Origin of the sequence: Mesorhizobium sp. M0145 (assembly GCF_040322355.1) — a bacterium.
Taxonomy (GTDB): domain Bacteria; phylum Pseudomonadota; class Alphaproteobacteria; order Rhizobiales; family Rhizobiaceae; genus Mesorhizobium.
This window is the reverse complement of sequence record NZ_JAMYTK010000001.1, coordinates 654820-710075: the sequence shown is the minus strand read 5'-3', so window position 1 is coordinate 710075 and position 55256 is coordinate 654820. Positions and strand designations below refer to the sequence as shown.

General features: G+C 61.3%; 56 protein-coding genes, 1 tRNA gene and 1 riboswitch (2 of these 58 only partly in view). Of the genes, 32 read left to right on the top strand and 25 right to left on the bottom strand.

From position 1 onward, the window contains the following. Window positions 1–267, bottom strand: the start of a protein-coding gene (gene dctP / locus NKJ28_RS03550; RefSeq protein ID WP_352634080.1) for a TRAP transporter substrate-binding protein DctP. The gene continues 1020 nt to the left of window position 1, outside the view; 267 of the gene's 1287 nt are visible here — the first part of the coding sequence; its start codon is at window positions 265–267; the stop codon falls past the left edge of the window. Between the two features lie 196 nt (window positions 268–463). Here dctP and NKJ28_RS03545 point away from each other — a divergent pair, with 196 nt between their 5' ends. Beyond that, window positions 464–838, top strand: coding sequence for a site-specific integrase (locus NKJ28_RS03545; protein WP_352589771.1), 375 nt, complete (start codon window positions 464–466; stop codon window positions 836–838). Window positions 839–1216: 378 nt separating this feature from the next. Here the strand turns inward: NKJ28_RS03545 and NKJ28_RS32975 are convergent, their stop codons facing one another. Together NKJ28_RS32975 and NKJ28_RS03540 are read right to left on the bottom strand one after the other, a co-directional pair. Beyond that, the gene (locus tag NKJ28_RS32975; protein WP_502898218.1) at window positions 1217–1489 is read right to left on the bottom strand and encodes a beta-barrel domain-containing protein; all 273 of its coding nucleotides are present in this window, start codon (window positions 1487–1489) and stop codon (window positions 1217–1219) included. A 116-nt stretch (window positions 1490–1605) separates the two neighbouring features. Beyond that, on the bottom strand, window positions 1606–2703 hold the full coding sequence (locus NKJ28_RS03540) for a cupin-like domain-containing protein (RefSeq protein WP_352570606.1): 1098 nt from the start codon (window positions 2701–2703) through the stop codon (window positions 1606–1608). Between the two features lie 183 nt (window positions 2704–2886). On the opposite strand from NKJ28_RS03540, the gene NKJ28_RS03535 reads away from it, so the two are divergent. After that, window positions 2887–3027, top strand: a complete 141-nt coding sequence (locus NKJ28_RS03535; RefSeq protein ID WP_352589768.1) for a hypothetical protein — start codon at window positions 2887–2889, stop codon at window positions 3025–3027. 67 nt (window positions 3028–3094) lie between these two features. Here the strand turns inward: NKJ28_RS03535 and NKJ28_RS03530 are convergent, their stop codons facing one another. The 3 genes from NKJ28_RS03530 to NKJ28_RS03520 are packed head-to-tail and all read right to left on the bottom strand — an operon-like array spanning window position 3095 to window position 7764. Next, on the bottom strand, window positions 3095–4420 hold the full coding sequence (locus NKJ28_RS03530) for an HlyD family type I secretion periplasmic adaptor subunit (protein WP_352618839.1): 1326 nt from the start codon (window positions 4418–4420) through the stop codon (window positions 3095–3097). After that, window positions 4417–6060, bottom strand: a complete 1644-nt coding sequence (locus NKJ28_RS03525; protein WP_352634326.1) for an ATP-binding cassette domain-containing protein — start codon at window positions 6058–6060, stop codon at window positions 4417–4419. Before NKJ28_RS03525 ends, NKJ28_RS03530 begins: the two co-directional genes overlap by 4 nt. Before the next feature lie 60 nt (window positions 6061–6120). After that, on the bottom strand, window positions 6121–7764 hold the full coding sequence (locus NKJ28_RS03520) for a hypothetical protein (protein ID WP_352634077.1): 1644 nt from the start codon (window positions 7762–7764) through the stop codon (window positions 6121–6123). A gap of 585 nt (window positions 7765–8349) precedes the next feature. Between NKJ28_RS03520 and NKJ28_RS03515 the strand changes: the two genes are divergently transcribed. The 5 genes from NKJ28_RS03515 (at window position 8350) to NKJ28_RS03495 (ending at window position 16156) form a co-directional block, all read left to right on the top strand. Then, window positions 8350–10500 carry an ATP-grasp domain-containing protein gene (locus NKJ28_RS03515; RefSeq protein ID WP_352574890.1) on the top strand — a complete coding sequence of 717 codons (2151 nt, stop codon included), beginning with the start codon at window positions 8350–8352 and terminating at the stop codon, window positions 10498–10500. A 46-nt stretch (window positions 10501–10546) separates the two neighbouring features. Further along, window positions 10547–11011: a hypothetical protein gene (locus tag NKJ28_RS03510; protein WP_352457629.1), complete on the top strand. Its 465-nt coding sequence runs from the start codon at window positions 10547–10549 to the stop codon at window positions 11009–11011. 311 nt (window positions 11012–11322) lie between these two features. Beyond that, complete coding sequence (locus NKJ28_RS03505) at window positions 11323–13629, top strand: CapA family protein (RefSeq protein ID WP_352634075.1); 2307 nt, start codon at window positions 11323–11325, stop codon at window positions 13627–13629. 720 nt (window positions 13630–14349) lie between these two features. Then, a complete protein-coding gene (locus NKJ28_RS03500) occupies window positions 14350–14775 on the top strand; it encodes a hypothetical protein (protein ID WP_352451186.1) in 426 nt (141 codons plus the stop codon). 175 nt (window positions 14776–14950) lie between these two features. Further along, entirely contained in the window at window positions 14951–16156 is a 1206-nt protein-coding gene (locus NKJ28_RS03495; RefSeq protein ID WP_352574895.1) for a TadE/TadG family type IV pilus assembly protein, read from the top strand. 373 nt (window positions 16157–16529) lie between these two features. Here NKJ28_RS03495 and NKJ28_RS03490 read toward each other — a convergent pair whose 3' ends face one another. The 3 genes from NKJ28_RS03490 to NKJ28_RS03480 all read right to left on the bottom strand — a co-directional run bounded on the left by NKJ28_RS03490 (window position 16530) and on the right by NKJ28_RS03480 (window position 19821). After that, the gene (locus NKJ28_RS03490; RefSeq protein ID WP_352570596.1) at window positions 16530–17921 is read right to left on the bottom strand and encodes a UDP-N-acetylmuramoyl-tripeptide--D-alanyl-D-alanine ligase; all 1392 of its coding nucleotides are present in this window, start codon (window positions 17919–17921) and stop codon (window positions 16530–16532) included. Between the two features lie 1083 nt (window positions 17922–19004). After that, a tRNA-Arg gene (locus NKJ28_RS03485) sits at window positions 19005–19081 on the bottom strand. A gap of 47 nt (window positions 19082–19128) precedes the next feature. After that, a complete protein-coding gene (locus tag NKJ28_RS03480; protein WP_023677872.1) occupies window positions 19129–19821 on the bottom strand; it encodes a winged helix-turn-helix transcriptional regulator in 693 nt (230 codons plus the stop codon). A 339-nt stretch (window positions 19822–20160) separates the two neighbouring features. On the opposite strand from NKJ28_RS03480, the gene NKJ28_RS03475 reads away from it, so the two are divergent. The 4 genes from NKJ28_RS03475 to NKJ28_RS03460 all read left to right on the top strand — a co-directional run bounded on the left by NKJ28_RS03475 (window position 20161) and on the right by NKJ28_RS03460 (window position 21750). After that, window positions 20161–20487, top strand: a complete 327-nt coding sequence (locus NKJ28_RS03475; protein WP_023677873.1) for a DUF1330 domain-containing protein — start codon at window positions 20161–20163, stop codon at window positions 20485–20487. A gap of 121 nt (window positions 20488–20608) precedes the next feature. Beyond that, entirely contained in the window at window positions 20609–21139 is a 531-nt protein-coding gene (locus NKJ28_RS03470) for a hypothetical protein (RefSeq protein ID WP_352570595.1), read from the top strand. A gap of 135 nt (window positions 21140–21274) precedes the next feature. Next, on the top strand, window positions 21275–21565 hold the full coding sequence (locus NKJ28_RS03465) for a hypothetical protein (protein ID WP_352451191.1): 291 nt from the start codon (window positions 21275–21277) through the stop codon (window positions 21563–21565). A gap of 41 nt (window positions 21566–21606) precedes the next feature. Next, entirely contained in the window at window positions 21607–21750 is a 144-nt protein-coding gene (locus NKJ28_RS03460; RefSeq protein ID WP_198023575.1) for a glycine zipper domain-containing protein, read from the top strand. A gap of 72 nt (window positions 21751–21822) precedes the next feature. Here the strand turns inward: NKJ28_RS03460 and NKJ28_RS03455 are convergent, their stop codons facing one another. Continuing rightward, window positions 21823–22986 (bottom strand): M20 aminoacylase family protein, encoded by a 1164-nt coding sequence (locus tag NKJ28_RS03455; protein ID WP_352451192.1) that lies wholly within the window; start codon window positions 22984–22986, stop codon window positions 21823–21825. A 270-nt stretch (window positions 22987–23256) separates the two neighbouring features. Between NKJ28_RS03455 and NKJ28_RS03450 the strand changes: the two genes are divergently transcribed. Next, on the top strand, window positions 23257–24435 hold the full coding sequence (locus NKJ28_RS03450) for a D-alanyl-D-alanine carboxypeptidase family protein (RefSeq protein WP_352634324.1): 1179 nt from the start codon (window positions 23257–23259) through the stop codon (window positions 24433–24435). A 4-nt stretch (window positions 24436–24439) separates the two neighbouring features. After that, window positions 24440–25567: a CobW family GTP-binding protein gene (locus NKJ28_RS03445; RefSeq protein ID WP_352634071.1), complete on the top strand. Its 1128-nt coding sequence runs from the start codon at window positions 24440–24442 to the stop codon at window positions 25565–25567. 182 nt (window positions 25568–25749) lie between these two features. Here the strand turns inward: NKJ28_RS03445 and NKJ28_RS03440 are convergent, their stop codons facing one another. The 5 genes from NKJ28_RS03440 to NKJ28_RS03420 all read right to left on the bottom strand — a co-directional run bounded on the left by NKJ28_RS03440 (window position 25750) and on the right by NKJ28_RS03420 (window position 29694). After that, on the bottom strand, window positions 25750–26037 hold the full coding sequence (locus tag NKJ28_RS03440) for a sulfurtransferase TusA family protein (RefSeq protein WP_352574904.1): 288 nt from the start codon (window positions 26035–26037) through the stop codon (window positions 25750–25752). Between the two features lie 5 nt (window positions 26038–26042). After that, window positions 26043–27368, bottom strand: coding sequence for a L,D-transpeptidase family protein (locus tag NKJ28_RS03435; protein WP_352593937.1), 1326 nt, complete (start codon window positions 27366–27368; stop codon window positions 26043–26045). A gap of 212 nt (window positions 27369–27580) precedes the next feature. Beyond that, window positions 27581–28531 carry an acetyl-CoA carboxylase carboxyltransferase subunit alpha gene (locus tag NKJ28_RS03430; protein WP_023677882.1) on the bottom strand — a complete coding sequence of 317 codons (951 nt, stop codon included), beginning with the start codon at window positions 28529–28531 and terminating at the stop codon, window positions 27581–27583. Window positions 28532–28630: 99 nt separating this feature from the next. Then, window positions 28631–29548 (bottom strand): site-specific tyrosine recombinase XerD, encoded by a 918-nt coding sequence (locus tag NKJ28_RS03425; protein WP_352634069.1) that lies wholly within the window; start codon window positions 29546–29548, stop codon window positions 28631–28633. Then, window positions 29545–29694 carry a hypothetical protein gene (locus NKJ28_RS03420; RefSeq protein ID WP_023677884.1) on the bottom strand — a complete coding sequence of 50 codons (150 nt, stop codon included), beginning with the start codon at window positions 29692–29694 and terminating at the stop codon, window positions 29545–29547. Before NKJ28_RS03420 ends, NKJ28_RS03425 begins: the two co-directional genes overlap by 4 nt. Before the next feature lie 157 nt (window positions 29695–29851). Between NKJ28_RS03420 and NKJ28_RS03415 the strand changes: the two genes are divergently transcribed. Genes NKJ28_RS03415 through NKJ28_RS03400 form a run of 4 tightly spaced genes read left to right on the top strand, consistent with a single transcriptional unit; the run spans window position 29852 to window position 33333 of the window. Continuing rightward, on the top strand, window positions 29852–30454 hold the full coding sequence (locus NKJ28_RS03415; protein WP_352634067.1) for a shikimate kinase: 603 nt from the start codon (window positions 29852–29854) through the stop codon (window positions 30452–30454). After that, window positions 30451–31593: a 3-dehydroquinate synthase gene (gene aroB / locus NKJ28_RS03410; protein WP_352570590.1), complete on the top strand. Its 1143-nt coding sequence runs from the start codon at window positions 30451–30453 to the stop codon at window positions 31591–31593. Before NKJ28_RS03415 ends, aroB begins: the two co-directional genes overlap by 4 nt. Further along, window positions 31590–32486: an HlyC/CorC family transporter gene (locus tag NKJ28_RS03405; protein ID WP_023677887.1), complete on the top strand. Its 897-nt coding sequence runs from the start codon at window positions 31590–31592 to the stop codon at window positions 32484–32486. Before aroB ends, NKJ28_RS03405 begins: the two co-directional genes overlap by 4 nt. A gap of 40 nt (window positions 32487–32526) precedes the next feature. Then, the gene (locus NKJ28_RS03400) at window positions 32527–33333 is read left to right on the top strand and encodes an alpha/beta hydrolase (protein ID WP_352634064.1); all 807 of its coding nucleotides are present in this window, start codon (window positions 32527–32529) and stop codon (window positions 33331–33333) included. A gap of 3 nt (window positions 33334–33336) precedes the next feature. Here NKJ28_RS03400 and NKJ28_RS03395 read toward each other — a convergent pair whose 3' ends face one another. Next, complete coding sequence (locus tag NKJ28_RS03395; protein ID WP_023677889.1) at window positions 33337–33639, bottom strand: BolA family protein; 303 nt, start codon at window positions 33637–33639, stop codon at window positions 33337–33339. 133 nt (window positions 33640–33772) lie between these two features. On the opposite strand from NKJ28_RS03395, the gene NKJ28_RS03390 reads away from it, so the two are divergent. From NKJ28_RS03390 to NKJ28_RS03365, 6 genes are all read left to right on the top strand, one after another. Further along, entirely contained in the window at window positions 33773–34402 is a 630-nt protein-coding gene (locus NKJ28_RS03390; RefSeq protein ID WP_036238769.1) for a J domain-containing protein, read from the top strand. Window positions 34403–34525: 123 nt separating this feature from the next. Beyond that, complete coding sequence (gene cobS / locus NKJ28_RS03385; protein ID WP_352451201.1) at window positions 34526–35512, top strand: cobaltochelatase subunit CobS; 987 nt, start codon at window positions 34526–34528, stop codon at window positions 35510–35512. An 11-nt stretch (window positions 35513–35523) separates the two neighbouring features. Further along, the gene (cobT, locus tag NKJ28_RS03380; protein ID WP_352634061.1) at window positions 35524–37422 is read left to right on the top strand and encodes a cobaltochelatase subunit CobT; all 1899 of its coding nucleotides are present in this window, start codon (window positions 35524–35526) and stop codon (window positions 37420–37422) included. After that, on the top strand, window positions 37419–38444 hold the full coding sequence (locus NKJ28_RS03375; RefSeq protein ID WP_352634059.1) for an esterase-like activity of phytase family protein: 1026 nt from the start codon (window positions 37419–37421) through the stop codon (window positions 38442–38444). Before cobT ends, NKJ28_RS03375 begins: the two co-directional genes overlap by 4 nt. Before the next feature lie 201 nt (window positions 38445–38645). Beyond that, window positions 38646–39014 (top strand): ArsR/SmtB family transcription factor, encoded by a 369-nt coding sequence (locus tag NKJ28_RS03370; protein ID WP_352621707.1) that lies wholly within the window; start codon window positions 38646–38648, stop codon window positions 39012–39014. Further along, window positions 39011–39496, top strand: coding sequence for an SRPBCC family protein (locus NKJ28_RS03365; protein WP_352621603.1), 486 nt, complete (start codon window positions 39011–39013; stop codon window positions 39494–39496). Before NKJ28_RS03370 ends, NKJ28_RS03365 begins: the two co-directional genes overlap by 4 nt. 57 nt (window positions 39497–39553) lie before the next feature. Here NKJ28_RS03365 and NKJ28_RS03360 read toward each other — a convergent pair whose 3' ends face one another. The 3 genes from NKJ28_RS03360 to rpmB form a co-directional block, all read right to left on the bottom strand. Further along, window positions 39554–40228, bottom strand: coding sequence for a spermidine synthase family protein (locus NKJ28_RS03360; protein ID WP_352634057.1), 675 nt, complete (start codon window positions 40226–40228; stop codon window positions 39554–39556). A 2-nt stretch (window positions 40229–40230) separates the two neighbouring features. Further along, window positions 40231–40911, bottom strand: a complete 681-nt coding sequence (locus NKJ28_RS03355) for a queuosine precursor transporter (RefSeq protein WP_023677896.1) — start codon at window positions 40909–40911, stop codon at window positions 40231–40233. A gap of 81 nt (window positions 40912–40992) precedes the next feature. Continuing rightward, window positions 40993–41289 carry a 50S ribosomal protein L28 gene (gene rpmB / locus NKJ28_RS03350; RefSeq protein ID WP_006328411.1) on the bottom strand — a complete coding sequence of 99 codons (297 nt, stop codon included), beginning with the start codon at window positions 41287–41289 and terminating at the stop codon, window positions 40993–40995. Between the two features lie 695 nt (window positions 41290–41984). Here rpmB and NKJ28_RS03345 point away from each other — a divergent pair. From NKJ28_RS03345 to NKJ28_RS03335, 3 genes are read left to right on the top strand one after another with little or no spacing between them, the layout of a single operon-like run. Beyond that, entirely contained in the window at window positions 41985–42776 is a 792-nt protein-coding gene (locus tag NKJ28_RS03345; RefSeq protein ID WP_352457610.1) for a DUF3108 domain-containing protein, read from the top strand. Window positions 42777–42818: 42 nt separating this feature from the next. Continuing rightward, on the top strand, window positions 42819–43706 hold the full coding sequence (gene yddG, locus NKJ28_RS03340; RefSeq protein ID WP_352634054.1) for an aromatic amino acid exporter YddG: 888 nt from the start codon (window positions 42819–42821) through the stop codon (window positions 43704–43706). Then, on the top strand, window positions 43703–44374 hold the full coding sequence (locus NKJ28_RS03335; RefSeq protein ID WP_352634052.1) for a lysoplasmalogenase family protein: 672 nt from the start codon (window positions 43703–43705) through the stop codon (window positions 44372–44374). The genes yddG and NKJ28_RS03335 overlap by 4 nt, the downstream gene beginning before the upstream one ends. A 4-nt stretch (window positions 44375–44378) precedes the next feature. Here NKJ28_RS03335 and NKJ28_RS03330 read toward each other — a convergent pair whose 3' ends face one another. Continuing rightward, entirely contained in the window at window positions 44379–44807 is a 429-nt protein-coding gene (locus NKJ28_RS03330; protein WP_352570580.1) for a cupin domain-containing protein, read from the bottom strand. Window positions 44808–44818: 11 nt separating this feature from the next. Continuing rightward, the gene (gene gloB / locus NKJ28_RS03325; protein WP_352570579.1) at window positions 44819–45586 is read right to left on the bottom strand and encodes a hydroxyacylglutathione hydrolase; all 768 of its coding nucleotides are present in this window, start codon (window positions 45584–45586) and stop codon (window positions 44819–44821) included. Window positions 45587–45684: 98 nt separating this feature from the next. On the opposite strand from gloB, the gene NKJ28_RS03320 reads away from it, so the two are divergent. The 3 genes from NKJ28_RS03320 to NKJ28_RS03310 all read left to right on the top strand — a co-directional run bounded on the left by NKJ28_RS03320 (window position 45685) and on the right by NKJ28_RS03310 (window position 49299). Beyond that, window positions 45685–46455: a class I SAM-dependent methyltransferase gene (locus tag NKJ28_RS03320; RefSeq protein WP_352570578.1), complete on the top strand. Its 771-nt coding sequence runs from the start codon at window positions 45685–45687 to the stop codon at window positions 46453–46455. 128 nt (window positions 46456–46583) lie between these two features. Further along, entirely contained in the window at window positions 46584–48416 is a 1833-nt protein-coding gene (locus NKJ28_RS03315) for an ABC transporter ATP-binding protein/permease (RefSeq protein ID WP_352634049.1), read from the top strand. Between the two features lie 76 nt (window positions 48417–48492). Continuing rightward, entirely contained in the window at window positions 48493–49299 is an 807-nt protein-coding gene (locus NKJ28_RS03310; RefSeq protein ID WP_352634047.1) for a DUF1194 domain-containing protein, read from the top strand. A gap of 18 nt (window positions 49300–49317) precedes the next feature. Here NKJ28_RS03310 and NKJ28_RS03305 read toward each other — a convergent pair whose 3' ends face one another. Next, on the bottom strand, window positions 49318–50343 hold the full coding sequence (locus tag NKJ28_RS03305; RefSeq protein ID WP_352634045.1) for an RNA polymerase subunit sigma-70: 1026 nt from the start codon (window positions 50341–50343) through the stop codon (window positions 49318–49320). A 42-nt stretch (window positions 50344–50385) separates the two neighbouring features. Beyond that, on the bottom strand, window positions 50386–51132 hold the full coding sequence (locus NKJ28_RS03300) for an SDR family NAD(P)-dependent oxidoreductase (RefSeq protein ID WP_023677907.1): 747 nt from the start codon (window positions 51130–51132) through the stop codon (window positions 50386–50388). Window positions 51133–51366: 234 nt separating this feature from the next. Here NKJ28_RS03300 and NKJ28_RS03295 point away from each other — a divergent pair, with 234 nt between their 5' ends. Then, window positions 51367–51687 carry a DUF1330 domain-containing protein gene (locus tag NKJ28_RS03295; RefSeq protein ID WP_023677908.1) on the top strand — a complete coding sequence of 107 codons (321 nt, stop codon included), beginning with the start codon at window positions 51367–51369 and terminating at the stop codon, window positions 51685–51687. Window positions 51688–51712: 25 nt separating this feature from the next. Here the strand turns inward: NKJ28_RS03295 and metW are convergent, their stop codons facing one another. Together metW and metX are read right to left on the bottom strand one after the other, a co-directional pair. Beyond that, the gene (gene metW, locus NKJ28_RS03290) at window positions 51713–52327 is read right to left on the bottom strand and encodes a methionine biosynthesis protein MetW (protein WP_023677909.1); all 615 of its coding nucleotides are present in this window, start codon (window positions 52325–52327) and stop codon (window positions 51713–51715) included. Between the two features lie 115 nt (window positions 52328–52442). Beyond that, on the bottom strand, window positions 52443–53612 hold the full coding sequence (gene metX / locus NKJ28_RS03285; RefSeq protein WP_023677910.1) for a homoserine O-acetyltransferase MetX: 1170 nt from the start codon (window positions 53610–53612) through the stop codon (window positions 52443–52445). Window positions 53613–53704: 92 nt separating this feature from the next. Then, a riboswitch (SAM riboswitch) is annotated at window positions 53705–53782 on the bottom strand. A gap of 138 nt (window positions 53783–53920) precedes the next feature. Between metX and hisC the strand changes: the two genes are divergently transcribed. Continuing rightward, entirely contained in the window at window positions 53921–55030 is a 1110-nt protein-coding gene (gene hisC / locus NKJ28_RS03280) for a histidinol-phosphate transaminase (protein ID WP_023677911.1), read from the top strand. A gap of 6 nt (window positions 55031–55036) precedes the next feature. After that, window positions 55037–55256, top strand: partial view of a prephenate/arogenate dehydrogenase family protein gene (locus NKJ28_RS03275; RefSeq protein ID WP_352457603.1) — the 5' portion only. The gene runs 716 nt beyond the window's last position; the window shows 220 of its 936 coding nt (coding positions 1–220); the start codon lies at window positions 55037–55039; its stop codon lies beyond the right edge, outside the window.

Here is a 55256-nt window from a genome sequence, read left to right as displayed (position 1 = left end):
AACCCAGGGAGCGGTAACCGCCGTCGCCGTCAGCCCGGCGACAAGTCCGCTCGACTTCAGAAAGCTTCGCCTTGATTTGGAATGCGATTCTCCGTCCATTGTCTTCCTCCCTGTTCGGCAAACGATAGGCCCACCGCCGGTCTCAAAAACTGAAAACCAATGACACATCCTTTTTGAGGGATCAGAGCATGCCAGCGCCACGAACGACAGAGAAAGAAACGGCGCAGCATGCAAATAACATAGCGCGACGCAAGCATTTTCAACCACTGCGCGCCCGACCCGTAATATGCTCGTGCGGTTTCAATAAATCCACGGTTTTAGTGGGTTATCGGCTAGTCAACGCGGCGTTCCTTCGGCTTATACGAAGCTCGGTGCGGCTTCCGTCCCTGCTTCTCAAGCCGAAACATTGGCCGGGTGACTGCACTCCATGGTCCTGGTCTGCGTCCGCTGCCTGGTTCGAGTGATGCGCATCGGTAGGGCTCTCTACCCCGAGCAATCGCGTGACTGGCTATTCCCAGCAGAGAGCGAACGCGGTCACGTCATCGAGCACAAGGAGAAACGCAGCGATCTGTCGAAATGGGGGAATGACCTGCGGCAGACTTTCCGGACAATCGCCCAGGCTGCAGGCGTTGCGGAGTTGGACGTCCATCTTCTGATGAACCACTCGATCCCGGGGGTTAACGCAGGCTACATCACGCGCAACAAGCTGCTGAAGCGATCACCTGCGACAGCAACAGGAAGCAATCTCACGTTGGATGCTCGAAGCTGGGCGGTCGCGAGGGAATCAAACGAGGCTTCGCGCCTGGCCCGTCCTTCCCAGCAGGCGCCTACTTTCTGAGCTGATGAGCGGCAAGGATTAGCGGCATCAAACGTGTTCGGGGGGTCGAGTCGGTAGAGCGCTACCGCCTTTCCCCACACTCGTCGAGCTGCCAATTCAAGCTGCGTTGCTGCCGGTGAGCAGAGTCCGCTTGCCGGCGCGCCATATGAAGCACTATAGCAAGGAAAATCGTAAGCGGTGTTTCCGCGCGCCAAAACAAGATCGCCAGAAACGGGCTGTATGGGTCCGGTGACAAGTGTGCGCATGTGAAATGCCGCGACCCGGCGGGTAGAGAATTCACGTTTAGCTCTCTTCTAGTCCCGCGAATTCTGGAATAAGACATTATATTCGCCCAAATTATACTTTAACTTGAGCTCCAAATTCTTTTTGCCCGTCCCTTTATCCACGAAGGGCGCGACCCATAGCGGCGTAGACAGGAGCGCTGAGATACTCCCATGCTGACCTCGCTCCAGTTTCGATCATGACTTGCGTGCCCATCCCAGCTTGCAATGCTACAGGCGCTGCTTTCAAAGACTCCGGTCTCGGAACAATTCGAACTGAATAGAAAGTTTGACCGGTCCGAGGATCAATCAGTTGGTCAGCTGAAAGAGTGCGAATGTCGCCGCTCATCGCTTGCTGGTAACGTCTGCTCACAGCGCTCAGCCAAACCATCGCGTAACCGCCGTCCCCTCCTCAGCTTGTCGCAGGATGAAGGCGATCTGCACCTCCGAAAACTTCAACTCAGTGGAAAATTCCAGCTCAGAATGGTCAGAAATCCGGGATGCAGGTCACTGCCGAACAGGTAGTCCAACCGCGGGATGCGAGAGCGCTTCAAACTCTGCCTTCGTTAGGTCTTGCTCGGTCTGAAACCACCGCGCCATGAGGACTCCGAGATCTTCGGGGATCCGCAACGCCTTTGCTTGGTCCCGCCCCAACTGCGCCAGGAATGCGCACCATTGATCGTATTCGGTTTTGCCGGTGTCGCTCTTCCACTCAACATAGGCATGCTGGGCCAGAGTCTTAATTTCGTCGGTGGGGATCGGTTCGATGCCGTAACGGTATGCGCCTTGCAGGACCTGGTAGCCGAATACAAGCAGAGCGCCGGCCCAGTCCAGCGCACTCCGTCTCAAACGCCGGTTGATGCTGACAGAGAATCCCTCGGTTTCAACCTCATGCCACCAATCGACCGGCATATACAAAACGTCACCTGCATTCAGTACGGCAATCTCTCCATGCAGTTGATTCAACAACGGGAACTGGTCAAAATCGGGATTATTCAAATCCACAAGCGCCCGCCTGGGCTTGTCGGCCGTCTTTTCATGCTGCGGATAGATGAAACTATAATCCCAAGGGGGGAACATTTTTACGGCTTTTGTCCCGTGTAGCTGCACCAGGAATGCGTACCAATGATCATAATGCGCCTTGGCGGTAACCCCTTCGGAAGCAACATAGGGAGACGAGCCAACGAACTCCAGGTCGCTTGGCCAAGGCAATGCCTCCAGAAGACTGCTCGGGACTTTCCCACCAAACATGTAGTAGCGCTCGTTTGCATCGATCAGTGGTTGCCATTCCCCCTGGCCTAGGATCCGCTCGAACAACTCACGGAAGGTCATTTCGTGTGTCATCCCGCTCTTGCGTAAGACATAGGATGCAGTGGAAACCGTGGTCTCGTCCCCTGGAACCACCGTAACCTGCCCGGTATGCCGCGCCCATTTGGGGTCATCCAATCCCCAACCGTCGGAGGCTGCAACCCAGCCTCGAACAACAAACGGCCGATTTTGTCGGATTGCCGTGGAGATTTGCTTGCTGTCAATCTCCTCGATCGGTTTCATGTTAAGCTTTGGCGTTTCGCGAGCTGATTCAGCGAGTTTGGCGTTGCTGGCCATGGTTTCCACCCTTATTGAGATGACCTTAATCAAAGAAATGAAATACAAATTGCGTTTCAGTTGGATGATATGTGGCTGTCGGGAGCAATGTCGTCGTGCATTCGAATGGCAGCGATCCAGACACTTGGTGTTCAATGGCCGTGCTGATCGACGAAAGCCGTCAACTGGCAGCGGGATACGCCGATGGCCTGGCAGAGCTTGGCGCTGTTTCCATTCCTCACCGTGCGCGAGAATGTCGAGTTCGGCCTGCGCATGCGCGGCGTCGACAGGGCCGAGCGGCGGCGACGCGTCGACTGGTGGCCGCGAATCTGGGAGAAGACATAATACTCGATACTCGCCCCAATTATACTTGAACGGGAGCGTAAAAGTCTTTGTCTATTGCTCGTTCTCTTTATTCACGAAGAGCACGTCCCATAGCGGCATAGACCGGCGCGCTGAGATACTCCCATGCTGACCTCGCTCCAGTTTCGATCATGACCTGTGTGCCCATTCCAGCTTGCAATGCTCCAGGCTTCAAAGACTCCGGCCTCAGAACAATTCGGACTGAATAAAAAGCCTGACCGGTCCGAGGGTCAATTAGCCGGTCAGCTGAAAGAGTGCGAACGTCACCGCTCATCGGTTGCTGGTAACGTCTGTTCACAGCGCTAAGCCACACCGTCGCGTGCAGCCCCACTTTCACCTGATCGACGTCGAGGGGGTCAACGTTTGCCACAACAACGAAGCTATCCTCCTGAGGGACGATGTCCATCAGCGGCTCTCCCGCCGTTACGACCCCTCCGTTCGTGTGGACCTTAAGTCCCACTATGGTGCCTCCGATAGGAGCACGTATCTCGGTACGCGTCGCCACGTCATCAGCAGCGGCCATTCGCTGCTCGTATTCGTATATTTTGGCGCGGGTTTCTCCTAGTGTCTCGACGATATCGGCCGTCGTCGAGGCGCTAAGTTCGGCAATCTTGAATTTCGTCTCCTCCATCTTTTGCTGGGTCGCGCCGATCGACGCTACATACCCGCTTAGGGCACCTCCCACGTCCGCCTTTTCTCTTTCCAAATCTACAAGGCGCGTCCTGACTACCAACTTCCTTTCGTACAGGCTGCGCACATCACCTAATTGCTCCTCGATCAGCTCGAGCTTCCGGGTAGCCGCTACCACTTGCCCTTCAAAACCCTCTATCTCCTTCGCCATGCTTCCGGTTGCTTGCTGCAGCAGGGAGAGCTGCTCTCTGAAGAGGTTTTGACGTGTCCGAAAGACACTCTCCTGCCCGGAAACAGCATCCGCTGCCAATTTGCCGGACGCTTTCAATTCAGGCGGAATTTCGATCGAGTCCTTTCCATCTCTTTCCGCGACCAAGCGCGCTTCCGTAGCCTTCGCCTCGTACCACTGCGCCTTGATTTCATTTGCAGCAGCCGCCGAAGCGGTGTTTTGCAATCGTATCAACACCTGGCCTGGCGACACGCGATCTCCTTCTTGAGCCAATATCTCTGATATGATGCCGCCTTCGAGGTGCTGAACTGTCTTTACGTTTGACGCGACATTCACCACCCCGGTGGCCAAGACCGCACCCTGGATAGGTGCCGCGACAAGCCACATGCCGGTCAGGGTCGAGAAGGCAGCGACAATCGCGAAACCAGAGATCACTAAACGCCTACCAAACGGCGGCGGATCTTCGGCTCGCTGGGTACCGGGGTGTTTGGTGCCAAGGGCGAGCGAAGCTATCACTTAACGCTCCGCAATTCAGTTTTCCCGAAAGCAACGGGACGAACGGAACCTCCGGTGAGCTCGGGCGATCGACTTCCTAGGATCAGCGACCTATCAACTAATCCGGCAAGACGGTTGGTCTGTCCGGATATGGTGACAATTACCGAGCTTCCCGCATCCTTCATAAGCCTAACCGCCGACTCGAGGGTCTTCTTCGAGGCAGCGTCCAAATTGGCGAATGGCTCGTCCAAGACAATAAGTCTCGGCGCGCGAAAGAGCGCGCGGGCAAGGGCTACTCGCTTCCGTTCACTCCCGGACAGGCCGACCGAGTCGTTAAGCAAAGTGTCATAACCCTGGCCCAGACGAATGATAACTTCGTGTATTCCGGCTATTTTTGCTGCGGAAACCACGTCATCGATAGAACTTTGTTGAAAACGTGCAATATTTTCCGCGACGGTTCCCTCAAAAAGTTCAACATGCTGAGGTAAATAGCCGATGCCTCCAACTCTAACATTATCCGGAAGCCTGGTTATGTCCATGTCTCCCAAGCGGATCTGACCGGTGCGGGGCTTGAGCAAACCAATGAGAAGACGAGAAAGCGTCGTCTTGCCGGTGGCTGCACGTCCTATGACCAGCAGCAATTCCCCAGGAGCCAGAGAAAGCGACAGTTTCCTAAATACGTCTGCTCGCGATCCAGCATGCCTGAATGTAACTTGATCGAGAACTAACGAGCCTTGCGGCGTTCCAGGAAGCAGAGACGGCTCTACGTCCAACGGTTTGGCAAGCTCCGCCTTGATCTGAGAGTATCCCTCCCGCGCTTCCCTGAGGCTTCTGAGCTCCCGAACTGCCTTTTCCACCATTCTGTAAGCAAATCTGGCAATGAGCCGGGCTGCAAATACGCCTCCGAGGGACGCCGAATCGTTCAGGAACAGCCAGATGCCCGATGCCAATAGAACTATGTAAACGCAACGGTTCAGCGCCCGGATCGCTGCATCAAGGCTCGATCCTCTGGCATTAAGCCGCTCCCGCTGCAAAAAGCCATCTACTCTGTTCCTACCCCAGCGACCGGCGATCGCGTCGGCCATTGCGAAGGCGCCGACTACGTCTTTGTGCCTTTCCGCTGAAATCAATATCTCTTTCGCCTGCTTGGCAGCTTCACGTTCAGCTTGGCGGGGCTCTTGTGTGATCTTTTCTTTGAGCAGGCTCATACCTGTCAGCAAAGCCATGCCTGCCAACGCGATCAGGCCGAGAACAGGATGGATCAAGTATACACATAACAGGAAAACGGGAGCCCAGACCACGTCCAGCCAAGCAGCTAGCCCTCGCTCAACAAAGCTGGAGACTTTCTCGATGCTGGTCAGAAGCGGCGGATTGGGGACGCCTGCCGTCAATCCGGCTTTCACGGACTGGCTGGTCAAGTGGTGCTCGATCCAAACGCTCCAGCGGGAAAGCATACGACGACGAATGGCTTCCAGCACGACGCCGGTTACCAGAGCGAGCAAGGCGGCCAAGGTCAGAATAACGAGGGTTTCCACGCTGCGGCTGGAAATGACCCGGTCGAATATTTGTATAAAATAAAGCGGCCCAGCAAATCGGAGCGCATTGATACAGACACCAAAACCCACAACCGCAGCAAGGCCAGGTATCGACCTTCGCCACATTTCGCTGAGGGGGGCGCTGTACCGCCGCCTACCTCGTGTTCTCAGCAAGGACACCGTCTTTCACGCCCGTCCAAGCGGGGCATGCTGGTCGGGGTCCTCGTTGAAAATTCCCGAGAAATTCATGATCATCCCATCCAAATCGTCATGAGGGCTCAAAGCAGGTCCCGCAAGAACATTTGGCTGAAGCCGATTTGCTGCCCAAAGGCGTTCATCGTGATCAACTGCCTCGAACATCGACCAAGCTCCGCTCACGAGGTTGTACATTTGGGTGGCGGACAGGGGAGGGCACCCGAGGGCTTGGACCAGGCTGCCCAGAGATGACTTGAGGGCTCCACGGGTTTTTGCCAGCACTGCCGCTTCTATCAACTCAGCGGGCGCCTGGATCGACATAAACGCGGGGTTCGAGCTTTGCGACAGCAACTCGGGTAAGGTGACCGAGACGCTCCCAAAGGGACTGGGCCATGTCGCCCTGCTGTCACTGGCAGGCCTTCCCGGACCAGGTGTTTCTCCCAACTCTGCCTGAATCAGTTCGTGCGCAAGCTTCCCCAAAAAATCAATTCGCAGCTGGGAAGAGTAGGCTCGACCTTGGTCGAGTGCCGTCATTGGATTTGGGGAATCAGCAATACGCCGTAGATATGGATTATTGCCCTGTCCGTTAGCCAGTTTTTCAGAAGCGCGAGCCTTTAGAACGGGGCTGAGTGCCCCATCCTGGAGCTCCCATGGGGAATAGACATGCAGGCCAGTGGCTTCTTCAGCCTCCCTCACACCGAGCGGCGATCGGCCGATCCTGCCACTAATTGCAAGTACCTTGTGGCCAGCAGCGCGGAGGGTATCAACTCCATACTTTGCTCCCATCGCGTCATAGGAAGCGAAAATCGCGCCAAGAGCCATGCTCCGAAAAGATTCAGCCAGAATTAGCTCGGAAGTTTCCTTCTGCTGCAGCCCATCGGCAATCTCAATAACAGCGACGTCACATCCATTTTCAGCGGCATGGTTCAGTAGGCGGAAAGCACCCTTCTCAATCAACTCTACCGGGGCTAAATACGTCGTTGCAAATCCGGCATCTGTGAAATCAAGAACGATGTCGGCTCCGGCATCCCGCACAATCCAGGTGTCGCCACCCGAGCCAGTTCCTGTAATTTTCAGTGCCGCGACCTTCAGTCCCGCCTTTTTGAACCCTCGGACCAATGACGTTGCCGTCAATGTCTTGCCGGCGTTCATTGACGTCCCAAGCGACAGAACAATCGGCAGAGAAGGGGGTAAATCGTCTGAGCTGACCTTGTAATCCCACACGTTTAGCCGGCGGCCGAACTTGTCGCCAATCAGGCCGAGCGGGGTGATCTTGGTTGGCGCCAGCATGCGAGCATGCCTGGAAAGCTCACATGCCGCGATGCCGCCCCCCGCTACCAAGTCGCACGGCCCCAGATCGGGGCCTATTACCGCCTCGAACTGGTCAGGAGCGTACCTGTTTCCATAACAGAGGATTATCTCATCTCCGCGAAACATGATCGCCTTTCGCCCGCAGATGAGCTCCAGTCTGCTGTGATTGCCGAGTTCATCAACGCGCGCCAAAACAAGATCGCCAGCGACGGGCTGTATAGGTCCGGTAACGAGTGTGCGCATGTGAGATGCGGCGACCCGGCGGGTGGCGAATGCTCGTTTAGCTCTCTTCAGGCGCCCGCGCTTAATTCTTGAAACGGACATGAACCCCCCAACTTACATTTGGATGGCATTTAGAAGTCTTTTCTGTTCTATGTATAAGATTAAGCCCTTTTCTATACTCCTCTCCGTTTGCAATCGATTATCCAATAACCAATATGATTGGATAAATATGATTAGATAAATAGCATTAGATGCCCAAAATACATACCCAAGCTGACGACTTTTAACGGCTATTAACACTATAATGTCTGGATCTCTGCCATTCGAATGCATGACGACATCTCCCCGCGAGGCCACATACCATCCAGCTGCATTGTCCGGATCAGGCCGGCGGGAAATCCACTGGTCTTTCAAGAGAATAAGAACGCGACTTCCGGATGCTGCGGCCGTAGCGTTTAGGCTGAACGCGGGGGATCAGAGATAAAGCGTGCTTAAATGTGGTGGAATGCGCCACATCTTCGCCCCTTCACATCGGGTCTTGCCGAAGCCGCTCATGCCCATCGATGCGATGCCCGTTTCGAGATGCATTTGAAGTGGCTGCAGCGGAAGCGTGGTCAGGAAGTCTGTATTGTGGGAGACGGTCGAAAAGCAGGCGGAGCGTGAACATCCGGGGTCAAAAGTGGGGTTATGGTCAGCCTATCTGAAGAGTTTGGACAAATTGAGATTGTCAGTTTTAAGGTGCTATCGGGACTTAACGTGCATAGCACGAACACGGTGGTCAAATTAACCCTGAATATCGGGCGGCTAGCGGTTTCTTGCATCTCCGATTTTACTGCGCTGGCTCGCTCAGCGCTGTCCGAAATGTTTCCCGGTTGTGCACAAAACGCTTTGGTCCCTCGCTACATTGCCGACGCAATCCTGTCCGCTGATCTTGAGCTTCGCCGCGCGATGAATTTCTATTCGTTTTCGCCGACGGCGTCGCTAATAGGCGATCCGTCCGAAAGCCATCTTGCAATCGTTTGGGAGTCGGATGACCCGCAGATGTCGCGCGCGGCTGCTTCGGCTGTCGTTGACGCGATTGGTGAGGCGGCGCGAGGCGAGGACGGGGCAGCGAAATACGCTCAGACTCGGGAGCTAAACCTGGAAAGGGCGAAGAGACGACGTCTTTCAAATTCGACCGCTGTGCTTGTAGCTGCAGCTAAGAGAAATCACATCCCGTTCGAATTCATTGCCCGTAACCACCTTCGCCTTGGCCAAGGCAAGCACCAGAAGCAGCTGTTCTCGACGATATCGGGTTCTACATCGTTTGCGTCGGCGAAGGTGGCCTTGGACAAAAGGCTGGGCAACAGACTTTTGGCGCAAGCGGGGATCCCAGTACCCCGTCAGATTACCGTTCGCACCAAACCTGAGGCCGTCGCTGCCGCCAAACAGCTGGGTAAGACCGTCGTGGTCAAACCGGTTCAGGGAAATCAGGGGCGGGGAGTCTCGGTTAAACTGCGGGGACGCCGTGCAGTTGAGGCTGCATTCGATATAGCGCACGACGTCACTCAGTCAGAGCGGTTTGGCGTCTTGGTTGAGCAGTTCATCGCCGGCCCGGAATTTCGAGCGACAGTCGTTGACTATCATCTCGTGGCGGCGGTCATGTGTTGCCCGCCCCAAGTCGTTGGCGACGGTGAAAAAACGATAGTTGACCTGATTCATGATTTGAACCGAGAACCCGACAGAGACGGGAGACGTCTTTCTCCTGTAGAGATTGACGATGAGCTGCTACGGCACCTAGCCTTGCGTCGTCTTACGCTGGAGTCCGTCCCAATTTCCGGGCAGCCTTTGGTTCTCCGGCCTACCGGCCACCTCGCCCGTGGAGGCGTCCCGGTCGATGTTACAAACTCCGTTCATCCAGATAACAGGCAACTGTGCGAGCGCATCGTGAGAGTCATCGGCCTTAACATTGCCGGGATAGATCTCATCATGCCCGATATTGCAAGATCATACAAAGAGGTCGGGTGTACTGTCATCGAGGTAAATGCACGGCCGGGGATCGAGTTTCATCTTTGGCCGCGAGCGGGGACCTCGAGAGATGTGAGTGAGATAATCCTGGCCAATATGTACAGTGAGCCCGGCTCTTCGGAAATTGCCACCGTACTCGTCATCGGCGATCGACACACTGGTGCGGTGGCGACAGCAATCGATCATCGGTTCCAGGCGGAAGGGCGAAGAGTTGGTCTCTTGTCGAAAAGAGGCGCTTACATCAACACTGTACCCCAGGAATTTGGGCGGCGGACAACCCCGCAAATGCTGGCCAGAGACCCGTTCCTGGAAGCCCTGGTTTATGCAGCCTCTCCGGACAGACTTTGGGCGAGCGGTCTTTGTCTGGGTGCTTGCCGTGCGGTCTCGATGACTCGAACGGATGCAGACAATGGTACAGTTCTCGAAGATCTCGCTCAGCGAGTGTTGCAGTGCGGAAACCAGGGCTATTTCATTGTCAACAGCGAAGATGAATGGCCCCGCCGTGCGCTGTCGACCTTGCCGACCACACGACTAATATTGGTCAGTTCCGAGCCTGATACTGATACCGACCTACGTCGGCACCTACAGAGTGGTGGTTTGGTTCTAACTTTGAGATGGAGCACTGACGGATCGGGTGCCAAAATGGCGCTTTTGTCGAGATCTGGTGAGCTAGCCGCGGAACCCCTCGCATCTATGTCTCAGTCGCGGCCACAGCAAATAAGGTCTGCCATGCACGCAATGGCAATGTCGTATTTGGCAAAAAAGGATGGCTGGTTCGATGAAGTGGCCCCGTTTCCTTCAGTTCGGCCCGAGACGAACGACGTTCGATAGCAGTGATGAGTTTATCGATTCTGCTCAAGCTAAGGAGAGTAAGGTTATGAACACTGTTTCGCCGATTGCAACACCGAGTGTTTCGCTAAGTGATGCGGCGACACTCGTTGCTTTGACTTTGAAACGCACCACAAACAAAGCGGGACAGCCGCGAACCCGTGCAAGAATGTCGTACAAGACATTCAGGCGCCTGACTGGACGGCGTGTCGGCGGGGCGGCGTTCGTGAGAGGCTTCACGGAGGAATTGTTGAAGCTAGGCTGGCTGATGGTCCGTATGCCATCGGCTTACGGCTTCGTGCGCGCCGCCTCCCTCGACAAGTGGCGTCTCATAAAATCAAATATGGTCGCGGAAGAACTTAAGGTGATTAAGGAGGGATCTGCGGCGAAGGCATTGGAGAGCGCTCGGCAAGAGCTCGCTGGATCGGGTGAGAATAACGGTTCAGCAGGCGGCCTCAGTAAGGCAGTTCGAATAAGCGGAGAGAAGAAAAAGCCGGTCGCAAGCATCGGATAGATGTGCCTCGTCAGGAGATTGATTTGTGTAGCCCCCATCAGGGGCAGGCGAATTGAGGCCAAAACGCTGCCGGAAGCTGGGCTGCAGACTCGGATCCAGCTTCCCACCATGGAGCGAAAATGCGGCCTCAGAGCATGTTGAAGGACAATCTCCACGCCCTGTAGAGAGTTGGCCTCAGGGCAACCGACGGCATGTCCTTTCGATCAATTTCAGCACCCGTCGGCGAAAGGTTCGCAGGATTGCGGAGCGCAAGACTTGTGAATTCTTGCGTCTCAGCGTTCGCAGAAGAAGCAGTAGCTTTGGGGAAAAAGATGGCGACTGGATCTGTTTACGTCTGGGAGCGTTGCGATTCAGATTTTACTGGCGGCCGGGTGCATTCAACCGAGGTCGAACTGCCTTATCTTTGCCAAAACACGGGGAGGCAAGGGCTGCGTGGGCGGTACGTGGACGTAATCGGTCATCCAGCCACGGATGTTCACTGGCCCACGGGTGAGATGGGCGAAGCACTGCCCGACAAGCAAGGTAACTATGTTTTCAAGCCTTTCGGCGGCGGAATTCTTGGTGAACAGGAAGGTTGTGAGGCCGCGGCACGCTTCGGCCAGGTCAACGTCTACTACCACGTCTCCTTGATAGCTCATCGAGTGAACGAAGTGCTGCGTTCACTCGGCGAGGGCCCGTTGCCGAAGGTCAGAGCGATCGTTAATGCGCACCAGCCGAAACAAGGGGGAGTTAACGGGGATCTGCTTAGGTTGGTGCCGGTCAAAGGGACCAAATACCGATATCCAGCAAGAATCGAAAATCTCGATGATTTTTCGATCCCCCTCTGTGGGGAATTGCTGTTCGGCCCGGGGCGTGCAGTCACAGCGGAAGGGTGGCTTCCACGAATTTCAGGCGGTGCTTATCTGTGCGACCCCTCGCACAATGCCAGTTTCATATATCAGGCATTCGGGTTTCACGTTGTGCGCCATACCGCTGACATCCAAGCTGACAGGCTGCATGCACCGCGCGCCAGTTTCAGTAGGCCTGGTCCCCTTGAGTACGCCTTGAGCGCATACTTTGCGGCCGCGATGCTGTCGACTCCCTACGTATGGTGTTGGCACCTCCGTCATGATGCCGAGTTCGTACCATCGGATACTCTTGCCAATGATTCGCGTATGGACGACGCCGAGTTGCCACAGCCGGAGGCGCTGGTCGCGCAAGTCATAGCGGCGACAATGTGGGACCTACACAAGGCTTTTCCGGGAGACGAACTTACTTGTATTTCGTTAGTTGTAGCTGCCCTTTTGGCGCTGGGACGACTTTCTGATAGCCCGTATGCTCCTTCCGGAATTCGAACGCGTGCCCTCAGGTCACTTCCGGAGAACTTTGCCTCGTGTTTGCTTCATGCAGACCGAATGAGATTCAGCAGCCGTTACGAAACACTGATCCGAAGCGTTTTTGAGAAACGTGGGATCGGCTTTAGTTCTTCAGCGGTTGAGACATTGTTGGCACCCTCCGTTCAGCCACCCCTCTACCGCCTCAGTGAATCGGAAGAAGTCCGGCGCCATGTTGTAAAAATTCGCGAGAAGTTTTCAGAGGTCATAATTCCGGATGACATCGATCTCATCGACCCGGACCAACTTGAACAGTTCCTCTCTTCGTCCGCCAGCGCTCCGTACCATTTGGCGGCGGTCGGAGATGTGATGACCGGGATGCGGATGCGTCATCGTATCCGCAGGTTTGGCCCAGACTATGCCTTCGCCTGGGTCAGGCCGATCTTTAGACGCTGCGCTTTGATAACGGGAAACCTTGAGGGGCCGTTCTCCACCATCTCTGAGAAAGCAGGTACCACTCGGAACTACTCATACAAAGTGGACCCCAAGTCAGCCTCTGTCTTACGTCGTGCAGGCTTCGCTGCCATGACTGTCGCGAATAACCACATTCAAGACTGCGGTCGGGGTGGCGTGGTTGAGACGCTAGCCACGTTAGAGCGACAGTATATCCAACCGTACGGTGGTGGTAGGAACCAGAGCTCTGCTTACCACCCGGCGATTTTTGATGGCGCAGATATCCGCATCGGACTTCTCGGATATTACTGGAACCGTCGAACAGCGGCTCGTGGCGAACTTCCAGGCTCCGCACAAGATGTGCCCGAATTCGTCGAGCGTGATCTGGCCCAACTTCGTCCACTGGTCGATCGGATCGCCGTGATGGTACATTGGGGTTTGCCATACCAGCGCCAACCTACCGAGCAAGACCGCATGAAAGCACGGCTATTTATCGACCTGGGTGCGGACGCAGTCATCGGCCATCATCCCCACATCCTTCAGCCGATCGAGATTTATAATGGTCGGCCGATATTATACAGTGTCGGCAATTTTGCATTTGGGTCCGGAAACAGCAAAGGGGAGTCCATTCTGCCTTGCTTCCACTTTGGTGCGAAGCAGATCCGTTTAGATATTTATCCAGTTTACGCTCAAAACAGAGATCCGCGCCTCGACTACCAACCAAAGATAATGGGAGGAGCAGCCGGTCGCGCGACAATCGATCGGTTGCTGGCGTTGTCGCCTGGACTCGCCGATGTTGTCGTAGCCGTTCAAGACAGATGCCTTAGATTGGCCATCCCTGCACTGGCGTGAGGCTCCGAAGCTCATGCGTATGCCGTACGCGGATTTGCACTGGGTTCCTCGATCGCAATGGCGGCGCGAGCGATACGTGCCGACAAAACAAGGAGCCGATACCCTGTCACGCAGGACGCTGAGGTGCCGCGGAGGCGTCGCTTGCGAACATTGCGAGGACCAGACGTGGAGGAACGGACTCTTTACTGCTCAGCCGGTTTTGATTTGTTTAGCTGCCGCTAATGGGATATGTCATCCCTGCGGGATCGTCCATGGGAGCGACAGGTGCGATTTCTAATCCGTCTGTTAGGGGCAGTCGTCTTAGGCTGTAGTCTGACGTATTCAGGCCAAGTACTTGCCTGGAAGGTCGGCAAAGGTACGACCTCAGCAACTATTAACGGCATAAAGTTGACGGTATACACCTATCATCCGAAGAACTGTGCCAATCCATCGATCCTGTTCGTGTTCCATGGACTAAGCCGAACCGCCGAATCCTACCGAGACTACGCGCAGCCTCTTGCGGATCGAAATTGCCTGATAGTTATGGCGCCGCTTTTCGACCTGGAAAGGTTCCCAGGCTGGAGCTATCAGCGGGGAGGCATTGTCAACTCGGGCACAATTCAACCTCGGGACAGGTGGACTGTCTGGTACGTGAAGGGCTTGGTAAACTGGGCGAGGGCCCGAGAGGGGCTGCCGACTGCGCAGTATTACCTTTTTGGGCACTCGGCGGGAGGTCAATTCATGTCGCGTGTTGCAGCATTTGCCTTGTCGGATGCCAAGAGAGTGGTCGTAGCCAATCCGTCGACCTACGTATTGCCCTCGCTAGCAGAGGCGGCAGCCTACGGGCTGGGATGTCTCTCCTCGGGTTGCGTCTATACGCCGGATCAAGCCTCTCAGGAGTTGAAGGCCTATCTGGCTTTGCCTCTAACAATCTATCTTGGAGAAGACGACACTGGCGATGTCGATCTAAACGAAAGCGCAGCTGCTATGCGCCAAGGAGAGACGCGTTTGGATCGGGGGCAGTTCACTTTTGAGCTGGCGCAAGCTGTCGCGACCGCTAACGGGTGGCCTTTCAATTGGCGTCTCGTGATTTTGCCGGGTGTCGGACATTCGGCACGCGACTTGTTGCAGTCTGACCAGGCTCAGCAAGTCTTCGGCCTTAAGTAAAGAATTAGCACATCGCTGACTTCAAGGTCTGCCGCGTTTCACTCAGCTCAATGAGCAGCGAGACAGCTTGCATCGCCTTTTTGCCGAGCGTGAATTGCCGCTGCGTTTTGTTGTTCTAATTTAGTAAATTCTAAACCATCTTCGGTCTAAGTTGCTCTTAAGAGAGGGCTTCTGGATGCGGAGACTGAAAGATCTGCCGCCCGAAAAACGGGGGAACTTTGCCGTCGCGATGGCCTTAATGGTGGTGCCACTGGGCTTGGCCCTCGGCCTTAGCATTGACTTTACCAACGCCGCTTCCTGGAGATCCAAGCTGCAGGAGATAGCCGATTCGGCGGCTCTTGTTGCTGTCGAGAGCGATGGAGGAAACGAAGCAGCCGTCCAGGCCGCGAAGAATTGGGCGCTGGCCAATGGCTCCTTCGTGACCGGCGCTGTCGTTGGGGTGAGCATCACCACTCCTTCTGCTGGGACGCGAGAGGCGGCGGTTGAAATCTCAGCTGGAATGCCAACCGCTTTCATGAGTCTTGCTGGAATTCGGAGCATTAACCTTCACGCGGCGGCAACGGCCCGAAAAGCCGCGCCGGATTATTGCTTCTATGTCCTCGATCCTGCCTCAAATGGAGCGCTGACGGTAATGGGTTCCGGGGGGCTTTCGGTGCCAAACTGCGGTATCCAAGTGAATTCCTCCAGTCCAAGGGCACTGAGGCACGTTGGAACCGGAAAGATTGTCGCCAGAAAAATCTCTATAGTGGGCAATTACCAAGGCGGCGGTTACACCATCATCCCGAAAACCAACCAACCCGAACTTGCAGACCCCCTTGTCGATCTACCGCAGCCCGTTCCACCGAACGGCTGCGACTACAGTGATCAGATGCTGACCGATGTTACCATTCCGGCCGGCCGGGTGTTCTGTGGAAACATTGACCTCGATGGAAATGTCGTTCTTTCTCCCGGAGTTCACTATTTTCAGAACGCAACAGTGAGCATCGGCAGCCATGTGAATCTCTCGGGCGACGAAGTCACGATATTCGTTGACTCCGAGTCAAGCATTATTCAGTCAGCAGGCAAAGGTGGCGTAAGGATTTCGGCTCCCACGAGTGGCATTTACGCTGGCATCGCTATCTTCGGGTCACGCACAGTTACGCCCTCTGTGCCCACGGTCTCATTGTCCGGAAACAAAAACTACTTAATTGAAGGGGCTATCTACCTGCCCCATCATCGTTTTCGGATGAGAGGGACAACAGACCTGAAGTCGACTGCCAACTCAGGTTGGATTGTTGCGTGGCAATTTTTCTATAGTGGCAACTCGAGTGTGGCCCTGGACTGGTATGGTGCGACTCCGCCGAAAGGCCTTGGAGACTTAGGAATAGTGCTCCTTCGCTGAAGCAATACTGATGTCAGTGCTCGGCACAGGGCTAATCTTTGTTGTTGCTGCATTGGGCTCGGACCAACCAACCATTCCCGGCGGCTGCCGTTATATGCATGGCCGAAATGACCGAGCGGGCATGACTGTGCGCAGCTCTTCGGTTGGCGGCGTCCAGCCGGCGCTACCCTGGTCACCCGGAGGCAGCACAGATCGAATCAGGCGGCGAAGCACAATTTTCCGCCAAGTGCCTGAGACTGTTTGGTAGTGGAACCAGTCATGGGCGGAGCTGATCTCCGGTCAATTTTTCTGCTTTGGTCCAAAAAAACAGCGAAATTCGACGAATCTCAACGTTTCGGGCACTCCTCAAACACCGATGCTATATCGCGGCGGACTAGCGTCCAAATTGCCGGCGCAAGCGAGTTACAACTTCATGCAGACCCATGGCATTCGAAGCTTTCACAAGAAGGCGGTCCTTCGCGCGCAGGATAGTGGCGAGCTCGGGCAACACATCGTCTGCTGTCGCGAAGTGTGGGCCGAGGAGGTACTCCGGCAGGGCACGACGGAGATATGTCATCTGCGTCCCAACCGTGATCACCATATCCAGATCGGCCGCGAGAACGGGTTCCGCCAGACCGGCGTGAAATTCGGCCGATCGTGGCCCGAGTTCCCGCATGTCGCCAAGAAGGGCAAGCTTTCGGCCCCCACTTGCGCGCTTCCCCTCAGCGAGTGCCGCCAGCACGGCGGCCACCGATGTCGGATTCGCGTTGTAGGCCTCATCGACGACATGGATCTCGCCGGACGCGAGGGCGATGCGTATGACTTCGCCACGTCCGTGGATGGCCTGCACCTCCCCGAGCGCATTGGTCGCAGCTCCCAGATCAAGGCCGAGCGAATCGACAGCCGCCAGCGCGCTGAGGCTGTTGACTGCCATGTGCCGCCCTGGATTACCTAGCTTGTAGGCGAAATCCCGGCCCTTCAGGACCGCACGCACCAGTTGATCTTCGTGCGAATAGTCCACGAGCCGGTAGTCGGCCTTAGCATGTCCACCGAAGGACACGACCTTCGCCCCGAACGACAGCGCGCGGGCTCGGAGATATTCGAAATGCTCGGAATCCCGAGGCATGATCGCAGTGCCGCCCTCAGCGACATCGTACAGGCGGGCTTTCAACTTGGCGATGGCCTCACGCGAGCCGTACTCTTCGAGATGGGCGTCGCCGATCGTCGTGATAAGAGCGACATGCGGCTTGAGCGCAGATACCTCAAGGAGCCGCCGAAAAAAGCCAATCGACACCTCGACAGCGTGGATGCCATCAGGGGGAAGGTTGGCGATCAGGCCGAGCACGCCGGAGACGGTATTGAAGTTTTCGCCCGGAAAAGGTGGATAACCAGCTGCGGTGAGAATGACGTTGATCATCGCCGTGGTGCTCGTCTTGCCGACGCTGCCGCCAACCGCGATCAGGCGTCCGCCGTAAGCAGACCGCGCTCGCTCGGCGAGATACTTCATGGCGACGCGGACCGAAGCCACCCGGAGCAACGGCAAGCCTTCGAAGTTGGGCCGGTACTCTCGGTCCGCGAGGAGCGCGAGCCCCTGTCGCCTGAAGCGCCTGATCTTCCTGGGGTGTACTCCGTAACGGTAGGTGCCAACGCGCGGGATGACGAGCGCGCCGGGGCCGATCAGTGCGTCGCAGAAGGCTATGCAGTCGGTCGTCCAGGCTTCCGGCAACTCGCCTTCCCATATGCCTCCGGTGATCTCCGCAAGCTCAGCCTTCGTCCAAGGGTGCATTTCTCCCCCTGTCCTGCCGATCGACCCGAATCACGTTAACCCGCGCCCCGGCCACCTTGAATAGGTGGCCGTCCGACATCCCTGTCCTGTGGTTCGATCACTTTCAGCCAATTCCGCTCAATGTGCAATGGTTCCGGGTACCACCTGAGACCTTTGCCGGGTTCAAAGCGGCCTTCGCCAAGCCCGCTACTTTAACGACCACATCCGCAATCACTTTTGAGATCGTCTGGTTGGGACCGATCACGATCTTGGATGAGCGAAACCATCTGTTCGAACGCTAGTCACCTATTCATCGAGTTCAACGGCTCATGGTCGGGGAGACAGTGATGCAGCACCTCGCCAAGGTTTCGCTTGTCGAACGTCTGGCCACAAACGGGGCAGAACTCGAAATATCCTGCTTCGTCGTTGGCCGGCGGCCCGTGGCGCTTGCCCTTGATGCCGGTTGCGGGGTTGTTGGTTCGATCTCGTCTCACGTTGGTCGCCACCGCACGTAACTTTCATGGGGACGGGCCGACAGCCGATCGGGGGTTCCAGCGGGCCGCCGGGCCTACCGGCTGCCAGTGGCGTTGCCGGGTAGAGTCAATTGTAGGCCATTTCATGCGTCATTACTAATACAATAAAATGATAGCGTTCCGTTCCTCTAGCCGCCAGACCGGGCGCGTCCATTCCCCCTATGATGCGGACTTTGGTGGACAATCCGCCCTAAGGGGACGGATGGACACACGAGTCGAGTTCGACCTCGTGATCGATGATGCCGATGTTCGCATTCTTACTCGCCGCGGTCTCGATTGAACGACGAAGTAGCGAGACCTTTCGGCGCCGCCAAGGAGACGTCGACGCTGACGGTCGGTAGCGGCTGTCGTCCGTCGTCTCGGTGCGTCGAAAAACGGGCAAGTTGATTGGGAACAACGATTACCTACCTCGATTTAGGCATCGTAGCGCCGCGCTTCGCAGCGGTTTTGGGCCGCTTCGCCCTGGAATATGTGTGCCCAAAGTCTGAAGGTCTGCGAAATTCGCCGTACTTATTTCGCAAAAATCCTGCAAAAAAAGTGCGGCGATTTCGCGCTAAGTGCTTGAAAAACGTGGTGATCCCGACAGGAATCGAACCTGTGACCTACAGATTAGGAATCTGCCGCTCTATCCTACTGAGCTACGGGACCATCGCGCCCGACACATAACCGCTTCGGGACGTTTCGCCAAGAGGCAGCTAGGCCGCTCGCTTGGGTTCGACCGCGAACGGGCTCAGGCCCAGCCAGGTCTGCATTTTACGGGCGATATCCTGGTCTCCCGTCAAGATGACTTTCGTCCCTGCCTTCTCGACGGTGATCAGCCCCATCCAGATTTCGGTCATGGTGTGCAGGTCGGTCGAGACGTAGAGATCGACATCGAAGCCCGGGTCGTACCAGCAGAGGTCGACCTCGCCGTGCTTCTCGACGATCAGCCACCATGACCGTTTCGAGGCGGGGAGCTCCTGATATAGAAATTGTATCACCGTGCGGCCGTCGGGCAGCGGCGACGCGTTGAGATTGCGCCGCATGTCCCACATCAGCAGCGACGGATCGAGGTTCTTCAGCGACAGCCGCGACTCGACCCATTTCTGCCCCCAAAAGCCCATCGCCTCGACAACGGAACGCAGATCCCTGCCTGCCTCGGTCATCCGGTATTCGAAGATGCCTTTCTCGCCGCGCACCTCCTTGCGCTCGACGATCCCGGCCAGCTCGAGCTCCTTGAGGCGTTGCGACAGAAGGGTCGGCGACATTTTGGGGACGCCGCGGCGCAGATCGTTGAAACGGGTCGAGCCTGCCACCAATTCGCGAAGCAGAACCATGGTCCAGCGGGTGCACAGCACCTCCGCGGCCATCGATAACGGGCAGAACTGTTTGTATCCGGACTGGGTCACGACGTTGCCTTCCCCTCAAACTCAGCCGGGACCATAGGCCTTTCCCGGCGGCGCGGCGAGTACAGAAACTGTACCGGCCCAGTGTGGTGGATTTGAAGTTCCTGCTTTCTGGGTGGCATCAGCGTTAGGAACTTCAAATCCAAAACCACACTGGAAATCCAAGCATTTGCTGGTGTGGCTTTTGAATCCGAAATTCGCTCGCTGCGTTGCTCCAAAGCGAATGCGAATTTCGGATTCGCCACACCAGTACAGATCGCGGACTGGCTGGCGCCGGCCTTGCCGTGCGAGCCCTTGGCCGCTGCACGGGATACCCCTGTGCACGACCAGGAGACATGACCCATGACCGCTTACGTTATCGCAGACATCAAGGTGAGGGACCCGAAGTGGATGCCGGCCTATGCCGCGTCAGTCCACGACCTCGTTCACAAGCACGGCGGCAGATATCTGTCGCGCAGCGGCAATGTGAAGACGCTCGAAGGCAAGCCGCTCGACACGACGCTGATTGCCTTGATGGCGTTCCCGACCGAGGCCGCGGCGCGCGCCTTCACCGACGATCCTGCCTACGCGCCGTTCGTTTCGGCCCGTCAGGGCGGCAGCGACAGCCGTTTCCAGCTGATCGACAACTCCGATCTGGCCGGAACCATCCCGTATCTGCCGAAGGGATGATCTTCCCCTGCATTCGTCGCATCGGGATAGGGATCTCCCAGCAACAACAGCCACAGCGCCCACCTGCCGGACCTCCTTACTTCCGGCGGCCGGCCGGGCTGTGCTTTTCAAGAAGAATGGAATGACTATGACAATCAACTTTCGCAATAGAGTTCTCGCTGCCGCGGCGCTGCTGTCGGCCTGCACTGCGCTGGCGCAGGCGCATCAGGCAGCGCCCGCGTCCGGTCCCAATCCGCTGGCCGACAAGGTACGCGCGGCCAACAGCCGCTTCGAGAATGTGGCGGCGGCGACCGCTGAGGGCTATGCGCCCATTCCTTGCGCCAGCGGCATCACCGGCGGCGCAATGGGCATCCATTACGTCAATCCGGGCTACCTCAAGGACGACGCGGTCGATGTCGCCAAGCCTGAAGCCGTCATGTACGAGCCGATGGCCGACGGCACGCTAAAACTGATCGCGGTCGAATACATCACCTCGAAAGGCCCGGCCTCGCTCGACGGACATCTGTTCAACTTCAACAGTGCGCCCAATCGCTATGGCCTCGGTCCGTTCTACGAGCTGCATGTCTGGGCCTGGAAGGGCAACCCGACCGGCGCGTTCGCCGATATGAACCCGAACGTGTCGTGTGAACCGACGACTGCTGCCAGCCAGTAAGCAGCCGAGCCAGGCGGCGCCAACGCCGCCTGGCCGCGCTGAATTGCGGGGCAGCCGGCAACGGGCGCAAAGACGGCTCAGATAGCGGAACTTTCGGGATGCCGGCGCGCTTTAGTGTCCCGAAGGAGAGACCGCATGAGCGCGACCAAAGAGTTCTTTGAAACCTGGCTGCAGGAGAATGTCGGCAATCTGCCGGCCGAGAGCGAGGTGAGCGTCGCCGTCCTGGCGCAGCAATTCGAACAGGATGCCGACGCTGCCGGCTATGGCCACGAGGTTCGCGAAGACGAGCTCGGCAATATCCAGGAGGCGATCGAGGCAGCCCTGACGAAGGCGAGGACAGGCGAAGAGCCGCAGGCTGCCGACGACAATGAGCTGGCGCCGGTCATGGAGGCGCTGGAGGTCGAGGATCCGAAGAGCGGACCGTAGCGGTTGCGGCTCTTCCCTTCCACGCTACATGACCGGGCATAATGGATGCCAAACACCTCACACTCGGCGTCGTGATCGGCGTGGCTATCGGCGTCGTGTTGGACAACATTGTTGCGGGCATCGGTATAGGTATTGCTCTGGGCATTGCCTTCGGCCTTGCCCGGAAGTCGTCCGGCCGGAAGTGACCAGCAGAGCATGTCCTGCCCGGTTTTGCCGCCCAGAGGTGCGGCGGTTGCCGCACCGCCGATGCCGAACGGCTACGCCGCCAGCGCCGTTTCCGCCAGCTTCACCCAATAGCTCATGCCGTGCGGGATGACCTCGTCGTTGAAGTCGTAGGCTGGGTTGTGCAGGCCGGCGGTATCGCCATTGCCGATGAAGATGAAGGCGCCCGGCCGCGCTTCAAGCATGTAGGAGAAATCCTCGCCGCCCATCACCGGCTGGATCGCGCGGTGCACATGGCTGTCGCCGGCGACGTCGGCCGCGATGTCGCTGGCAAAGACCGTCTCTTCCGGATGGTTGAAGGTGACGGGGTAATTGGCATTGTAATCAACCTCGATTGTCGCGCCGAAGGCAGCGCCCAGGCCTTGGCAAAGCGCGCGGATGCGCTCTTCGGCCTTCTTGGCGACCTCCTTCTTCAGCGTGCGTACGGTGCCGGCGATCTCGGCCGTCTCGGGAATGACGTTATAGGCGTCGCCGGCGTGGAATTTCGTCACCGAGACGACCACCGCCTCGACCGGATCGGTGCTGCGCGAGGCGATCGTCTGCAATGCGCCGACAAGCTGGCTGGTGATGACGATCGGGTCGATGGTGCCGTGCGGCATCGCCGCGTGGCCGCCCCGGCCCTTGACGGTGATGGTGAATTCGGCGGTCGCCGCCATGATTGGACCCGGCCTGATGGCGAACTGACCGACCGGCAGGCCCGGCATGTTGTGCATGCCGAACACCTTGGAGATACCGAAGCGCTCCATCATACCGTCCTTGACCATCTCGTTGCCGCCGCCGCCGCCCTCTTCGGCCGGCTGGAAGATGACCGCGACGGAGCCGGCGAAATTGCGCGTTTCGGCGAGGTATTTGGCGGCACCCAACAGCATCGCGGTGTGGCCGTCATGACCGCAGGCGTGCATCTTGCCGGGGACGGTCGAAGCATAGGATTTGCCGGTGATCTCGTTGAGCGGCAGGGCATCCATGTCGGCGCGCAGGCCGATGGTCGAGCCTTCGCCGTGGCGGCCGCGGATGATGCCGACGACGCCGGTCTTGCCCAAACCCGTCACGATATCGTCGCAGCCGAAAGCCTTCAGCTTCTCGGTGACGAAAGCGGCGGTCTTGAAGACGTCGAAATTCAGCTCCGGCGTCTGGTGCAAATGGCGGCGCCAGCCGGCCACCTCGTCCTGCATTTCGGCGGCTCGGTTCAGGATCGGCATGATGGTTCCATTTCGCTGTTGGAGCAGGCGGTCTTGGCCTGCTGCTTTGCAATTGTGCCTGCTGCCTTGCAACCATGCACGCTGCTTTGCATTGTGCTGCTGCTTCCACATTGTGATCGGCAGCACTTTGCCATGTTGACGTCACATAGAGTAAATAGCACCGCGACTGTGGTCCGGGAACAGAGGGCCGGACCATTATCCTGGCGATCGTGTAACGAAATCTTACGGAGCCAGGTGGGACTGCGGCAAGAGGCTATTTCGGTTTTCATGATGCGCTACAGGCATTTCCTCAAACTGTTGGTGGCGGGCACGGTGGTGCTTGCGGCGCTGGCCGGGCCTGCCTTGGCCAATCCGACAATCCTGTTCGACCTGAACAGCGGCAAGATCCTGCAGCACCAGGAGGCGTTCAGGCGCTGGTACCCGGCTTCGCTGACCAAGCTGATGACCGCCTATGTGGCGTTTCGGGCGATTGCCGCGGGCGAGGTCCAGCTCGATTCGCCGATCAAGGTAACGAAACATTCTGCCGGCGAGCCGCCGAGCAAAATGGGCTTCAACCCGGGCTCGGTGATGCGGTTGGACAATGCGCTGAAGATGATGCTGGTCAAATCGGCCAACGATATCGCCATGGCGGTCGGCGAGAATATCGGCGGTTCGCAAGCGGCTTTCGCCGAACGCATGAACGCCGAAGCGCAGAGGCTCGGCATGAGCGGGTCCCATTTCGTCAATCCGAACGGGCTCTATTCGCCGGACCAGTATACGACAGCGCGCGATCTCGCTTTGCTGGTGATGGCGATTCGCAAGGAATTTCCGCAATATGCCCCCTGGTTCTCGATCGAAGGCCTTGCCGTCGGCAAGAAGGCGATCTCCAACTACAACCTGCTGATCGGCCGCTATCCGGGTGCCGACGGCATGAAGACGGGTTTCGTCTGCTCGTCCGGCTTCAACATGATCGGCTCGGCGACCCGCAACGGCCGCACCCTGGTCGCCGTAGTGCTCGGCGAGCAATCGGCCATTACCCGCGCCGAGGCGGCGGCAAAATTGCTCGACCAGGGCTTTGCAACGCCGGCGCCGAGCTGGCTGACGGTAGCGGCGCTGCCCGCCTATGGCGACACCATGTCGGCCAACGACATGAATGACGAAATCTGCAAGAAGAAGCCGGTCGAGGAGCAGTCGGAAGCCGCACCCGCCGTCGGCGACAAGGGCAAGGACGTGCCGAAATCGCCCTATCAGGAAAAGCTCGACCATGTACCGACGCTGATCGCCGTCGGCCTCGGCGGCGCCACGGGACCGAAGCCGAAGGCGATGCTCGACGCCTCCGGGCAGGAATATGCCGACGTGCCGCTGCCGACATGGCGGCCGGACCGGGCGCCGCCGGCCGGCGCCGAGCCAGTTGTGGCCGGATCCGCCACCGCCGCGCAGGTCCAGCAGCCGGCCAAGGCGCTGAACTAGCCGCATGGCAGGTTTCCCGATCCCCGTTTCGGTGCTCACCGGCTTTCTCGGTGCCGGCAAGACGACGCTGCTCAATCGGCTGCTCCGGGATCCGGCGCTCGCCGACACCGCCGTCATCATCAACGAGTTCGGCGAGATGGCGATCGACCATCTCCTGGTCGAGCAGGCCTCCGACGGCATCATCCAGCTCTCCGACGGCTGTCTCTGCTGCACGGTGCGCGGCGAGCTGGTCGACACGCTGGCTGACCTCGTCGACCGCCTGCAGACCGGCCGCATCGACCGGCTTGCCCGCGTCATCGTCGAAACCACCGGGCTCGCCGATCCCGCCCCCGTACTGCAGTCGATCATGGCACACCCGGCCCTGGTCCAGGCCTTCCGGCTCGACGGCGTCATCACCCTGGTCGATGCCGTCAACGGCAATGCGACGCTCGATGCGCATGTCGAGGCGGTGAAGCAGGTGGCCGTCGCCGATCGCATCGTGCTCAGCAAGGCCGACCTGAACACGGATGCAGGCGATGTCGAGGCGTTGCGGGCGCGGCTCAGGCAGCTCAACCCGGGCGCCGTGGTGCTCGACGCGGGCGAGGCAAGCACCGCGACCCTGTTCGATAGCGGCCTCTACAATCCGGCCACCAAATCCGTCGATGTGCAGCGTTGGCTCGGCGAAGAAGCCGGCCACGACCATGACCACGGCGGGCATGACCACGGCGGGCATGATCACGACGGGCATGACCATGCCGACCATGATCACCATGACCACAGGCACGATTCCCGCGTGCGTTCGTATTCGCTGGTTCATGACGGGCCGGTGCCGTTTTCGGCAATCGAGATGTTCCTCGATCTGTTGCGCTCGGCGCATGGCGAGCGCCTTTTGCGGATGAAAGGCGTCATCGAGCTTGCAGAAGACCCGTCGCGGCCGCTGGTTATCCATGGCGTGCAGAAGATCCTGCATCCGCCGGTGCAACTGCCGGCCTGGCCGGACAGCCAGCGCGGCACCAGACTGGTGCTGATCACGCTCGACATGCCCGAAGACTATGTCCGGCGGCTGTTCGCCGCCTTCACCAACCGGCCGTCGATCGACACGCCGGATCGCGCAGCACTGGAAAGCAACCCGCTGGCTATTGCCGGATCGTGATCTCCCCCCTTGAGGGGGAGATGTCGCCGAAGGCGACAGAGGGGGTCGCCTCGGCTGGCGCGACCCCCTGTGGGACGAAAGAAAAGGTTGGCGCTTCACGCGCGGCAACCCCCTCTGGCCTGCCGGCCATCTCCCCCTCAAGGGGGGAGATTATCCCGCTCAGCCGCTTTCGCCCGAACGAGCTAAGTCGAGACGCAGCCGATCCCGCGCTCGACCAGGAAGCGGTGGCCGCCTGACGCCGCCGCCGTTTCGATCAGCCGATGGCCGCTCTCGGCGCAGAAGGCGGGAATGTCGATGACGGCGAGCGGGTCGGTGGTTTCGAGCCACAGCCGGCTGCCCGGCTGCATTGCGGCCAGGCGCTTTTTTGCCTTGAGCACCGGCAACGGGCAGTTCAAGCCTTTGAGGTCGTAGACGGCGGCGGGGCTAGTTGAGGGCCTGTGTTCTTGGCCCCCATCTTCTTGCTCAAGCATGAAGTTCAGCCGCCAAACATGCCGAGCAGCTTTTTCTTCAACCTTGTCGCCGTGCTTTCGGCGTCCGCAGCCTGCGTTTCGACTGCCGGGGCGGCTTCCGATGGCGCTACGGTGGCGGTGGCGACAGGCATCTCGGCGGCGGTCTTGGCAGCTTCCTTTTCGGCGAGCGCCTGGGCTTTGGCAGCTTCCTTCTCGGCCAAGGCCTGTGCCTTGGCTGCCTCTTTCGCGGCCTTGGCCGCTTCTATGGCGGCAAGCCTTTGTTCCTCGGCCTTCTGCTTGGCGGCCTTTTCGGCATCGAGCGCCGCCATCTTGCGGCCCGCCGGCGAATCGATGCGGCCCATGCGCGCCGTTTCGGCCACGGTGCCGTCCGGGTTGAGCGAGGGCGGCTCGATCGGAACGCGTTCGCCGCGCGCACGCCGTTTCGACCAGTCGGAAACGATGCTGGCTTCCTTGATCCCGGCGATGGTCGGCTTGGGTGCCGGCACGCTGGCCTTCATGGCGCCGTTGAAGGCCGCCTCATAGGTGCTTTGATAGGCGTTGATGGCGCTCTTCAGCGAATCGGGCTGGGTGGTCGCAGGGCAAGCGCCGGTCGGATTAAAGGTCGAGCCGTCGGCCGCAACCTGGTTGAAGACGTAGCGCTTCTCGCAGACGTCGACTTTCGGCGGCACCTTGGTGACTTCGAAATTGTCGTAGCCGACCTTCAGCATCTTCCAGAATTCGTAGTTCGGGTCGTTGCGGTAACGCGCCATGTTGGCGGCGGTCATGCGGAACGGAAAAGCCTGGATCTGGAATTCGGTCTGGCCGCCCTGGAAGGCGTCGCGGCCGAAGGCGTAGATCTGCTCGATCTGCGCGTCGGTCATCGAATAGCAGCCCGACGACGAGCAGGCGCCATGGACCATCAGGTTGGAACCCGTGCGGCCATTGGCGCGGTCATAGGCGTTCGGGTAGCCGATATTGAAGGACAGGTGGTAATTCGACCGCGGGTTCATCTGTGCCGGGCGGACCGTGTAAAAGCCTTCCGGCGCCTGGCGGTCGCCTTCGGTGAACTTCGGCCCGAGCTTGCCCGACCATTTGCAGATGTCGTAGCTGGCGACCAGGTCGTAGCGGCCGTTGGTCTTGGCCTTCCAGATTTCGAGCTTGCCTTCTTCCTTGAAGATGCGGGCCATCACCGAGGAGGTGCGGACCATGCCCTTGGCCTTCATCTCGGCCAGGATCTTGTCCGGCAGCGGCTTGTTGGCTTGCGGCGCAAAATCCTTCATCGAAGCATCATTGCAACCGGCGACGCCGATCGCAGCGATCAGAACTCCGGTGCGGGCAAGCTTGGCAAACATGGATATGGCTATCGTCTTCATCTCTGCACCGCGGATGCCGCGGCTGCTAAACTGACCACTGACGGACCCTAAGCCCGTTAACCTTGAAAATTCCTTACCGCAATCATGCTGGCGCGTCCCCTTACGGCAACCCCACTGAGCCGAATGCGGCGGCATTTTTGTGGCGAAACTGGTTCACGCCGCCACATTTCGGGCCGCGTGCCTGCCGGATGTTATAGATTGCGGCCCATCGCCAGGTATTTCTCGCGGCGATGCTCGCGGAAATCGGTGTTGGCGCCGGAGAATTCCTTCATCGTCCTGGCGATGTGGTCGCCGGTTGCGGCGATCACCGTTTCGGGGGCGCGATGGGCACCGCCGAGCGGCTCGGCAATGATGGCGTCGATGATCTTCAGCTCCAGCAGGTCCTGCGCCGTGATCTTCATGTTGGTCGCCGCGTCCTTGGACCGCGTGGTGTCGCGCCACAGGATCGAGGCGGCGCCCTCCGGCGAGATCACCGAATAGATGGCGTGTTCGAGCATGTAGACGCGGTTGGCGGTGGCGATCGCTATGGCGCCGCCGGAGCCGCCTTCGCCGATCACCACCGAGATCGACGGCACCTTCAGGCCAAGGCAGGCCGAGGTCGAGCGGGCGATGGCTTCCGCCTGGCCGCGCTCTTCGGCGTTGACGCCGGGATAGGCGCCGGCAGTGTCGACCAGCGTCAGCAGCGGGATTTGGAAGCGGTCGGCGAGTTCCATCAGCCGCACCGCCTTGCGGTAGCCCTCCGGCCGGACCGAGCCGAAATTATGCTTCAGCCGGCTTGCCGTGTCGGAACCTTTTTCCTGGCCGAGGATCGCCACCGGCTCGCCACGGAAGCGGGCGAAGCCGCCGACGATCGCCTGGTCCTCGCCGAAATTGCGGTCGCCGGCGAGCGGCGTGAAATCGGTAAGCAGGCCCTTGATGTAGTCGATGCAATGCGGCCTGTCCGGATGGCGCGCCACCTGCACCTTCTGCCACGGCGTCAGCGCCTTGTAGGCGTCGCGCAGCGCATCGCGCGAGCGCTTCTCGAGACGGGCGATCTCATCGCCGACATCGACCGCCTCGCCGTTCTCGGCAAGCTTCTTCAGCTCAAGGATCTTGCCTTCGAGATCCTGCACAGGCTTTTCGAAATCGAGGTAATTGTACATTCTTGGGCGGACCGGCAAGTCGGAAGGCAATGACTGACGCAAGCCTGAAAATGCAGGCTGGGCGCGGTGGAACGTCGTTCTCACATAGCGGCATGACGCCTAGTCGGCAAGCGGATGATGATCGTTGACCAGACGCACCAGCCGCTCCTCCAGCACATGCGTGTAGATCTGCGTCGTTGAAATATCGGCATGGCCAAGCAACTGCTGCACGGCCCTGAGATCAGCGCCGTTCTGCAGCAGATGGCTGGCGAAAGCATGGCGCAGCACATGCGGCGATATCTTCGCCGTGGCAATGCCGGCCCGAGCGCCAAGCCCTTTCAGCTCGCGGGCAAAGACCTGTCTCGAGAGATAGCCGCTGTCGGAGGCAGCCGGAAACAGGAACGGGCTGTCGGCAAGAGCCGGCACCGCCCCCCGTGCGGCAAGCCATGTCCGCATCGCGGTGCGCGCCTTGGCCGACAGCGGCACCATGCGCTCCTTGTTGCCCTTGCCTCGCACCATGAAGAAGCGGTCGTCGCGCTGTGCCACCGTCACGGGAAGGCCGACCAGCTCCGAAACGCGCAAGCCGGTGGCGTAGAGCACCTCGACCAGCGCGTGCAGGCGCAGCGCCGCCAGCCTGTCGCCGTCATGCATGGAGGGGTCCACCGCCTCCTGCGCCGCGCGGTCGAGCAGCCGGCCGGTATCGGCCTCGCTCATCGTCTTAGGCAGCGGCCGGCCTTTCCTCGGACTGTCCAGCGTGCCGGTCGGATCGTCACCCCGCAGGCCTTCGGCGTAGAGGAACTTGAAGAACTGCCGGATCGCCGACAATTTGCGCGCCTGCGAGGTGGCGGCAAAGCCGCGCGCGGCGATGTCGTCGAGATAGGCACGGATGTCGGCGCTGGTGGCAGCGGCAAGCCCACCGCCGATCCCGACGGAAGCGTCTTCGAGGTCGCGGCGATAGGAGGAAAGCGTGTTTTCGGCGGCGCCGCGCTCGGCGCTCATCATCTCCAGGAAGGCTTCGATGCGGGCGGCGCTGTTCATTTTTTGGGATTGAGCTTTTCCGGAGGGATACGCACGCTCATTTCCGCCTTCCTCGGCTCGACGAACATGACCAGGGCGAACATCGCGCCATAGACAATGCCGGCCAGAATCGCGAGCGTCACGACAAAGCGAAACAGTGTTGGCATTAATTTTCGCCCGTCGTCTTATTCTGCATTTCCAACCCTGTGCCCTTATGAGACGCCAATCCGGCCAATTCAAGGGTGAAGCCCATAGTCCCGGTTGCGCCGCGCTTGACGCAAACAGGCTTTTGATGTCGATACGCCGCCAAAGAGGCCTAGAAGCATGAACGCGCTACCAGCAAATCCTCCGGGCGAGAGCCATGCCGCGCTGCTCGGCCGGCTGGGCGGCCGTTCCATCGTCTTTGTCGGGCTGATGGGCGCCGGCAAGACGGCGATCGGCCGCAAGGTGGCGGCGATGCTGGCACTGCCCTTCATCGACAGCGACCAGGAGATCGAAACTGTTTCGCGCATGAGCGTCCCGGACCTGTTCGAGCGCTATGGCGAGGCGGAGTTCCGAGCACTGGAGCAGCGCGTCATCCTGCGTGTGCTGGAGCACGGGCCGCAGGTGCTGTCGACCGGCGGCGGCGCCTTCATGAACGCGCAGACGCGCGAGGCGATCGCCAGCCATGGCGTTTCGGTTTGGCTGAAAGCCGAGATCGACCTGTTGATGGAGCGCGTTTCCAAGAAACAGAACCGGCCGCTGCTGAAAAGCGCCGATCCGCGCGCCGTGCTGGAACGGTTGATGGCGGAACGCTACCCGGTTTACGCCGCGGCCGATGTCATCGTGCCGACCCGCGACGACCGCAAGGAGATCATTGCCGCCGAAGTGGTGGACGCGCTGCGCGGCCATTTCGGCGTTGCCGATATTGACGAGGTGCGGTCGTGAGCGCTGATGCAACGGTCTCTGTCGAAGTCGGGCTTGGCGAGCGTGCCTACGATATTTTGATCGGTCCCGGCCTGCTGTCACGCGCCGGCGCCGAGATTTCGCGCCGTCTGCCGGGGACGCGGGCGGCGGTCGTCACCGACGAAAACGTCGCGGCCGCGCATCTCGCGACGCTTGCGGCCGGCCTGGCAAGCGGTGGCATCCAACATGCCGTCATCACGTTGCCGCCAGGCGAAAAGACCAAGAGCTTTGCGCATCTCGAAGAGGTGGTCGACGGCGTGCTGGCCGCCAAGCTGGAGCGCGGCGACGTCGTCATCGCGCTCGGCGGCGGCGTCGTCGGCGACCTCGCCGGCTTTGCCGCCGGCATCGCGCGGCGCGGCATGAACTTCGTGCAGGTTCCGACCTCGCTGCTGGCGCAAGTCGATTCCTCCGTCGGCGGCAAGACCGGCATCAACAGCAAGCGCGGCAAGAACCTGGTCGGGGTATTCCACCAGCCCAGGCTGGTGCTGGCCGACACCGAAGTGCTCGACACGCTGCCGATCCGCGAGTTTCGCGCCGGCTATGCCGAACTGGCCAAATACGGGCTGATCGACCGGCCCGAGTTTTTCGCCTGGCTGGAAGAAAACTGGCGTCAAGTGTTTGCCGGCGGGCCGGAGCGGGCTGCGGCCATCGCCGAGGCCTGTCGTGCCAAGGCCGACGTCGTTGCCCGCGACGAGTTCGAGACCGGCGACCGCGCGTTGCTCAATCTCGGCCACACCTTCGGTCATGCGCTGGAGGCGGCGACCGGCTATGACGGCGCAAGGCTCGTGCATGGCGAGGGCGTCGCCATCGGCATGGCGCTGGCGCACCGCTTTTCGTCAAGGCTCAATTTGGCGAGCCCCGACGACGCGGCGCGTGTCGAGGCGCATCTTCGCGCCGTCGGTCTGCCCTGGCGCATGGCCGACATTCCCGGCGAACTGCCCGATGCCGAGACGCTGTTCTCCTTCATCACCCAGGACAAGAAGGTGTCGCGCGGCGCGCTGACCTTCATCCTGACGCGCGGCATCGGCCAGGCCTTTATCGCCCGGGATGTGCCGGCCTCGGAAGTGCTGGCGTTCCTCCGGGAGAACCATCCGGGTCGGCAGGAAAGCCGCCCGGGATGAGCCAGGCCGGCTGGATCGCGGCTGCCGTGCTCGCCGGCCTCGGCCTGCTGGGCTTCGTCTTGCGCCGGCGCCTGCTCGCCGCCTTCGGCTACGAGCTGCAACGCATCGAGCCGCAGCGCTCTGCGCGCGAGGAACTGCGCGGCGCCGTCGACGATTTCCGCCGCGACGGCCAGGTGGTGCGCGAGGACCGCGCCCGCATCGGCGGCCTGTTCGACCTCGAGGAGCTCGAAGTGTCGGACGTCATGGTCCACCGCACGAATATGCGCTCCGTCAACGCCGACGACCCGCCCGAAGCGGTGGTTCGCGAGATCCTGCAGAGCCCGCACACCCGCATGCCGTTGTGGAAGGGTTCGCTCGACAACATTGTCGGCGTGCTGCACGCGAAGGATCTGCTGCGCGCGCTGAACGAGGTCGGCAACGATTTTTCCAGGATCGACGTGATGAAGATCGCGTCGAAACCGTGGTTCGTGCCCGACACCACGACGCTTCAGGAGCAGCTCAATGCCTTCCTGCGCCGCAAGGCGCATTTCGCCATCGTCGTCGACGAATATGGCGAGGTCGAAGGGCTGGTGACGCTTGAAGACATCATCGAGGAGATCGTCGGCGAGATCGCCGACGAGCACGACATCGACATCCAGGGCGTCAAGCAGGAGGCCGACGGCTCCGTCGTCGTCGACGGCACGGTGCCGATCCGTGACCTTAACCGGGCGCTCGACTGGAACCTGCCGGACGAGGAAGCCACCACCATCGCCGGCCTTGTCATCCACGAGGCGCAGTCGATCCCGGACGAAAAGCAGGCCTTTACGTTTCACGGCAAGCGCTTCGTCGTCATGAAGCGCGACAAGAACCGTATCGCGCGGCTGAGGATCAAGCCGGCGATGCTTGGAGAATGACAGTGCGCACCTTGTGGCAGCCGTGGGCAGTCAGGAGTTGATGACGATCGATCGGCGAAGCCTGCTTCTGGCGTCGATGGCGGCGCTGCTGCCGGGACAGGCGGCGGCATTGCGGCTGCGTTCGCCGTCGCCCGAAACCTTCGACTATGGGCCGGCCAAGCTCGACATCTATTCCCGCGATGGCGCAAGCGGCCTGCCGGTCGTCTTCTTCGTCCATGGCGGCGCCTGGCGGGTCGGCAACCGCAACAATGTCAATTCCAAGCCTGGTTTCCTGCTCGACAATGGCTTCGGCTTCGTCTCGATCGACTACCGGATGCTGCCTGAAGCCGACGTCGCCACCCAGGCGGCAGATGTCGAACTGGCCTATCGTTACGTCCGCGCCAACATCGCCAGGCATGGCGGCGATCCGGACCGGATCGTCGCCATGGGCCATTCGGCCGGCTGCCATCTCGTCGCATTGACCGGGCTGCGCGGCGGCCTGCCCGGCGTCGCGGCGCTGGTTCTCGACGACACCAGGGCCTACGATCTGGAGGCGCTGGCCAGAAGCGGCGGCATGGCAGGGGTCTATGCCCGCGCCTTTCCCGATCCGACGCAGTGGCGCGCGCTGTCGCCTGTCACCTATGTGGAAGGCCGCAAGCACCCGCCGACCTTCATCGCCCATTCGCGCGCGAAAGCCCGCGCGGCGGACGCGCAGGCCTTCGCCGAGCGTCTGCGCGCCACCGGAACCAAGGTCACGCTGTTCGACGGCAGCGACTATTCGCACATGTCGATCAATCGCGACTTCGGCACCGAAGGCGATGCATTGACCGCAGCGGTGATGGCCTTCCTGAGGGCGAGCCTCGGCTGAAATTTACCAGCGGGTCTTTTCACCGGGCGCCACCGGCTCGATTGCCAGGGCGTGGACGCCGGATTTCAACTCCTCGGCCAGCAGATCGTTGACTGCGCGGTGACGTTCGACGCGGCTCATGCCGGCAAAGGCGGGGGCGACGATGCGGACGCGGAAATGCGTCTCGCCAGTGCCGTCGAAGGTGGCGTGATGGCCGGAATCCACATGATGATGCCCGGCATGGAGATGGCTTTCGTTGATGACGTCCAGCCGTTCCGGCGAAAACGCCTTTTTCAGCTTACCTTCCATCGTTGCCTGTATGGACATCGCCGCTTCCCTTCACCACATCTATGTCATCGCACAAAATTCGCAATTCGCCGGTTTTATGCCGCGATTCAGCGGTTAGGGCGATCATCGCGAAAATGTCAATTCTTGTTTCGCATCAGCGAACAGCCCATAAATGGGTGAGATGAAGCCGTACCCAAAATATTTCGAGAAGATTCGCATCCGCCCGGAGAAGGACGCGGAGCTGAAGTCGCGTTCGCCGATCTGCCAGTGGGATGGCTGCAAGGAGGCCGGTACCCACCGTGCCCCGGTCGGACGGATGAAGGAAGGCGAGTATTTCCAGTTCTGCTTCGACCATGTGCGCGAGTACAACAAAGGCTTCAATTATTTCTCGGGCGTTCCCGACACCGAGATCGCCCGCTTCCAGAAGGAAGCCATGACCGGCCATCGGCCGACCTGGAAAATGGGCGTCAACGGCGCCTCGACCCGCTCCTCGCCGGACTTTGCCCAGGCGCGCTCCGGTCGCGCCGGCTACTACAATCGCATGCGCGATCCGTTCGACCTGTTCAAAGGCCCGAAAGACCCGCGCGAAGCACGCGAGCGCAAGGCCAAGCCGCTTGAGGCCAAGGCACTGGAAACGCTTGGCCTTGATACAAAGGCAACTGGCAAGGATATCAAGGCGCGCTATAAGGAACTTGTGAAACGCCACCACCCGGATGCGAATGGCGGCGACAGAGGTTCGGAAGACCGGTTCCGCGATGTGCTCCAGGCGTATCGCGTGCTCAAGCAGGCAGGTTTGTGCTGAGCGACCATACGGTTCGTGTCGCTTTCCAACTTTCATAAGGTTGGAAAAGGCTCTAAGACCGCCCCCGAACAAAATCGATTGCCGGCGAAACGCGGCGTTTCGCTTGTGGAGACGTTGATAGAGATGAACAAGGTCGATCGCGACATCGCCAACCTGCCCGACACCACGGTGTCGGTGAAGGAGACATTCGGCTTCGACTCCAAGATGGTGGTGCCGGCCTATGCGGTGACGAGCGAGCATGTCCCCGACATCGATCCGGACTACCTGTTCGACAAGAACACGACCATGGCGATCCTCGCCGGCTTTGCCTACAATCGCCGGGTCATGGTGTCCGGTTACCACGGCACCGGCAAGTCGACGCATATCGAACAGGTCGCCGCCCGCCTCAACTGGCCCTGCGTGCGTGTCAATCTCGATAGCCATGTCAGCCGTATCGACCTCGTCGGCAAGGACGCCATCGTGGTCAAGGACGGGCTGCAGATCACCGAATTCCGCGACGGCATCCTGCCCTGGGCCTACCAGCACAATGTCGCACTGTGCTTCGACGAGTACGATGCCGGCCGTCCGGACGTGATGTTCGTCATCCAGCGCGTGCTGGAATCGTCGGGCCGGCTGACGCTGCTCGACCAGAGCCGGGTCATCCGCCCGCACCCGGCCTTCCGGCTGTTTTCGACCGCCAACACGGTTGGGCTGGGCGACACCACCGGCCTCTACCACGGCACCCAGCAGATCAACCAGGCGCAGATGGACCGCTGGTCGATCGTCACCACGCTGAACTACCTGCCGCACGACAATGAAGTGAACATCGTGCTGGCCAAGGCCAAGCACTACCGCGATGGCAAGGGCAAGGAGATCGTCAACAAGATGGTGCGCGTCGCCGACATGACGCGCTCGGCCTTCATCAACGGCGATTTGTCGACGGTTATGAGCCCGCGCACGGTTATCACCTGGGCCGAGAATGCCGAAATCTTCGGCAATATCGGCATGGCGTTCCGGCTGACCTTCCTCAACAAATGCGACGAGCTGGAACGCTCGCTGGTGGCTGAGTTCTATCAGCGCGCCTTCGGCGAAGATCTGCCGGAATCGGCGGCCAATGTGGTGCTGGGCTAAGTAGAGTCTCGATGGCGGGTCCGGGCGACAACACGCGAAACAAATCCAAGACCGGCGCTGAGAACGACAGCTTCAAGCGCGCCGTCACCGTCTGCATGCGCGCCATTGCCGGCGACAAGGATCTCGAGGTCGGCTTCGCCAAGGATCGGCCGGCGCTGGCCGGCAGCCGCGCCCGGCTGCCGGAATTGCCGAAGAAGGCGTCGAAGGCGGACATCGCCATCACCCGCGGGCTCGGCGATTCCATGGCGCTGAAGCGCGCTTGCCACGATGCGCGCATCCACACCAGGCTGGCGCCGGAAGGCAAACAGGCCCGCGCCATCTATGACGCAGTCGAGCAGGCCCGGGTCGAGGCGATCGGCAGCCGCGCCATGCAGGGCGTCGCCGACAATATCGGCTCGATGCTGGAGGACAAATACGCCAGGGCCAACCTCATCGACGTCAAGGACAAGGCCGACGCGCCGATCGAGGAGGCGCTGGCGCTGATGGTGCGCGAAAAACTGACCGGCCGCGCTGTGCCGAAGAGCGGCGAACGGCTGGTCGATCTCTGGCGGCCCTGGGTCGAGGAAAAGGCCAGCGCCGACCTCGACGGGCTGTCGGCAAAGCTCGATGACCAGCAGGCGTTCGCCCGCGTGGTGCGCGAGATGCTCGCCTCCATGGAAATGGCCGAGGAGCTCGGCGATGACCAGGAGACGGAAGACTCCGAAGACAACGACGAAAACCAGCCGCAAGGCGAGGAGCAGAGCGAGGAGGGCGGCGAAGACGATTCGGGCTCCGAGCAGTCGCAGTCCGAGGATACAGAGGCATCGTCGGACGACGAGCAATCGGCCGAGACAGAGGCCTCCGACGCCACCGCCGAGGATCTCTCCGACGATGACGACGCCGATGCGGAGACGCCCGGCGAGGCGCGCCGCAACGACAATCCCTTCACCAATCTGCCGAAAGAGATCGACTACAAGGTCTTCACCACGGCCTTCGACGAGACCGTAGGTGCGGAGGAACTGTGCGAGGAGGAGGAGCTCGACCGGCTGCGCGCCTTTCTTGACAAGCAGCTCGCCAACCTTTCCGGCGTCGTCGGGCGGCTGGCCAACCGGCTGCAGCGCCGCCTGATGGCGCAGCAGAACCGCTCCTGGGATTTCGACCTCGAAGAAGGCTATCTCGATCCGGCGCGGCTGGTGCGCGTCGTCATCGACCCGATGCAGCCGCTGTCCTTCAAGCAGGAGCGCGATACCAAATTCCGCGACACGGTGGTGTCGCTGGTGCTCGACAATTCGGGCTCGATGCGCGGCCGGCCGATCACGGTCGCCGCGACCTGCGCCGACATCCTGGCGCGCACGCTGGAACGCTGCGGCGTCTCGGTCGAAATCCTCGGCTTCACCACCCGCGCCTGGAAGGGCGGGCAGGCGCGCGAGAAATGGCTGAAGGAAGGCAAGCCGCCGAACCCCGGCCGGCTCAACGATCTGCGCCACATCATATACAAATCCGCCGACCATCCGTGGCGGCGGGCGCGCCGCAATCTCGGCCTGATGATGCGCGAGGGACTGCTCAAGGAAAACATCGACGGCGAGGCGCTGCTGTGGGCGCACAACCGGCTGATCGCGCGGCCGGAGCAGCGTAAGATCCTGATGATGATCTCGGACGGCGCGCCGGTCGACGATTCGACGCTGTCGGTCAATCCGGGCAATTATCTCGAGCGGCATCTGCGCGCCATCATCGAGCTCATCGAGACGCGCTCGCCGGTCGAGCTTTTGGCCATCGGCATCGGCCACGACGTCACCCGCTACTATCGCCGCGCCGTCACCATCGTCGATGCCGAAGAACTGGCCGGCGCCATGACCGAGCAGCTGGCCTCGCTGTTCGCCGAGGAAACCGTGCGCGATACGCGGCGCGGCGGCATGCGGCGCGCCGGATGATTTTTTCCCGCGGCGGCTTTTGGCAGAAGCTTTTGGCCGCCATTGCGTTGTTCGGCATCACTTTGGCGCCGGCTGTCGCTGCCGGGCCGGCCTCGGTCGAGCCGGCCGAAATCTCGGCCCGGCCCATAACCCAGTTTCGCATCGGCAATGACGAAAAACAGTTCGGGCCGCTCGAATTCGTCGGCGGGCTCGAAATGACCTCGCCGACGCGCGATTTCGGCGCGCTGTCGGCGCTTCGGTTCCTCAAGCCCGGCAGCGATTTCATCGGCGTTGCCGACACCGGTTTCTGGTTCTTCGGCACCCTCGTTCACGATGCCGACAAGCGGCCTTCCGGCATCCAGAATTTTCGCATGCAGCAGATGGTCGATGCGGCCGGCCAGCCGATCGACGAGAAATGGGCGGTCGATGCCGAAGGCCTCGCGGTCAAGGACGGCATTGCCACGGTCGGTTTCGAGCGCGATCACCGTATCGCAGAGTTCAACATCGATCCGGACGACATGAAGGCGCCGTTCAGGCAATTGGACTTCCTGATTCCGGCCTGGGAACTTCGCCGCAATCGCGGCTTCGAGACCGTCACCCGCGCCCATCCTTACGGGCAGCACGCGGGCGGGCTGGTCGTGGTGTCGGAAAAGAGCCTCGACAAGACCGGCAACATCTTTGCCGCGATCATCGAAGGGCCGCGCAAGGGCGTCTTCACCATCAAGCGCAATGGCGATTTCGACATCACCGACGGCGCCTTCCTGCCGGATGGCGACCTGTTGCTTCTTGAGCGCAGTTTTTCGATGGCCGGCGGCGTCAAGATGCGGCTGCGGCGCATCTATGGCGAAAGCGTCGAGAAGGGCGCCGTCGCCGACGGGCCGGTGCTGCTCGAAGCCGACATGGGCTACCAGATCGACAACATGGAAGCGCTCGACGTCTGGACCCGCGACGATGGCGCGCTGATCGTGTCGCTGATGTCCGACGACAACCACTCGATCCTGCAGCGCAATCTTTACCTGGAATTTGTGCTGCACGAGGATTGACGCGCGACCGGCCTGTTGGCTGACAGCATCGCTGGCGTTTCCGCGCCGTTTTGCAGCGCTGGCAATTTCCCTTGCAATTTCCCCTGGCGATTTTCTCTGGCAATGACCCGCGTCGCGGGTTTTCCAGCCGGCTTTCACCATCTGCAAAAATACTTTAGTTGTGACTTGACAATTCGTGTCATCGGCGAAATACTCAAGTCCATGCTTAAGTATTCCGAGATCGACAGCATCCTGCGGGCTCTTGCCGAGCCGACGCGCCGGGCAATCCTGGAAAGGCTGAGCCGCGGGCCGGCCACCGTCAGCCAGTTGGCGGAGCCGTTCGGCATGACCTTCGCCGCCGTGCTCCAGCATCTCCAGGCGCTGGAAGCGTGCGGGCTGATCCGCAGCGAGAAGGTCGGACGCGTGCGCACCTGCCGGATCGAGCCCGGCGGGCTCGCCCCGCTCGCCGACTGGATCGCCGCGCGCCGCACGCCGGCCGAACGCCACCTCGACCGTCTCGGCCAGATTCTGGCGGAGACGGACCAACCGGACGCAACACTCCACGACCAGGAAAAGGACGACAAGAAATGAACCAGATTGCCCCCGTGAACGACGAGCAGTCCGTCATCCATTCAAGCTTCACGATCGAGCGGACCTACCCGCAATCGCCCGAACGCGTCTTCCTCGCCTTTGCCGACAAGGCGACGGTGCGGCGCTGGCGCGTCGAAGGCGACGGCTTCACCATCGCCGAATTCACCTTCGATTTCCGTGTCGGCGGCGGCGAGGTTTCGCGGTTCAGCTACCAGGGCGGCCCGGAGATCAGGCTCGATGCGCAGTTCCAGGACATCGTCCCTGACCGGCGCATCGTATTTTCATACCGGATGGCGGTCGGGGCGCAGCCGCTGTCGGCGTCGCTCACCACGGTCGAGCTTGCACCCTCCGGCGAGGGCACCCGCCTGACTTATACCGAACAGGGTGCGTTCTTCGATGGCGTCGATTCAGCGCAAGGGCGCGAGGAGGGCACACGCGGGCTGCTGCAGGCGCTCGCCGCCGAGCTTCAGAAGGCGAGGTAGAGGCTCGTCGGCGTACCGGGCGGCGTCCAACAAGGGCCCGCTCGGATTGCGAGGGGCCTATTGCCCTTTGCTCGCGATCCAGACGACGTGCCGGGCGCCGCGCTTGCCGTGGGCCCGCACCTTGACCTCCTCGACCGTGAAGCCGGCCTGCCTGAGCCTTCGGGTGAAAGCTGCGTCAGGGCCTTGCGACCAGACCGCCAGCACACCGCCGGGTTTGAGCGCAGCGCGTGCGGCGCTGAGGCCGGCTGCGCTGTAGAGCGCATCGTTGGCCTTGTAGACGATGCCCTCGGGGCCGTTGTCGACATCGAGCAGGATCGCGTCCCAGGTCGATGCTTGCGAACGGATGAGCTGACCGACATCGGTCTCGCGAATGCTGACGCGCCGGTCGTCAAGGCAACCGTCGAAAACTTCGGCCATCGGGCCGCGCGCCCACGCCACGACCGCCGGCACCAATTCGGCAACGGTGACCTGCGGATCGTCGCCGAGCTCGGCCAGCGCCGCGCGCAAGGTAAAGCCCATGCCGAGGCCGCCGATCAGGATGTTTGGGGTCCGGCAGCCGGCAATCCTTTGACAGGACAGTTTCGCCAGCGCCTCTTCGGAACCGCTGAGCCGGCTGTTCATCAGCTCGTTGGCGCCAAGCATGATCGAGAATTCGCCGCCGCGCCGCTTCAGGCGGAGTTCCTGTCCGCCGTCAGGCGTTTTTGCCGAATCAAGCTGGACCCAAGGGATCAAGGCTAGGCCGCCAGTGCCGGCTGGCTCCAGCGGGCGGCAAGCAGCCGGTAGGGGATCAGCGCCACCACCGCTATGACCAGCTTGACGCCGAGATCGCCGAGCGCCCAGGAAATCCAGCGCATCGTCTCGACCGGCAGCACGCCCATCAGCGGCGCGGTTTCCAGCGCAAAGCCGTCATTGGGCCCGGCGAAGGCGAACGCCGCCGCGAAGGCGACGGTGAAAAACACCACCGTATCGAAAACGGAGCCGACCAGGGTGCCGACGATCGGCGCGCGCCACCAGCTCTGCCGGCGCAGCCGGTTGAACACGGTGACGTCGAGCAACTGCGCGGTGAGAAAGGCCGCACCCGACGCCGCGGCAATACGCACCAGCCGGTCGGCGGCGGTCTCGAATTCGATCAGGCCGTGGCGAAACAGCAGCGGTGGGATGACGATCGAGCAGACCACCGCTGTCATGAAGCCGACAAAGACGATCCTGCGCGCCACCGCCGGCCCATAACGGCGATTGGCGAGATCGGTGACCAGGAAGGAGAACGGATAGGTGAAGGCGCCCCAGGTCAGGATGTCGGCCAGCGACAACCCGCCGATTGCACCCTGCATCGGGAACTGCACGAGGATGTTCGAGGCCACGACGACGAGCGCCATGGCCGCCACGAAGGGCAGGTACCGCGAGAGGAAAATCATTTTTTTATCCTGGGTAATGGAACCAGCGGAACGCGATCCGGAACCCGGTCGCGCCCTGGAAGGCGGCCGCCGCCGAAAAACTCAGGCGGCCGGCTGTTCGGCGAGCTTCTTGGCGATCTGCTTCTTCAACAGGCGGGCGCGCTGCGACAATTCCTTGGCATCGGCCTTGGCCAGGAAGGCATCGAGGCCGCCGCGATGCTCGACCGAACGCAGCGCGTTGGCCGAAATGCGCAGGCGCACATTCTGGTTCAGCGCTTCCGAGATCAGCGTCACATTGACGAGATTGGGCAGGAAGCGACGCTTGGTTTTGTTGTTGGCGTGGCTCACATTGTTGCCGGACATGACTGCCTTGGCAGTGAGTTCGCAGGTGCGGGACATGGTTCTAACCTTCGGTTCTCGGTCCTGGCCAAACATTCGACCCGCGCCGGGTGGCGCGCGGTTTCGGTCAGGCGGCCTTATGGAAAAAGTTGGCGTTCCATAGTTGCATTTCGCCGATGCGTCAAGCTTGGGGTTGCTTCGGGGATGGGGAATCGCACTTTCGGAGTAGGTGTCGTCGGTGAAGCTGCTGATCGCCCCCTCAGGAGGAGATGTTGCTGTCCCGCGGATATCTCAAGACCTAGGTTCCTCGCCCACCGCGAAGCGGGGGAGAGGTGGCCGCGAAGCGGCCGGAGAGGGGCCTTTTCGTAGAGCGCGGTTCCCCCTCTCCGTCTCGGCTTCGCCGAGCCACCTTTCCCCCCCACTTTCGTGCACTTTCGTGGGGGCGAGGAACGCAAGCTGGAGTGAAGCCGCAACCCTTTCCCTCTGCCGGGCCGAGGCAGATCGGCAAATTCGTCGAGGTCGCCACATTTTGTTCTTGCTTTGTGCCGGCAGCTATGCTACTAATTTCGGTATGGTGCTAATTGGCTCCAACGACCCGCCCGCCGAGGCGGGTTTTTTATTTTGGCCGTCGACCAGCCCCAACGTTGCCTGCCGACGGCGCCTTTCACATTAAGGCCGGAATTCAGCCTATAAGCGGTCGCACAGGGACATGCCAGACCGGAGCCGCCCGTCCGGTCGACAATCAAGGACCCGCCATGCCTCGTTCTTTCCTCCATGCCCTGGTCGTGCTGATGGCCGTCGCGCTTTCGACGACGGTTTCGGCCGCTGAGCCGCAATCCTTCACGGGCGAATATTCGGTGTCGTTCCTCGGCCTCTCCGTGGCCAAGGCGAAATTCTCCAGCCATTACGAGGGTGACACCTATTCGATCGAGGGCAGCGTTTCCGCCGCCGGGCTCGCCACTTTGTTCGACGATACGCGAGGCACGATCTCGTCGAAGGGCAAGATTTCGGGCAAGCAGTTGCAGCCGCAAGCGTTCCACGCCGACTACACGTCCGGCAAGAAGGCATCGATGATCGACATCCAGTTTGCCAACGGCGTCGTCACCTCGACCAAGGTCGTGCCTGAGCCGAAGAAGCGCAATCCCGAGAATTGGATACCGCTGGTCGGCAGCCATCTCGTATCGGTCCTCGATCCGATGGCCGCCACCGTCATCCATGCCGACAGCCTCGACCAGGTCTGCGGGCGCACGGTGAAGCTCTATGACGGCGAAATGCGTGCCGATCTGAAACTGAGCTACGAGTCCAAAGGGTCGATCTCGGTGACCGGCTACAAGGGCGATACGGTCACCTGCAGGCTGGGCTTCGAGCCGGTGGCCGGCTACCGCAAGAATCGCAAGGCGCTGAACTACCTGAAGAAACGCAGCCGCATCATGGTGACGTTTGCACCGGTCGGCCAAAGCGGCGTATATGCGCCGATCCGCGCCACGGTCAGCACGCAAATCGGCCCGTTGACGATCAGCGCGGAGCGGTTCGAAGCGAACGAATAGGCGTGATGGTGCGCCGCCAACGATGGGCAGGGGGCGACGGGTATGGCGCGCGCAACACTGATCGGCTTCTCCGCGGTCGCCATGTGGGCGCTGCTGGCGCTGCTTACGGATGCTTCGGGCGCCGTGCCGCCGTTCCTGCTTTCGGCAATCACCTTTACGATCGGCACTTGCGTCGGGCTGGTTGCCCGGCTGTTCATGCCGGCAGCCGATGGCGCCGCGAAGATACCGCGCCAGGTTTGGGTGATCGGCATTGCCGGCCTGTTCGGCTACCACTTCTTCTACTTCACCGCGCTGCGCAATGCGCCGGCCGTCGAGGCCAGCCTGATCGCCTATCTGTGGCCGCTGCTGATCGTGCTCGGATCGGCGCTGATGCCTGGCGAGCGGCTGGCCTGGAACCACGTCGCCGGCGCGCTGCTCGGCCTTGCCGGCACGGTCCTGATCGTCACCAAGGGCGGCGGGCTTGCCTTCGACGCGCGTTATGCCTTCGGCTATGCCATGGCGGGCGTCTGCGCGGTGCTGTGGTCGTCCTATTCGCTGTTGTCGCGGCGCTTCCCGTCGGTGCCGACCAGCATCGTCACCTGGTTCTGCGCCGCCACCGCGGCCCTTTCGCTCGTCTGCCATCTGTTGCTGGAAGAGACGGTGCTGCCCGCCGGCGCCGGCCAGTGGCTGGCCGTGCTCGGCCTCGGTCTGATGCCGGTGGGGGCGGCGTTCTATGCCTGGGACATCGGCGTCAAGCGCGGCAACATCCAGGTGCTGGGGGCGGCGAGCTATGCCGCGCCGCTGCTGTCGACGCTGGTGCTGATATCAGCCGGCTTCGCCGAGCCGTCATGGCGCATCCTCGCCGCTTGCGTGCTGATCACCGGCGGCGCGGCACTGGCGGCGAAATCGCTGTTCCTGCGCAAGAGGGCCACGAGCGAGGCAAACGCATGATGCCGTTTCCCGGCGGCATCGATGCCAATGCCAATGCGACGCTGCTGTTTTCGCTGGCGGCGGCGGTGATTTACGCGTTCAGCCTTGGCATGCCGCCGCGCCTTTCGCGGTCGGCGGCAAGGACATTGGCGGTGGCGATGCTGGCGGTGCTGGTCGCGCAGCAGGGCGGCCCATGGCTGCTCGTCGCCGCGCTCGGCGCCAGTGCCATCGGCGACGCCTTCCTGTCGCGCGACGGCGAGAAGGCATTTCTTGGCGGCACGGCCAGTTTTCTTGCCGCGCACGTGCTTTACGTCGTGCTGTTCCTGCGTGCCGGCGGCGGCCTCGGGCTGCTTTCGGCCGAGCCGTGGCGGGCAGCGATCGTGCTGGCGATGATCGTGTCGGCGCTGGCGATGCTTTTCGCGCTCTGGCGCCGCATCGGCCCGGCCTTGCGTTTGCCGATTGGCATCCATGCCGCGGCGCTGCTTGCCATGGGCATTGCGGCGCTCACCCTGAACAGCGTCGGGGTCGTAGGCGGCGTCGTCCTGCTCATCCTGTCCGACGGGCTGCTCGCCGCGGAAAATTTCCTGCTGCCCGCCATCTCGCCGCACCGCATTTGGGTGCGCTATGGGGTCTGGGCACTGTACTACGCCGGCCAGCTGGCGATCACGCTGGGTTTCCTGCTGGGCTAGGTGCCTAGGGCGTGCCCGGCAGCCAGCCTGGTTCGGCAAGTTCGAAGGCGGCGAAATCGAAGCCCGGCGCCACGGTGCAGCCGACCAGGGTCCATTCGCCGAGGCTGCGTGCCGACTGCCACCAGCCTGCCGGCACGACGATCTGCGGCCGCTCGCCCGCGGCAAGCGCCGTACCGAGGATCTCCTCGATGACGGTACCGCCTTCTCGATGTATCGACAGCGCCAGCGGCGCACCGTCATAGAAATGCCAGACCTCGGCCGCGTCCTTGACCCGGTGCCAGGCCGACAATTGGTCCTTCTCGAGGAGGAAATAGATCGCCGTCGAATGGCCGCGGGCGCCTGCCGCGCCGTCGCGAAAGGTCTCGGCATACCAGCCGCCTTCCGGATGCGGCTTCAGGCCGAGCAGGGCGATGATTTCGGCGGAACTGGTCATCGCTGTTGCGCTCAGAAATTGTCCTTGCGCTTGCGGATCTCGGCGAACACTTCGGCGTCGGAGGCGTTCTCGAGGCCGAGATGCCTGCGGATCGCCGGATCGTGCCAGCGCAGGAACGGATTGGTCGACAGTTCCTCGCCGATGGTCGTCGGCAGCGTCGGTTTGCCGTCGGCGCGCAGCGCCTCGACCTTGGCGGCGCGCTCTTTTAGCGCCGAATTGGTCGGGTCGACGGTCAGCGCGAAACGGGCATTGGCCAGCGTATACTCATGGCCGCAATAGACGACCGTCTCGGCCGGCAGCGCCGCGAGCTTCTTCAGGGATTCGTACATCACCGGCGGCTTGCATTCGAGCAGCCGCCCACAGCCGAGCGCAAACAGCGTGTCGGCGGCGAATGCCACTTTCGACGCCGGCAGATGATAGGTGACATGGCCGGCGGTATGGCCGGGTGTGGCGATGACCTCGATCCGCTCGTCGCCGAGATGGACGACCGAGCCTTGCTCGACGGTTTCGTCGATGCCGGGAATCTTCGCCTTTTCGGCTTCCGGCCCGACAATGCGCAGCTTGAAACGCTCCTTCAGCGCCAGATTGGCCTCGACATGGTCGAGATGGTGGTGAGTGGTCAGGATCATCGTCGGGGTCCAGCCGGTGCGCTTGATCGCCGCCAGGATCGGCGCCTCCTCGGGCGCATCGATGAGCGCCGTCTGACCGCTTTTCGGGTCGTGCACCAGCACGCCGAAATTGTCGCTGCGGCACATGAATTGTTCGATCTCGACCGGCATCGCATCTCTCCCTTTATTGCCGCAGACATAGGGCGCCTGCCAGCCGATGTCATCTGCCTTTGTTGAACTTGGACTGCTTCGAAGCTACCGTCCCGCGCATGCATTCAGACATTGTCGATCTCCGTTCGTTTTATTCGACCACGCTCGGCCGCCTGGCCGAACGCTCGATCACCATGGCGCTGTCCTCGATATGGGCCGTCGTGCCCAACGAGCGGCTGGTCGGCCTCGGCTACACCTTGCCGTGGCTGGAGCGCTTCGGCAGCGATGCCGAGCGCGTCTTTGCCTTTATGCCGGCAACGCAGGGCGCGGTGGTGTGGCCGGCGACGGGGCCGACGGCGACCGCCCTGGTCTTCGATGAGGAACTGCCGCTGGTCGATTCCTGCATCGACCGCATGCTCCTCGTCCATTCGCTCGAACATGTCGAGAACCCACGCGAGACGCTGAACGAGATCTGGCGGGTGCTGTCGCCGGCCGGCCGTGTCGTCATCGTCGTGCCCAACCGGCGCGGCGTCTGGGCACGCTTCGAGCGTACGCCTTTCGGCAATGGCCGGCCGTTCTCGCGCGGCCAGCTGACCGAATTGCTGCGCGAAGCGAATTTCACGCCGGCGGCGTGGTCCGATGCGCTGTTCTTCCCGCCGTCGCCGCGACGTTTCATGATGCAGTTCCACAATGTGCTGGAACGTGCCGGCCGGCGCTTCTGGCCGATCTTTTCGGGCGTTATCGTCGTCGAGGCGCAGAAGCGGCTCTATCAAGGCGTGCCGGTCGCCCAGCGCGCGTCCCGCCGCGTCTTCGTGCCGGTTCTCTCGCCGCATGGCGCGCCGACGCTTGGCCGGCTGTCGCGGGCCGAACACCCGGCACCGCCAGGATGACGCGTTCGTGATCCGAGACGTGCTTTTTCACGCCTATCTGACGATATCAGGTTTGCTGTCCGATTGAAGGCCGTGCGGCCGATCCCTATGACCGGTTTGGCATTGCTGCGAATGCAAGGATTTAACCGATGGATGATCGTCCGGATGTCGAGGCCAGCGCCCAGAAGCTTGCCACGTCGATCGAAGCCAGCAGCCTGCGTGAGCAGCTGGCAACAATCAAATTGGCACTGACCAGCTCGCCGGTGCGAAAACAATTGCTTTGGGCAGCGATCGGCATCGTCGCCGTCATCGTGGCGAGCTCGATCGGGCAGGTTCTGCTCAATCGCTGGAACCAGCCTTTCTACGACGCGCTGGCGCGGCGCGACATGCCGGCTTTCCTGCATCAGCTACTGGTCTTTGCCGGCATCGCCGGCGGGCTTGTGGTGCTCAATGTCGGCCAGACCTGGCTCGACCAGATGCTCCGCCTGAAGCTGCGCGAGGCGCTGACGCTCGACCTGATCGACGAATGGATGCGGCCGGCGCGTGCCTTCCGGCTGACCCATGCCGGCGCCATCGGCGTCAATCCCGACCAGCGCCTGCAGCAGGATGCCGGGCATCTCTCCGATCTTTCCACCGGTCTTGGCATCGGCCTGCTGCAGTCCTGCATCCTGCTTGCCTCGTTCGTTGGGGTCCTGTGGTCGCTGTCTTCCGGCTTCGTCTTCCACATAGGCGGCCATTCGCTGGCCATACCCGGCTACATGGTCTGGGCGGCGATCCTTTATGCTGGCACCGCCTCCTGGTTGAGCTGGCTGGTCGGGCGACCGTTGATCCGCTTCAACAACGATCGCTATACGCGTGAGGCGGAGCTGCGCTCCTCGGTGGTTCGCGTCAACGAGAATGTCGATGCCATCGCGCTGGCGCATGGCGAGGCCGATGCCAGGCGCCGGCTCGAATTCGATCTCGGCACGGTGCTGGGCGCCATGCGGCGCATCTACAGCGCCCAGATCAATCTTTCCTGGGTTACCGACACCTATGGCTGGATCACTGTCGTCGCGCCGATTCTGGTCGCCTCACCGGTCTATTTCGCCGGCGATATCAGCTTTGGCGGCTTGATGATGGCAGTCGGCGCTTTCAACCAGGTCCATTCGTCGCTGCGCTGGTTCATCAACAATATCGGCGGCATCGCCGATTGGCGCGCTACGCTGATGCGGGTCGCCGACTTTCGCATCGCACTTGGCGACACCGACGCGCTGCACCATACGGAAAGGCGCATTTCGTTCGGCGAAAACCCGGACGGCAGCCTGACCTTCGAGAAACTCGAGGTCGCCTCGCCGGAGGGATGCACCAAGCTTGCCGAGCCGCATGTCGAAATCCGCGCCGGCGACCGGGTCATGATCACCGGAGATCCGGGCGCCGGCAAGACGCTGTTCTTCCGGGCCATTGCCGGTCTGTGGCCATGGGGCAGCGGACGCATCGGCATGCCGGCCGGAGAAGCGCCGATCTTTGTTCCGCGTACCCCCTATTTCCCGCTCGGCAAGCTGCGCGAGGTGCTCAACCATTCAGACGGCGCGGCGGAGGCGAGCGATGCCGAGATCTCGGAGGTGCTGGCCGATGTCGGGCTGCAACGCCTGTCGTCCTCGCTCGATCGCTCGGCGCGCTGGGAGCGTGAGCTCAGCGACGACGAGCAGCGTCTGCTGGCCTTTGCCAGGCTGGCCTTGCGACGGCCGAAATGGGTGATCATCGACGAGGCGCTGGACGCGTTCGACGGCCCAACGCTGAGGCAAGTGCTGTCGATGCTGGAGAAGCGCCTTCCCGACGCCGCGATCCTCAATATCGGCCGCGGCCAGCACAATGCCCGCTTCTTCCGGCGGGCGTTGACCATCGTCAAGGATGCCGGCCAGCCGCCACTCAAGCCGGCCCGTATCAGGGCAGGTGCCATCGAACCGCCCCCGGTTATCGTTTCGGCTGGCCGAAAGAAATAGAAGGCAAGCTTTATTTCGCCGCGATCGCGGCGAAAAACTGTCGCGATCGTTTCAGATGGGAACGTTCCGATCGGCCATGCTTGACGCTCTCGCCCTGCTCGCCTGCTTTGCCTGCACCCCGGCGGCACCTGCGGCCGCACCGGCCAATGCAATTGCCGTCGATGTCGAGCTGGTGCTGGCCGTCGACATCTCGCAGTCGATGGATGAAAGGGAGTTCGCCCTGCAGCGCGCCGGCTATGTCGCGGCGCTGCGCCACCCCGACTTCATCAACGCCGTGCGTGCCGGCACCTTCGGCCGCATCGCCATCGCCTATTTCGAATGGGCCGGCACCATCCGCGACGATGCGGTCATTGCCTGGCAGGTCGTCGACAGCAAGGAGAGCGCCAACGCTTTCGCCGACAAGATCGCGGCCCGCCCGTTCAGGAGCTTTCGCGGCACCTCGATTTCCGGTGCTGTGGCTTTCGGCGCCGAGCTTTTCAACGGCACGGCCTTCACCGGCAAACGCCGCGTCATCGACGTCTCGGGGGACGGCCCAAACAACACCGGCTTGCCGGTCACAACGGCACGCGATGCGGCGCTGGCGAAGGGCATCGTCATCAACGGGCTGCCGATCCTGATCAGCCCGTCACCCACCTTCAGCCATCTCGACCGGTATTATGCCGAATGCGTTACCGGCGGGCCGGGCTCGTTCGTGCTGCCGATCTATGCTGCTTCCGAATTCGCCACCGCCACTCGCCGCAAACTGATCCTCGAGGTCAGCGGCATCGAGTATCCCAAGCTGGATCCGAGGACGATCCGCATCGACGCACCGATCGACTGCCTGCAAGGCGAGCGCGACCGGCGGTTTTTCTCGGACCCATATTTCCCGGAACTCGACCGATAAGGCTGGCCCAGGGGTAAGCTAGGCTGGTGGCAGGCCGAAGGCCGGGAACAGAGATGGCCCGAGCGGCCCTATGAAGATCGTCAAGGAAGCGATCCCGCCCTCGGCTGCGTCGAACACATGCAGGGAATGGGCCCGCCATTCAGGGCCATCGTGGCTGCGGGAATAAACCCCGACCGCCGGCTGGGCATTGGCCCGGGTGGCCAGCGTGCGGAAGCCGCCAAACCTCGGCCAGACGGTCTCGAAGAAACCGCGGATCGCTTCGCGGCCTTGATACCATTCACGCCAAGGCGGCATTGTATAGATGGCGTCCTCACGCAGCAGCTCGATCAAGCTGTCGAGATTGGCGGCCTGCCAGGCCTGCATGTAGCGTTCGAGCAGCAGGCCTTCTTCGGGGCTGGGCCGTGATCGGCTGGCCGGCCGTCCCTGAGGATAGCGCGCCGCCAGCGTTGCGCGGGCCCGCTGCAACGCGCTGTTGATCGAAGCCGTCGATCCGCCCAGCAAACGCGCCGTCTCGACAGCCGACCATCCGAGGACGTCGGCAAGCAGCAGCGCGGCGCGCTGCCTGGGCGGCAGATCCTGGATCGCGGCGACGAAGGCGAGCTGGACGGCCTCGCGGCTCTCGTAACGGGCTTCCGGACCTGGCTCGCTGCCGGCAATGTCTGGAAGCTCGGCGTCGGGGTAGGGCTCCAGCCAGGCGATGTCGGCTACCGGCCCGCCTATGGCCGCCCCGTGCGAGGGCGGCCGTCCGGGTTCCCGGAGAATGCGACGCGCCCTCGACCTCGCCTTGATGGCGTTGAGGCAAGCGTTGGTCGCGATCATGTAGAGCCAACCGCGAACCGAACCTCGCCCGTCGAACTCCGATCTTGCGCGCCAGGCGCGAAGCAACGTGTCCTGGACGAGGTCGTCGGCCTCGTGCAGCGAACCCATCATGCGATAACAATGCAGCTTGAGCTCGCGGCGATGCGCGGCCGTGACCTTCTCGAAGGCCAGCCGATCGAGGATCGGCTGGCCTGCTGGTTCCAGAGGTGGTTGAGCGTCTGTCATGTGGCTTGTGCGGTTACGAGCGAGCGTTGCATTACGCGCCCCTCAGGCGGCCGGGGCAAGCCCGCTACCGCTCACCATGAAGGAACTGCCTTGCGGCTGGCCGGTGGCGAGTGCGACCACCGCCCGTCCGACATCGGCCGGCGTTTGCATGTCGGTCATGGCGGCGATGAAGTCCGCCGGCTGGATGCCCATATAGGCCGCTATGCTGTCGACGCCGGCCTTGCCCACGCCGGTTTCCGGCATGATGCGCATCGGCGCGAGCGCCATGAAGCGCAGGCCGAGGCCAAGCCGGTCGGCCTCCTTCTGGCTATGACCGGCCAGGAACATCTGCATGCGTTTTGCGCCGGCATAGCCGCCGGCGTTCGGTGGTCCGCCGGTCAAGGCCGCGCCGCTGGAGATCAGAACGATCCGGGTCCCCGGCTTGAGCGGACGCCGCAGAGCGGCCCGGCAAAACAGGAACGATGCCTTGACGTCCGTGTCCCAATTTGCCGAGAACGCCTTCCAGTTCTGTTCATGCACCGGCGCAGAAGGCGCCAGCGCGCCTGCACAGATCACCAGCACGTCCGGCTCAAGCGCGGCGAAGACCTTATCCGGGGCGGAGTCCACCGTAGCATCGACCGCGAGCGTCTTCACGCCCGAGACCTCCCAGGCAAATTGCGCCAGGGCCTGTTTTCCGCGGGCAACGGCCAGCACCGCCGCTTTCTCCTTGAGAGCGGCCTCCGCGATCGAGCGGCCGACACCACGGCTGCCTCCGACGACGACGACATTCTGATTTTGCAACGATCCCATGGATCACCTCTCGTTCCCGGCCGCCGGACCATCCAGGCGCGCTCATCGATAAGGACAGCGCAGGTGTGCCAAAATCATCGGTGCCAGGTGGAAATATCTTTCAGGTGACGGCAGCCGCGCTTCGTTTTTGTATTCAGTGTCATTACCTCTGGGGTAATCGACGAGCGCATTACGTCTCGGCAAACTGCTCCCATCAAGCCGGTTGTCCGGCCTTCGACCACAAGGAGATACGCCATGACCGCCTACGCCGTCGCCCATATGCGCCAGGTCACGCCGGGGCCGCAGATCGTCGAGTACCTGCACAAGATCGATGAAACGCTGGAACCGTTTGGCGGCCGCTTCGTGGTGCACGGAGGCGAGGTGGAAGTCGTTGAAAACACCTGGCCGGGCCACCTCGTCATGATCGAATTTCCAGACATGCAGCAGGCGCGCGCATGGTACCGCTCGCGCGCCTATCAGGAGATCTTGCCGCTGCGCACCGAGAATTCTCAGTCCGACGTGGTCCTGGTCGATGGCGTTGCGCATCCGCACAAGGCCACCGACGTTCTCGAATAAGGGGACGATCTGCGACGATTGGCTCTTATCGTTTCAGCAGAAACACCGCCTGCTGGCCGAAAAAATTCCAGAACCACCACGGCATCGAGAAGCCGATCCGCTGGCCATTGGCGTCGAGCGCGGTCGCCTTTTCCACCGTCGCGCCAAGCTCGTCGCACAGATTGACGAAATCGCGAATGGTGCAGAAATGGATGTTGGGGGTGTCATACCAGGAATAGGGCAGGTCCCTGGTCACCGGCATGCGGCCGTTGAAGAGCAACGAAAAGCGCACCCGCCAGTGGCCGAAATTCGGGAATGAGACGATGGCGCGGTTGCCGATCCGGAGCAGTTCGTCGAGCACCAGCTTCGGATTGCGTGTCGCCTGCAAGGTCTGCGACAAGACGACGAAGTCGAAGCCCTTGTCGGGATAGAATTGGAGATCCTTGTCGGCATCGCCCTGGATGACCGACAGGCCACGCGCCACGCATTCGTTGACGCCGCGCTGCGACAGCTCCAGGCCGCGGCCATCGACCTTCTTGGTCGCCTGCAGCAATTCGAGCAGCAGGCCGTCGCCGGAACCGACATCCAGCACCCGCGACTGCGGCGGGATGAGATCGGCGACGACTTCGAGGTCGACGCGCTGGGCGCGGTTGACGCTCATGCGTTCGGCTCCTGCCTGGCGCATGGTCCTGATCCGAAAAGTCTGCAACTTTTCGGGGTCATGCGCTGATGCCTGGCGCATGGTCCTGATCCGAAAAGCCGGCAACTTTTCGGGGTCATGCGCCGAGCCCTCTCGCCCGAGCGGCCGAGGCGATGAAGCCTTTGATGGCGGCGAACAGTTCGGGCTCGTCGAGCAGAAAGGCGTCGTGGCCGCGGTCGGTCTCGATTTCGACGAACGATACCGAGGCGCCGGCCGCGTTCAGCGCGTGCACGACCGAGCGGCTCTCTTCGGTCGGGAACAGCCAGTCGCTGGTGAACGAAACCAGGCAGAAGCGCGTCTTGGTGCTGGCGAAGGCATCGGCCAGCCGGCCGCCATGGTCGGCGGCGAGATCGAAATAGTCCATCGCCCGGGTCATGTAGAGATAGGAGTTGGCATCGAAGCGATCGACGAAGGTCATGCCCTGATGGCGCAGATAGCTCTCGATCTGGAAGTCGGCATCGAAACCGAAGGTCAGCGCTTCGCGGTCCTGCAGGTTGCGGCCGAACTTGCGATGCAGCGCTGCTTCCGACAGATAGGTGATGTGGGCGGCCATGCGCGCCACCGCCAGCCCCTTTTCCGGCCGCTTGCCATGCTCGAAATATTTGCCGCCGTGCCAATCGGGGTCGGCCATCACCGCCTGCCTGCCGACCTCGTGGAAGGCGATGTTCTGCGAAGAATGGCGGGCGCCGGTCGCGATCGGCAGCGCCGAGAAGACGCGCTCGGGATAGCTGGAGGCCCATTGCAGCACCTGCATGCCGCCCATCGAGCCGCCAAGCACGCTGAACAACTGTTCGATGCCGAAATGCTCGACCAGCATCAACTGCGCCCGCACCATGTCGCGGATGGTGATGATCGGCAGGTCGAGCCCGTAAGGCTTGGCTGTGGCGGGATTTGTCGAGGCGGGGCCGGTGGAGCCGAGGCAGCCGCCGATGACGTTTGACGAGATGACGAAGAAACGGTCGGTATCGATGATCTTGCCGGGGCCGATCAGCACTTCCCACCAGCCCGGCTTGCCGGTCACGGGATTGGTGTTGGCGACGTGCTGGTCGCCGGTCAGCGCATGGCAGACGAGGATGGCGTTGGAGCGCGCGTCGTTGAGCGTGCCATAGGTCTGGTAGGCGATCTGGAACGGCGACAGCAGCGTGCCGGCGTCGAGCTTGAGCGGCTTGTCGGCGCCGAAACGCAACACCGGGCTCGACGGCTGGTCGGCCTCGTTGTTGGTTTTTCGAGCGCGCAAAGCGACCATTACATCTCCTTGCCCGGCCTTCCGTTGTCCGCCGGTCTGGGCAACAGCCAGTCAGGGCAACAAAAAACCGGCCATGCCTTCGCAAAGCCGGTTACAAGATGCAAACGGCCCTTTAGCAAGTTGTTTAACGTGGCTGCAAGCCGACCGGCCAAATCACCACGGAACTGTTGCTGCTCTTCTAGGACCGACGCATGGCTTCGTCAACGGCAAGTTCTTGATCCCGAATTGCCGCCCCTCGACATTCCGAGCCACGGCTTGTATTTCCGCTGCGGCCTCCGGATGGAGGCACTCTCGACGGATTTCATGAAATGAGCCAGACACCGGATCAGACACGTCCAAGGCCCCGCGCCGGCATCATGGACATCGAAGCCTATGTGCCCGGCAAGAGCGCGGCGCCTGAAGGTGTCGCCAAGGTCCATAAATTGTCGGCGAACGAGAACCCGCTCGGTCCTTCGCCAAAGGCGATAGAGGCCGCGCGCGCGGTCGCCGACAAGCTCGCGGTCTATCCCGACGGCAGCGCCAGGCGCCTGAGGGAAGCGATCGCCGAGGTGCACGGGCTCAACCCGGCGAACATCGTCTGCTCCAACGGCTCCGACGAGATTCTGGGCCTGCTGGCGCAGACCTATCTCGCACCCGGCGACGAAGCCATCATCACCGAACACGGCTTCATGGTCTACAAGATCTACATACAGTCGGCCGGTGCCGTCCCGGTAACGGTCAAGGAGACCGATGAACGCGCCGACATCGATGCGATCCTCGCCGCGGTGACGCCGGCTACCCGGATCATCTTCCTTGCCAATCCAAACAATCCAACCGGCACCTACGTGCCGTTCCAGGAGGTGCGCCGCCTGCATGCCGGCCTGCCGCGAAACGTGCTTCTGGTGCTGGATGCAGCTTACGCCGAATATGTCCGGCGAAACGATTATGAAGCCGGCGTCGAGTTGGTGGGCAGCGCGGAAAACGTGGTCATGACCCGCACTTTCTCCAAATTGGGCCTGGGCGGGGCGCGGATCGGCTGGATGTATGCGCCAATGCACGTCATCGACGCGATCAACCGCGTGCGCGGGCCTTTCAACGTCAATGCGACGGCGATCGAGGCCGGCATCGCGGCGATCCACGACCGCGCCCATATCCAACGCAGCGTCGCGCACAACGAGACCTGGCTAGCCTGGCTGAGCGAGCAACTAAGCGGGCTCGGGCTGCGGGTGACGCCGAGCGTCGGCAATTTCATCCTCATCCACTTTCCCGAGGACAAAAAGCATTCGGCGGCGGCCGCCGACGACTACCTCAGTGCGCGCGGCTACATATTGCGGCGCGTTTCCGGCTACGGTTTTCCGAACGCGCTGCGCATGAGCATCGGCACCGAAGAGGCCAATCGCGGCGTTGTCGCAGCACTCGCGACATTCCTGAAAAGCTAGAACACCATGACCTCACCGATGTTCGAAAAGATCGCGCTGGTCGGCATCGGCCTGATCGGCTCGTCGCTGGCCCGCGTCATCCGCCGCGAGGGACTCGCCGGCCAAGTCGCGATTTCGACGCGCAGCGACGCGACGCTGGCACGCGCGAGCCAACTCGGCCTTGGCGACACCTATACGACGGATGCGAAAGAGGCGGTTCGCGATGCTGATCTGGTTATCGTTTCGG

Coding starts and splice junctions, on each gene's coding strand:
- NKJ28_RS03315 (WP_352634049.1), top strand. CDS start 46,584: ATGGATGATCGTCCGGATGTCGAGGCCAGCGCCCAGAAGCTTGCCACG.
- NKJ28_RS03345 (WP_352457610.1), top strand. CDS start 41,985: ATGCCTCGTTCTTTCCTCCATGCCCTGGTCGTGCTGATGGCCGTCGCG.
- NKJ28_RS03545 (WP_352589771.1), top strand. CDS start 464: ATGCGCATCGGTAGGGCTCTCTACCCCGAGCAATCGCGTGACTGGCTA.
- yddG (WP_352634054.1), top strand. CDS start 42,819: ATGGCGCGCGCAACACTGATCGGCTTCTCCGCGGTCGCCATGTGGGCG.
- NKJ28_RS03525 (WP_352634326.1), bottom strand. CDS start 6,060: ATGTGGCGAAGGTCGATACCTGGCCTTGCTGCGGTTGTGGGTTTTGGT.
- NKJ28_RS03535 (WP_352589768.1), top strand. CDS start 2,887: ATGGCCTGGCAGAGCTTGGCGCTGTTTCCATTCCTCACCGTGCGCGAG.
- NKJ28_RS03355 (WP_023677896.1), bottom strand. CDS start 40,911: ATGATTTTCCTCTCGCGGTACCTGCCCTTCGTGGCGGCCATGGCGCTC.
- NKJ28_RS03490 (WP_352570596.1), bottom strand. CDS start 17,921: ATGCACCCTTGGACGAAGGCTGAGCTTGCGGAGATCACCGGAGGCATA.
- gloB (WP_352570579.1), bottom strand. CDS start 45,586: ATGCCGGTCGAGATCGAACAATTCATGTGCCGCAGCGACAATTTCGGC.
- NKJ28_RS03305 (WP_352634045.1), bottom strand. CDS start 50,343: ATGACAGACGCTCAACCACCTCTGGAACCAGCAGGCCAGCCGATCCTC.
- NKJ28_RS03440 (WP_352574904.1), bottom strand. CDS start 26,037: ATGCTTGAGCAAGAAGATGGGGGCCAAGAACACAGGCCCTCAACTAGC.
- NKJ28_RS03390 (WP_036238769.1), top strand. CDS start 33,773: ATGGGTGAGATGAAGCCGTACCCAAAATATTTCGAGAAGATTCGCATC.
- NKJ28_RS03300 (WP_023677907.1), bottom strand. CDS start 51,132: ATGGGATCGTTGCAAAATCAGAATGTCGTCGTCGTCGGAGGCAGCCGT.
- NKJ28_RS03320 (WP_352570578.1), top strand. CDS start 45,685: ATGCATTCAGACATTGTCGATCTCCGTTCGTTTTATTCGACCACGCTC.
- NKJ28_RS03500 (WP_352451186.1), top strand. CDS start 14,350: ATGTCGCGTGTTGCAGCATTTGCCTTGTCGGATGCCAAGAGAGTGGTC.
- NKJ28_RS03405 (WP_023677887.1), top strand. CDS start 31,590: ATGAGCCAGGCCGGCTGGATCGCGGCTGCCGTGCTCGCCGGCCTCGGC.
- NKJ28_RS03540 (WP_352570606.1), bottom strand. CDS start 2,703: ATGGCCAGCAACGCCAAACTCGCTGAATCAGCTCGCGAAACGCCAAAG.
- NKJ28_RS03425 (WP_352634069.1), bottom strand. CDS start 29,548: ATGAACAGCGCCGCCCGCATCGAAGCCTTCCTGGAGATGATGAGCGCC.
- NKJ28_RS03330 (WP_352570580.1), bottom strand. CDS start 44,807: ATGACCAGTTCCGCCGAAATCATCGCCCTGCTCGGCCTGAAGCCGCAT.
- metX (WP_023677910.1), bottom strand. CDS start 53,612: ATGGTCGCTTTGCGCGCTCGAAAAACCAACAACGAGGCCGACCAGCCG.
- cobT (WP_352634061.1), top strand. CDS start 35,524: ATGGCGGGTCCGGGCGACAACACGCGAAACAAATCCAAGACCGGCGCT.
- cobS (WP_352451201.1), top strand. CDS start 34,526: ATGAACAAGGTCGATCGCGACATCGCCAACCTGCCCGACACCACGGTG.
- NKJ28_RS03455 (WP_352451192.1), bottom strand. CDS start 22,986: ATGCCGATCCTGAACCGAGCCGCCGAAATGCAGGACGAGGTGGCCGGC.
- rpmB (WP_006328411.1), bottom strand. CDS start 41,289: ATGTCCCGCACCTGCGAACTCACTGCCAAGGCAGTCATGTCCGGCAAC.
- NKJ28_RS03375 (WP_352634059.1), top strand. CDS start 37,419: ATGATTTTTTCCCGCGGCGGCTTTTGGCAGAAGCTTTTGGCCGCCATT.
- NKJ28_RS03450 (WP_352634324.1), top strand. CDS start 23,257: ATGCGCTACAGGCATTTCCTCAAACTGTTGGTGGCGGGCACGGTGGTG.
- NKJ28_RS03475 (WP_023677873.1), top strand. CDS start 20,161: ATGACCGCTTACGTTATCGCAGACATCAAGGTGAGGGACCCGAAGTGG.
- NKJ28_RS03370 (WP_352621707.1), top strand. CDS start 38,646: ATGCTTAAGTATTCCGAGATCGACAGCATCCTGCGGGCTCTTGCCGAG.
- NKJ28_RS03510 (WP_352457629.1), top strand. CDS start 10,547: ATGAACACTGTTTCGCCGATTGCAACACCGAGTGTTTCGCTAAGTGAT.
- NKJ28_RS03295 (WP_023677908.1), top strand. CDS start 51,367: ATGACCGCCTACGCCGTCGCCCATATGCGCCAGGTCACGCCGGGGCCG.
- NKJ28_RS03460 (WP_198023575.1), top strand. CDS start 21,607: ATGGATGCCAAACACCTCACACTCGGCGTCGTGATCGGCGTGGCTATC.
- NKJ28_RS03435 (WP_352593937.1), bottom strand. CDS start 27,368: ATGTTTGCCAAGCTTGCCCGCACCGGAGTTCTGATCGCTGCGATCGGC.
- NKJ28_RS03505 (WP_352634075.1), top strand. CDS start 11,323: ATGGCGACTGGATCTGTTTACGTCTGGGAGCGTTGCGATTCAGATTTT.
- NKJ28_RS03335 (WP_352634052.1), top strand. CDS start 43,703: ATGATGCCGTTTCCCGGCGGCATCGATGCCAATGCCAATGCGACGCTG.
- NKJ28_RS03470 (WP_352570595.1), top strand. CDS start 20,609: ATGACTATGACAATCAACTTTCGCAATAGAGTTCTCGCTGCCGCGGCG.
- NKJ28_RS03415 (WP_352634067.1), top strand. CDS start 29,852: ATGAACGCGCTACCAGCAAATCCTCCGGGCGAGAGCCATGCCGCGCTG.
- NKJ28_RS03395 (WP_023677889.1), bottom strand. CDS start 33,639: ATGTCCATACAGGCAACGATGGAAGGTAAGCTGAAAAAGGCGTTTTCG.
- NKJ28_RS03515 (WP_352574890.1), top strand. CDS start 8,350: ATGGTCAGCCTATCTGAAGAGTTTGGACAAATTGAGATTGTCAGTTTT.
- NKJ28_RS03400 (WP_352634064.1), top strand. CDS start 32,527: ATGACGATCGATCGGCGAAGCCTGCTTCTGGCGTCGATGGCGGCGCTG.
- NKJ28_RS03445 (WP_352634071.1), top strand. CDS start 24,440: ATGGCAGGTTTCCCGATCCCCGTTTCGGTGCTCACCGGCTTTCTCGGT.
- NKJ28_RS03365 (WP_352621603.1), top strand. CDS start 39,011: ATGAACCAGATTGCCCCCGTGAACGACGAGCAGTCCGTCATCCATTCA.
- NKJ28_RS03520 (WP_352634077.1), bottom strand. CDS start 7,764: ATGTCCGTTTCAAGAATTAAGCGCGGGCGCCTGAAGAGAGCTAAACGA.
- NKJ28_RS03465 (WP_352451191.1), top strand. CDS start 21,275: ATGAGCGCGACCAAAGAGTTCTTTGAAACCTGGCTGCAGGAGAATGTC.
- NKJ28_RS03495 (WP_352574895.1), top strand. CDS start 14,951: ATGCGGAGACTGAAAGATCTGCCGCCCGAAAAACGGGGGAACTTTGCC.
- NKJ28_RS03310 (WP_352634047.1), top strand. CDS start 48,493: ATGCTTGACGCTCTCGCCCTGCTCGCCTGCTTTGCCTGCACCCCGGCG.
- NKJ28_RS03420 (WP_023677884.1), bottom strand. CDS start 29,694: ATGCCAACACTGTTTCGCTTTGTCGTGACGCTCGCGATTCTGGCCGGC.
- NKJ28_RS03430 (WP_023677882.1), bottom strand. CDS start 28,531: ATGTACAATTACCTCGATTTCGAAAAGCCTGTGCAGGATCTCGAAGGC.
- hisC (WP_023677911.1), top strand. CDS start 53,921: ATGAGCCAGACACCGGATCAGACACGTCCAAGGCCCCGCGCCGGCATC.
- metW (WP_023677909.1), bottom strand. CDS start 52,327: ATGAGCGTCAACCGCGCCCAGCGCGTCGACCTCGAAGTCGTCGCCGAT.
- NKJ28_RS32975 (WP_502898218.1), bottom strand. CDS start 1,489: ATGGTTTGGCTGAGCGCTGTGAGCAGACGTTACCAGCAAGCGATGAGC.